Here is a 57,470-nt window from a genome sequence, read left to right on the forward strand (position 1 = left end):
GGTTCGATCCGGTCGAGGACGCGACGATCGCGCTGCCGGCGACGCAGGCGCTGCTGGCCTTTTGCGCCGGCCATTTCGATCCGGCGTCATCGGGCGACTGGCATGTCGAGATGCACCAGTTCCGGATCGAGGCGAAACCGGGGGAGCTTGGCCGTCCCACGCCCGAGGGCATGCACCGCGACGGCGTCGACCGGGTCTTCGTGATGCTAGTCGAGCGCCGCAACGTGCGCGAGGGCGTCACCCGCATCGGCGCCGCCGATGGCACGCCGATGGGCGAATTCACCCTGGCCCAGCCGGGCGACGCGATGCTGATCGATGACCATCGCATCTTCCACGGCGTAACCGAAATCCACGCCGTCGATCCCCACAAGCCCGCCTGGCGCGATGCGCTGGTGATTACCTTTCAATCCTCCCCGGCACGGGGAGGTGGCATCGCGCAGCGATGACGGAGGGGGCTGGCCGACGGCACGCCCCCTCCACCCCTGGCTTCGCCAGCGGCCCCCTCCCCGCAGGCGGGGAGGATTATTTCAGCAGCACCAGTTCTTCGGCCATGCTGGGGTGCAGCGCGACCGTATCATCGAAATCCTGCTTGGTGAGGCCCGCCTTCACCGCGACGGCGGCTGCCTGCAGGATTTCCGGCGCATCCGGGCCGATCATGTGCAGGCCGACCACCTTGTTGGTGGTCGCGTCCACGACCATCTTGTAGAGCGCCCGCTCGTCGCGCCCGGCCAGCACATTCTTCATCGGCCGGAAGTCGGAGGTATAGACCTTCACCGTGCCATATTTATTCTTGGCCTGCGCTTCGGTCAGGCCGACGCCAGCCAGCGGCGGATGGCTGAACACGGCCGAGGGCACGCAGCTATAGTCGACGGTGCGCGGATTGTTGCCGAACACGGTGTCGGCAAAGGCATGGCCCTCGCGGATCGCGACCGGGGTCAGTTGCAGCCGGTCAGTGACGTCGCCCACCGCATAGATGCTCTCGCAGCTGGTGCGGCTATATTCGTCGACCTTGATCGCGCCCTTGTCGTCGATCTCGACGCCGGCATTCTCCAGCCCCAGCCCGTCGGTGTGCGGGCGGCGGCCGGTGGCAAACAGCACGATGTCGGCCGCGACCGGATCGCCATTCTTGAAGTGGACGCACAAGGTGCCATCCTCCTTCTTCTCGATCTTCTCCATCTGCGCGTTGAAGCGGAAATTAATCCCCTTCATCGTCGAAATCTGGAGCAGGCGGTCGCGGATCTGCTCGTCATAGCCGCGCAGCAGCGTGCCGCCCCGGTTGACCATCGTCACATGGCTGCCGAACTGATGGAAGATGCCGGCAAATTCATTGGCGATATAGCCGCCGCCGACGATGACGATGCGCTTAGGGCATTCGTCCAGATGGAACACCTCGTTGGAGGTGATGCCATGTTCGGCGCCCTCCACCTCGGGGATCAGCGGCCAGGCGCCGGTCGCGACCAGGATGACCTTGGCGGTCACTTCACGTCCGCTGACGAGCTTCACGCTGTGCGGCCCGGTCACCGTCACCCGCTCGGCGATCAGCTCGACCTTATGGCTGTTGAGCGTATTGGTGTAGAGCCCTTCGAGCCGGTCGACATCGGCCAGCACATTGTCGCGCAGCGTCGCCCATTCGAAACCGCAGTCCGGCACATTCCAGCCGAAGCGGCGGGCGTCCTTGAGATCCTCGGCGAAATGCGCGCCATAGATAAGCAGCTTCTTGGGCACGCAGCCGCGGATGACGCAGGTGCCACCGACACGAAATTCCTCGGCCACCGCGACCTTGGCGCCATGCGCGGCGGCGACGCGCGACGCACGCACCCCGCCCGATCCTGCGCCGATGACGAAAAGGTCGAAATCATAATCGCTCATGCCAGTCTCCGCTCGGCGCACATTCTTGGCGGCGGATATGGCGGCTGGACGGCGCAGTTACAAATGGGAATTTTTGCTGCAACTTCCGTTCGCTTCTAGCCTGCCGAGAAGGATTTCCCGACATGCCCGAAGCAAACGGTCGTTATTGCCTTATTCGCCCAGTGCGATCTCGATCAGCGCCATGGTCGAGGGATCAAAACCGGTCGGACCATTGGCCTCGATCGACTTGGCGATCTCCTTGCCCAGTTCGACGCCGAACTGGTCATAGGGGTTGATCCCCATCAGCACGGCATTGGCGAAGGTGCGATGCTCGTAAAAGGCGATCAGCGCGCCCAGGGCATGCGGGTTCACATCGTCCATCAGGATGGTGGTCGACGGACGGTTGCCGGCATAGGCGCGGGCCGGATCGGCGTTGTCCTTGCCGCGCATCAATGCCGCGCCCTGGGCGAAGCAGTTGACCAGCAGCGCGCGATGATGCGCCGGATCGAGCGCATTGCCCGGTTCGATCGAGGCGATGAACTCGACCGGGGTCAGGATCGTGCCCTGGTGCAGCAGCTGGAACACGGCATGCTGCGCATCGGTGCCGACGCCGCCCCAGGTGATCGGCGCGGTCGGCCCATCGACCGGCGAGCCATCCAGCTTCACCGACTTGCCGTTGCTCTCCATCTCCAGCTGCTGGAGATAGGAGGGCAGCAGCGCCAGCCGCTCGTCATAGGCGAACAGGGCGCGGGTCTCGCAGCCCAGCACGCGGGCATAATATTGATCGACGAAGGCGGCGATCAGCGGGATATTCTCGCGCGGATCGGTCAGCTGGAAATGGCGGTCCATCGCCGCCGCACCTTCCAGCAGGCTTTCGAACGCGCCCCAGCCCAGCGCCAGCGCGGCGGGGAAGCCGATTGACGACCAGAGCGAATAGCGGCCGCCCACGCTTTCGGGGAAGGGCAGGATGCGGGTCTCGTCGACGCCCCATTCCATCGCCTTTTCCGGCGCGGCGGTCAGCGCGATCACCTTGCCATAGGGATCCTCGACACCCGCCTCGACCATCCAGTTGATTGCGCTCGCCGCGTTCAGCATGGTTTCGCTGGTGGTGAAGGTCTTGGACGCGATCGCGATCAGCGTGGCGTCGGGGTCGAAGGCGTCCATCGCCTTTTCGAGCGCCGTGCCGTCGACATTGGAGACGATCGCGACATCATAGCGCATGCCGTCGCCGCCCAGCGCATCGACGATCAGGTCCGGGCCGAGCGCCGACCCGCCGATGCCGATATGCAGGATATGCCGGATCGGGCCGAGCGCCTCTGCCTCGATCGCGTCGATCAGCGCGCGGGTGCGATTGTGCAGCGCCTTGGCCAGCGCCACGCTGTCGGCATTGCCGACGCCGCGCTGCGCGGTGTGCTCGGCGGCGCGGCCTTCGGTATTGTTGACCGCCTCACCGGCGAACAGCGCCTCGCGCCGGCCGGTGAAATCCTGTTCCTGCGCCAGCTTCAGGAAGCCGTCGACCAGATCGTCGGTCAGATGGGTCTTGGACCAGTCGAAGCGCAGCGGCCCGTGGCTCAGCACCAGCTTGGACAGGCGGTCGGGATCACTCTCGAAGATGGTCTTGAGTTCAGCTTGAGGCAGGGCGGCAAGGGCCGCCAGTGCGGGACTGGACATGCGGGAGATCCTCTTGGTCGTTGGTCGATATCGACGCTGCACCGGTCGATTCTTCCTCTCCTTATCCAAAAGCGGCACGCATTGCATCGTCCACGCGCTTGACGCGGCGCGGGCGACCCCGCAAAAGCCGCGACAGGCCGCAGTGACACGTCGCAGCGCGGCACGATCTTGAAGGAACATTAGGCAGACATGAGCGCAAAATCGGAAACGCGGGACTTCATCTGGTTCCTCGCCAAGCTGGCGGTGTTCGTCTTCGTCCTGCGCAGCTTCATCGTCTCGCCGTTCAACATCCCTTCGGAATCGATGCAGCCGCGCCTGCTGATCGGCGATTATCTGCTGGTCGCCAAATGGCCCTATGGCTATTCGCGCTATTCGCTGCCCTTCTCGGTGCCGCTGATCCCCGGCCGCATCTTCGCCTCGACACCACAGCGCGGCGACGTGGTGGTGTTCAAGGCGCCGCCGAGCCAGAAGAACGACTATATCAAGCGGGTGATCGGCCTGCCGGGCGACATGATCTCGGTTCGGGGCGGCACCGTCTATCTGAATGGCCAGGCGATCCCGAAGCAGAAGGTCGCCGACCTCGTCATTCCGGTGACGCCCAACATGGAAGATGCCGCGCAGAAGGAAGGCAGCCCCTCCCCCTGCTATCGCCCCGAATTCGAACAGGCCGCGCCGGGCGGTGGCAAGCAGTGCCGCTATCCCCAGTTCCGCGAGACGCTGCCGGGCGGCAAGAGCTACAACGTCCTCGACCTGGTGCCCGATGGCGCCGCCGACGACCGTGACACCGTGCTGGTGCCGCAAGGCCATCTCTTCATGATGGGCGACAATCGCGATCGCAGCGCCGACAGCCGCTTCCCAGCGGTCGAAGGCGGCGGCATCGGCCTCGTTCCCGAGGAAAATCTGGTCGGCAAGGCGCTGGTTTCCGTCTTCTCGACCGACGGCAGCGCCAACTGGCTGCTGCCCTGGACCTGGTTCACCGCCGCGCGCTGGAGCCGGATCGGGGAAGGCTTTTGATGGTGGCTTCGCACAGGCCTGATAGCGCAGCCTGGCTGATCGCGCTGATCGGCCGCGCGCCGATCAACCCCGCCGCGTTCGAACAGGCGCTGACCCATGGCAGCGCCAAGGCGGAAAATTACGAGCGGCTGGAATTTCTGGGCGACCGCATTCTGGGGCTGCTGATCGCCGAATGGCTTTTTGACCGCTTCCCGGCCGAGCCGGAGGGCAAGCTGTCGCGCCGTTTCAACGCACTGGTCTCGGGCGAGACCTGCGCGCAGGTGGCCCGCGCTGCCGGCGTGCCCGCCCATCTGGTGCTGGGCAAGCAGGCCCGCGACGATGGCGCCGCCGACAGCGACAATGTGCTGGGCGACGTGATGGAGGCGCTGATCGGCGCTCTCTATCTGGAGGCCGGGCTGGACGAGGCACGCACATTGGTCCGCCACCTGTGGGGCGACCGGGTCGATACCCAGACCGCCGCGCCGCGCCATCCCAAGTCGGCGCTGCAGGAATGGGCCGCGTCGAACAAGCGCAAGCCGCCCGAATATGTGATGACGGACCGGTCGGGGCCGCACCATGCGCTGCGCTTCACCGTCACCGTATCGATCAAGGGCGCGGGCGAGGCGAGCGCCACCGGCGGCTCCAAGCAGGAAGCCGAAACCGCCGCCGCCAAAGCCCTGCTGGAGCAATTGGCGGGCTAAGCGCTTCGCCGTCCGCCGCTGTTTCCTCAGACGGCGCACTAGGCTACAAGCATGTCATTCCGTCATCCCAGCGAAGGCTGGGATCTCCCTTTCTTCTTACCGGGAAGAAAGAAGCGGGATGCCAGCCTTCGCTGGCATGACGACCTATATTTCCTGAGCAGACAGGCTCAGTGCGAACGGAGTATTTTTTTGGACGTTTCGGACATGAATCAGCGCTGTGGCGTCATCGCCATCGTCGGCGCCCCCAATGCCGGCAAGTCGACGCTGGTGAATGCGCTTGTCGGGCAGAAGGTGGCGATCACCAGCCCCAAGGCGCAGACCACGCGCACCCGCGTCATGGGCGTCGCGATCGAGGGTGAGGCGCAGATGGTGCTGGTCGACACGCCCGGCATCTTCGCGCCGCGCCGCCGCCTCGACCGCGCGATGGTACAGGCTGCCTGGGGCGGCGCGCAGGGCGCCGACCTGATCGTCCTGCTGGTCGATGGCAAGGCTGGCCTTGGCGCCAAGATGGAGCCGATCATCGCTGCGCTGAAAGCCCGGCCGGAACGCAAATGGCTGGTGCTCAACAAGGTCGACATCGCGGTCAAGGAAAAGCTGCTGGTCCATACCCAGCGCCTCTATGAGGAGCTGGAATTCGAGGAGACCTTCTTCGTTTCCGCCGCGACCGGCGACGGCCTGCCCGAACTCAAGACCGCCTTTGCCAACGCCATGCCCGAAGGGCCGTGGCACTTCCCCGAGGATCAGGTGTCGGACGCGACCGACCGCATGCTCGCGGCCGAAATCACCCGCGAACAGCTGTATCACCAGCTCCACGCCGAACTTCCCTATGCCGCCGCGGTCGATACCGAGCAGTATAAGGAACGCGACGACGGTTCGGTCGAAATCCACCAGCAGATCCTGGTCGGCCGCTCCAGCCAGCGCGCGATCGTCCTCGGCAAAGGAGGGCAGCGCCTCAAGGAAATCGGGTCCAAGGCGCGCGCCGAACTGGCCAACCTCCTGGGCGTCAAGGTCCACCTCTACCTCCATGTGAAGGTGAAGGAAGACTGGGAAGAAGACCGCTTCATCTATCGCGACATCGGCCTCGACTGGGTCGACTGATCCACTTCGCTGCACAAGCGAAACATAATCGCCGCCCCGGTCGTTGAGCCATCATGCTCAAGACCATCATGGTGGCCACGCGGGATCGCGCACGACTGGCCGAGATTACCAGCGTCGCGACCCGCTTCGGTTTGGGCATGCTGTTAGCCCGGCTGGGACTGGCGAAAGGCGATGACAGCGCCACCGCCGATCCGCCCGACCTGCCCCGCCGCACCCGGCAGGCGATGGAAGCGCTCGGCCCGACCTATGTGAAGCTGGGCCAGATCCTCGCCACCCGGCAGGATCTGCTGCCCGAGGCGTGGATCGCCGAATTCGGCAAGCTGCACAGCGACGCGCCCACCCTGCCCTTCGACCAGCTTCGCCCACGCCTCGAAGCGGTGCTTGGCGAACCGGTCGAGACCGCCTTCGCCCGCTTCGACACGGCCCCGCTCGCCGCCGCCTCCATGGCGCAGGTCCATCGCGCCACGCTGAGCGACGGGCAGGAGGTGGTGGTCAAGATCCGTCGCCCCGGCATCCGCAAGGCGATGGAGGCGGACCTGCGCCTCATCACCCATCTGGCGGGCATCGTCGAAGCGAGCAGCCGCGAGGCGCGGCGTTTCCAGCCGCAGGCGCTGGTGAAGCAATTGCTCGACACCGTGCTGGAGGAACTGGATTTCACCCAGGAAGGCCGCAATGCCGACCGGCTGCGCGAAGACCTGGCCGACAACCCGGCCGTGCTCATCCCGGCGATCCACTGGACCTATTGCGCGGAAACCGTGCTGGTGATGGATTATATCGACGGGGTGCCACCACGCGACGGCGACGCCTTGCGCGCCGCCGGCATCGATCCGGCCGCGATCGCCGACCTTGGCGCGGCGCTGGTGCTCGACATGGTGCTGGTCCATGGTCGCTTCCATGGCGATCCCCATCCCGGCAACCTTCTCTGCCTGCCCGGTGACCGGCTCGCCTTGCTTGACCTCGGCCTGATCGGCCATGTCAGTGCGCGGCGGCGGCAGGAATTCCTGTCCTTCATCCTCTCGCTCCGCTCCGGCGACGCGCGCACCCTGGCCGACACGCTGCTGCTCTGGTCAAAGGCCAGCGCGCCCGATCCCGGCCGGGTGCTGGACGCCGCCGAGCAACTGGTCGCCCGCCACGGCAGCGGCCCGCTGGTGCTGACGCGCATGGTCGCCGACTTCTTTCCGCTGCTACGCAAGGAGGGGCTGGTGCTGCCGCCCGACCTCGCCCTCATCTTCAAGGCGCTGATCACGATGGACGGGGTGCTGGGCGCGATCCAGCCCGGCTTCGACCTGTCGCAGGCGCTGCAGAAGGCGCGCGGCCGGCTGGTGATGAACCAGGTCGCAGCCGCCCATGCCCCGGAAAAGACCGTCGCCCTGCTGCTCGAACTCTCGCGCATCGCCGACGACGCCCCGCGCCTGTTGCGCGCCCTCACCCGCCGGCTGGAGGCAGACGCAACAGCAGCCACGCCACCATCGCCCGACAATGGCACGAAATGGATCGCCGCCGCCATCCTGGCCGCCGGCGCCCTGATCGCCGCCACGCAATATTTCGGCTAGGCTGTCACCTGTTCCGGTCCGCGCAGCAACGAAGCAGGCGATAAACTGGTCAGCCGATCAGTTCGTCGGCGCTTCATTCTCGGCGATTATCGACAAGGCAAAGTCCCGCGACCGCTGCACCAGCGTGCGGACCGTGTCCGGCCCGTCATAGCCTTCATAAGCCGCGACAAGGATCGCCTTGCCCGCCGCCGTCGTCAGGCAGCCGCCGACGCCGATCGCCACCTGCGCCTGCTGGGTCTGCATCGTCATCGATCCGCCGATGATCGCGCAGCTATCGTCCATCCCCATCGGCACCACCTTGCCGCTGGTCTGGGTCTTGGCGCCGAACAGAGTCTCCATCCCCTTGTCGATCGCCACATTGGTATCGTCCTTGTCCAGGAACGCCTTGAACGCGGGCGTGTCGAACTCCGCTTCCATGAGCTTCAGGAACTGGTCCCGCTTCAGCGTCGCCATCAGCGCCGCGACCGGCGCCTTGACAAGGATATAGCGATCCAGCTTCGTCAGCGTCGCGTCACAGGCATAGAGGGTCAGGACCGTGACATTCTGCGTGTCCATGGTCGCCATCATCTGCGCCAGCGACGCCATCTGCCCCTTAGGCGGGCAATAGCCCTCCGGCACGGTCCAGTGCAGTTCCTTGTCGCCGACCTGGAAGCGCACGACCTCCGGCTCGGCGGCCAGCGCGGGGCTGGCCGCCGACAGCAGCAGGGCGACGATGGCGCAGGCACGCCCCGCCATGGCGCCGATCATGCCTTGGCGGTCTCCGCCTTCTTCTTGGCCGGAGCCTTCTTGGCGGCGGGCTTCTTTTCGCCCGCTTCCTTCTTTGCCGCAGGCTTCTTGGCCGCCGCCTTCTTCGCCGGCGCCTTCTTTCCCTTCTTGGCCGGGGCCGCCGCTGCGCGCGCGTCGATCAGCTGGGCGGCTTCCTCCAGGGTCAGCGCATCCTGCTCGATCGTCTTGGGCAGGGTCGCGTTGGTGGTGCCGTCGGTGACATAGGGGCCATAGCGGCCCGCCATCAGCTTGATCTCCGCCTCGGTGCGCGGATGCTTGCCCAGCACCTTCAAGGGCTCGCGCGACGAACCGCCACGACCGCCCTTGTTGGCTGCATCGGCCAGCTTGGCGACGGCCATGTTCATGCCGACCTCGAAAATCTCGGCGGTCGAGGACAGGCGGCCATATTTGCCGTCATGCAGCAGATAGGGACCGAAGCGACCGATATTGGCAACGATCGGCAGCCCGGTTTCCGGGTGCAGGCCGACTTCGCGCGGCAGGCTCAGCAGCTTGATCGCCCAGTCGAGCGTCATCTCGCCATCGGGCAGATCCTTGGGGATCGACCCGCGCTTGGCTTCCTTGCCCTCGCCCATCTCGATATAAGGGCCGAAACGGCCGGACTTCTTGACGATGTCCTGCCCGGTCTCGGGATGCTGGCCCAGGATTTCGGGACCGGTATCGGCGCCATCGCTACCGCCGGGCTGGCCGAACTTGCGGGTATATTTGCACTCGGGATAGTTGGAGCAGGCGATGAACGCGCCAAAGCGGCCGCCGCGCAGCGACAATTGGCCATCAGCGCAGAGCGGGCAGGCGCGCGGATTGCTGCCGTCCGCCTTGGGCGGGAACAGCATCGGCTCCAGGAACTTGTCCAGCTCGGCCGTGATGTCCGACGGTTTCTGCTCCATGATCTCGGCGGTCTTGGGCTTGAAGTCCTTCCAGAAGGCCTCGAGCACTTCCTGCCACTGGGCGCGGCCGCCGCTGATCTCGTCCAGCTCATCCTCAAGACCCGCGGTGAAGTCATAGGAGACATAGCGCTCGAAGAAGCGCTCCAGGAAGGCCGTGACGAGACGCCCGCTTTCCTCGGCAAAGAAGCGGTTCTTCTCGACGCGCACATAGTCGCGGTCCTTCAGAACCTGCAGGGTCGAGGCGTAGGTCGACGGGCGACCGATGCCCAGCTCTTCCAACCGCTTCACCAGCGACGCTTCCGAAAAGCGCGGCGGCGGCTGGGTGAAATGCTGTTCGGCCGAGACCTTCTTCTTGGCCGGCGCATCACCTTCGCTCAGGCGCGGCAGCAGCTTGCTGTCGTCATCCTCGGCGTCGTCGCGACCTTCTTCGTAAAGGGCGAGGAAGCCGGGGAAGATCACCACCTGGCCGGTCGCGCGCAGCGTGTGGCTGCCGCTGCCGTCGACCATGTCGATGGTGGTGCGTTCCAGCCGGGCCGAGGCCATCTGGCTCGCCAGCGCGCGCTTGAAGATCAGGTCATAGAGGCGCGCATGATCGCCGCCGCCAACCTTGTCGCGATGGAATTCGGTCGGGCGGATGGCTTCGTGCGCTTCCTGCGCATTCTTCGCCTTGGTCTGATATTGGCGCGGCTTTTCGGGCAGATAGCCGCCGTCATAGCGTTCCGCGATCGCCTTGCGCGCGGCCGAGATGGCGCTGCCGTCCATCTGCACGCCGTCGGTACGCATATAGGTGATCGCGCCATCCTCGTAGAGTTGCTGCGCGATCCGCATCGTATGGCTGGCCGAAAAGCCCAGCTTGCGCGCGGCTTCCTGCTGCAGGGTCGAGGTGGTGAAGGGCGGCGGCGGATTGCGGGTGAGCGGCTTGGTCTCGACCTTGTCGACGGTGAAGCGGCCGGCCTCCACGTCTGCCTTGGCGGCCATGGCATCGCCTTCCTTGCCGATGGTCAGGCGGTCGATCTTCTCGCCCTTCCAGCGGACCAGGCGCGCGGTGAAGCCCTGCCCGCCCTGCTCCATCTCGGCCGCGATCGACCAATATTCTTGGGGGCTGAAGCTTTCGATCTCGCGCTCGCGCTCCACCACCAGGCGCAGCGCGACCGACTGGACGCGGCCGGCCGACTTGGCGCCGGGCAGCTTGCGCCACAGCACCGGCGACAGGGTGAAGCCGACCAGATAGTCGAGCGCCCGCCGCGCCCGATAGGCGTCGATCAGATCCTCGTCCAGCGCGCGGGGCTTCGCCATCGCGTCCAGCACCGCCGCCTTGGTGATGGCGTTGAACGTCACCCGGTCGACCGTCTGCGGCAGCGCCTTCTTGGCGCGCAGCACTTCCTGCACATGCCAGCTGATCGCTTCCCCTTCGCGATCAGGGTCAGTCGCCAGGATCAATCGCGTGGCCTTCTTCGCCTCGTCGGCGATGGCCTTGAGCTGCTTGCCCTTGTCGCCATAATTTTCCCAGGACATGGCAAAGCCATTGTCGGGATCGACCGACCCGTCCTTGGGCGGCAGGTCGCGGATATGGCCGTAGCTGGCCAGGACATGGAAATCCCCGCCCAGATATTTCTCGATGGTCTTCGCCTTGGCCGGCGATTCGACAATGACAAGTTGCATGTGGGTCCAGTAGCTGCTTACGCGTGTGTGTGTAAGGTGGGGAGCAAACACGTAACGCGTCAAGCCAATCTAACGACTGGCTCCGTCAACGAATCACCCCCATGACATTTTCGTTCCTAGCGGAGCCACAAATGATGAGGCGGAATTTTTTGGCAGCGCTCATTGCCGGAGCGGCTGCGATCCTGGGCGGAAAGGCACAGGAAGGGCACGCGACAACGGGCCAGGCTGACGGCGGGACACAGGATCGTTCGCCAACGAAACTGGCAGAGATGCGGCAGAAACTACGTGCCGCCCTTCCCTATGAATGCTTCACCGTTGCGGGGGTTGACGCGCTCTCCGAATGGAAACGCCTCCATGACCTGGGCCAAGGCTGGCCAGTCATTATCGGCGATGACGAAGCGCTGGATCGCATCGCGGAGCAATATAGCCTGGATGATCCAGCCATGCTCCCGCAATCAGCACACCCCTCTGCGTCATTGCCCAAAACAGCGGCCGAAATCATCGCTGCGGCGGACGGCGTCAATGTCCCGGGCGCGCTCAGGCAGTTCTGGCAAGATGAATATGGGGACGATGAGGAAGCGGATGCCATGCCTGCAGAAGGTTCATGGCCGAGTTCGACATCCAATGCGCAGCCTGGCTTCACCATCGCCAGCGATGTGCTGACTGGCAAGGCTTTCCCGCGCGTTCACATCCTCCTCATTCCCACCCCCCATTCCTATGAAGTCCCCGCCTATCTGCGATGGGGCAACTGGAATGCCTGCCCGTCTCCGGAAATCCATGTCGCAGCCCTGCGATACTGGCATCACCGTTATGACGCGGAGTTGATCGGGCTAAACGGCGACACCATCAATATGCGGGCATCCCGCCGACCCAGCACGAAGGCAGAGGCTCTCAGCCTTGCTCGCGATCAGTTCTACTATTGCGCAGATATCGTCTATCAGGGCACCGAAACGCTGGCACCATTGGCCGCTGGTCTAATGGATTCCGATTGGTGGTTCTTCTGGTGGGATTGATCACATCCGGGGAGTAATCGTTTACCGCAAGCTGACCCGGCCACCCGCCTGTCGCTCCAGCCCGCCCGCCAGCTCCAGTTCCAGCAGCACCGTCTGCACGATCGCGGGCGACAGGCCTGACAGGCGGATGATCTCGTCCACCGCCACCGCGACCGGCCCCAGCAAGGCGATCACCGCCGCGCGATCGGCATCGGCGACATCGCTCGACACCGGCTGGCCGATGAAGTCGAAGCTGCCCTGCCGCACCATGCGGGGATCAAGCCCGCCGACCGCCTCCAAAATGTCGTCGGCATTCTGCACCAATGTCGCGCCCTCGCGGATCAGCAGGTTGCAGCCCTGGGCGCGGGGGTCGAGCGGCGATCCCGGCACCGCCATCACCTCGCGCCCCGCCTCGGTCGCCAGTCTTGCGGTGATCAGCGACCCGGACTTGGGCGCGGCCTCCACCACCACCGTGCCCAGCGCAAGGCCGGCGATGATCCGGTTGCGCGCCGGGAAATGCCGGGCGAGCGGCTGGGTGCCGGGCGGATGCTCGGTCACCAGCAGGCCGCGCTGCGCCACATCTTCCTGCAAGGCGGCATTTTCGGGCGGGAAGCCGATGTCGATGCCGCTGGCGATCACGCCGATCGTGCCGCTGTCGATCGCCCCGCGATGTGCTTCGGTATCGATGCCGCGCGCCAGGCCGGACACGACCACCGCGCCGCGATCGCCCAGTTGCTGCGCCAATATCCGGGCAAAGCGGCAGGCGGCGGCCGAGGCGTTACGCGCGCCGACCATGGCAATGCAGGGCCGCGCTGCGATTGCGGCATCGCCGCGCACGATCAGCGCCGGCGGCGCGCCTTCCATCTCGGCCAGCAGCGCGGGATAGTCGGCATCGCCCATCAGCAGATAGCGGGCGCCGATCGCGCGGGTGGCGGCAATCTCCCGCTCGATCGCGGCAGCATCGGCCACCCGCGCCTCGCCCCCGCCGCGCGCGGCGAGCATGGGAATGGCGCGCAGCGCTTCAGCCGCGCTGCCGAAGCGCGTGAGCAACTGACGGTAGCTGACGGGGCCGATCCGCGGGGATCGGATCAGGCGGAGACGGTCGAACCGCTCCTGCCCGCTCACTCGGTGGCGGCTTTCTGCTTGGAACTGCCGACCTTGGGCTCCTCGCCCTTCAGCAGCCGGGCAATATTGGCCCGGTGCCGCCACAGCACGATCAGCGCGAGCGCCAGGCTGACCGGCACCAGATCGATCCGGCCAAAGGCGAACATGGCGATTGGCGCGCTGACCGCGGCCGACATGCCGCCGACCGACGACCATTTGGTGCCGAACAGCGCGCCCAGCCACACGACCGCAAAGACGATGCCGGCCGGCCAATACATGGCCGTCACCACGCCCATCATCGTCGCCACGCCCTTGCCGCCGGCAAAGCGCAGCCAGACCGGGTAGCAATGGCCGATGAAGGCCATGGCGCCCGCCATCGGCCCGCCACCATCCACCAGCGCCGCACCGATCAGCACGGCCGCCGCACCCTTGAGCAGGTCGAGCAGCAAGGTCGCCGCCGCCAGCCCCTTGCGCCCGGTGCGCAGCACATTGGTCGCGCCGATATTGCCCGACCCGATCTGGCGCAGGTCGCCCGCGCCGGTGAAGCGCGTCAGCAGCAGGCCAAAGGGGATCGAGCCGAGCAGATAGCCCAGCACCAGGACAAAAGCGGGAAGCAGCCAGGGAGGTGTCATGAAGTTCGCCAGTATGATTTGCGCGCGACCATAGAGTGACAGGCGCAGGAGGCAATGGGCAGTATCGGTTTACCGCACCCGCGCGGGATTGCCGACCACGGTTGCGCCGGCCGGCACGTCGCGTGTCACCACGCTGCCCGCACCGATCAGGGCATCGTCGCCGATCGTCACGCCGGGCAGGATGATCGCGCCGCCGCCGATCCACACATTGCGACCGATGGTGATCGGCACGCCCCATTCGATGCCGGTGGCGCGCTCGGCCGGATTGCGCGGATGATCGGCGGTCAATATCTGTACCCCGGTGCCGATCTGCGTGCCGTCGCCGATGGTCACCGGCACGACGTCCAGGATGACGCAGTTGAAGTTCAGGAACACGCCCGCGCCCAGGAAGATGTTGAAGCCATAGTCGCAGTGGAAGGGCGGCCGGATCGTCGATCCCGCCCCCAGCGCGCCCAGTCGCTCGCGCAGCAGTTCCTCACGTTCAGGCGGCAGGGTCGCATTGAAACGCTGCATCCATGCTGCTGCGGCCAGCTGGTCCGCGATGATTTCCGGGTCGCTCGCATGATAGGGCTCACCCGCAATCATCTTCTGTTTCATGCTGGGCTGCGTCATCCTGTTCTCCTTCGGTCGGCCCGCGAGGTGGCAGCGACCGGCCCGCTTTGCAAGCACCGGGCGTTGACACTCCCGCCCCATGCCGCGACACAGGCGCGCATGACGGTCGCACCAGACGCTCCCATCCTTTTCTTCGATTCCGGCGTAGGGGGCCTGTCCATTCTCGCCCCGGCCCGCGCCGCCTTGCCGAACGCCCCGGTCGTCTATGCCGCCGACAGCGCCGGCTTCCCCTATGGCACCAAGAGCGAGGCGGAGATCGCCGCGCGCGTGCCTGCCCTGCTCGGTCGACTGGTGGAGCGCTATCGCCCGCGCCTTGCCGTCATCGCCTGCAACACCGCCTCGACCATCGCGCTCCCCCATGTCCGCGCCGCGCTCGACATTCCGGTGGTCGGCACCGTCCCGGCGATCAAGCCGGCGGCGCTATTGTCCAAAAGCCGGGTGTTCGGCGTGCTGGGCACCAATGCCACCGTGCGACAGCCCTATGTCGATCGGCTTGCCGCCGAACATGGCGCCGACTGCACCGTGCTGCGCCATGGCAGCGCCGCGCTGGTGCAACTGGCGGAGGCGAAGCTGCGCGGCGAAACGCTCGATCCCGCCATCGCCCGCGACGCGCTGGCAGGCCTGCTCGACCAGCCGGGTGGCGACCGGATGGACATGGTCGTCCTCGCCTGCACCCATTTTCCGCTGGTAGAACAAGAGCTTGCCGCCGCCGCGCCGCATCCGATGGGCTTCGTCCATGGCGGCGAAGGGATCGCCCGGCGCATCGCCTTCCTGACCGATGGCCAGCCCTGGCCGGATGCGCCCGCGCCCGGCATCGCCGTCTTCACCCGCATCGATGACAAGGTCGATGCGCTGCGCGGCGCACTGGCCGGCTATGGCCTCGATCGGATCGATGCGCTCTGAAACAGGGGTAGGCCATTTGTCCAATGGCGAATTCTGTCTTTCACAGTGATAGGGAATTTCGCGTATCGTTGCGAGTGGTTATCGCTGGTAATGGCACGCCCGCGCAGGTAAATGCTCTCCTCAGGCAGAGGATGGCGCGACCATAGAAGAACCGGCGCGCGAGCAACGGGAAGAACGGCGTAGTGAATTACAAGCATATCTTTTCGCAGGCGATCGACCGGCTCCACAGCGAGGGCCGCTATCGCGTGTTCATCGACATCCTGCGTAACAAGGGCGCGTTCCCCAATGCCCGCTGCTTCCACGGCCATAACGGCCCGAAGCCGATCACCGTCTGGTGCTCGAACGATTATCTCGCCATGGGCCAGCATCCCAAGGTGGTCGCCGCCATGGAGGAAGCGCTCCATGATGTCGGCGCCGGATCGGGCGGCACCCGCAATATCGGCGGCAACACCCATTATCATGTAGACCTGGAGGCAGAACTCGCCGATCTGCATGGCAAGGAAGCGGCCCTGCTCTTCACCTCGGGCTATGTCTCGAACGAAGCGACGCTCTCCACCCTCGCCAAGATCCTGCCAGGCTGCATCATCTTTTCGGACGAGCTGAACCACGCCTCGATGATCGCGGGCATCCGCAATTCGGGCTGCGAAAAGCGCGTCTTCCGTCACAATGATCTCGATCATCTGCGCGAACTTCTCGCCGCCGAAGATCCCGAGGCGCCCAAGTTGATCGCCTTCGAAAGCGTCTACTCGATGGACGGCGACGTGGCACCGATCGCGGAAATCTGCGACTTGGCCGACGAGTTCAACGCCCTCACCTATCTCGACGAAGTCCATGCCGTGGGCATGTATGGCGCGCGCGGCGGCGGCATTTCGGAGCGCGACGATGTCGCCCATCGCCTGACCATCATCGAAGGCACGCTGGGCAAGGCGTTCGGCGTGATGGGCGGCTATATCGCCGCCGACCAGATGATCGTCGACGTGATCCGCAGCTATGCGCCCGGCTTCATCTTCACCACCTCGCTCTCGCCCGTGCTGGTCGCCGGCGTGCTGGCGAGCGTGCGCCACCTGAAGGGCTCCAGCGCCGAGCGCGAAGGCCAGCAGGCATCGGCGGCCAAGCTCAAGCAACTCATGCGCGACGCGGGCCTGCCGGTGATGAACTCGGTCACCCATATCGTGCCGCTGATGGTGGGCGATCCGGTCAAGGCCAAGCGGATCAGCGACATCCTGCTTGCCGAATATGGCGCCTATGTGCAGCCGATCAACTATCCCACCGTGCCGCGCGGCACGGAGCGGCTACGCTTCACCCCCGGCCCGGCCCATAATGAAGAGATGATGCGCGACCTGGTGTCGGCACTGGTCGAAATCTGGGATCGGCTGGAACTGGAACTGCTGGAACGCCAGGCAGCCTGACGGTCCCGACAGGTCACTTACCTCTTCCAAGGCCCAGGGCAGGACAGCGTGTCTGCCTGGGTCTTTCGGGCGCGAATATGTTATAGCGGCAGCGCGAACGCGCCGGAGTCGCGCGTCCTGCGAGAGGAGCGCGCCATGTCCGCACCGATCGACGAAGGCAAATTACACGCTTTTACGAGCAAGATGCTCGGGGATCTTGGCGGTGCGATGAGCGTACCGACCGTGCGTATCGGGGTAAGGCTTGGCCTTTTCGATATATTGGCGAACGGGCCAGCATCCGCGGCCGAACTGGCGACGCGCGCCGGCAATCTGCACGAGCGCTATGTGCGCGAATGGGCCTATGCCCAGGCCGCAAATGGCTATGTCGATTTCGACCCGACGACGCAGCAATTCAGCATGACGCCCGAACAGGCGATGATCTTCCACCATGTCGACAGCCCGGTCTATCTGGTTGCGGCTTTCGAGATGGTCGCCGCGATGATCGAGGCGGAATCCAAGGTGGAAGAATGTTTCCGAAACGGCAGCGGTGTACGCTGGGGCGATCATGCCGGCTGTCTTTTCTGTGCGACCGGCGCCTTCTTCCGCCCCGGCTATGTCAATAATATCGTCCAATATTGGATCCCTGCCCTGCAAGGCGTGGAAGCGAAATTGCGCGTGGGTGCCAAGGTGGCCGATGTCGGATGTGGCGTGGGCTTTTCGACCCTGCTGATGGCGCAGGCCTATCCGGAGAGTCGTTTCATCGGCTATGATTTCCATGCGCCATCGATCGAGGAAGCGCGGCGCCATGCCGCAGCCCATGGGCTGGCGGACAGGGTTCAGTTCGAGGTTGCCACGGCAAAGGAGGTGCCGGAAGGCGACTTCGACCTGGTGACCATGTATGATTGCCTGCATGACATGGGCGATCCGCGTGGCTGCGCGAGCCATATGCGGCGGATATTGGCCGCCGGTGGCAGCTGGATGATCGTGGAGCCAGCGGCCGGCAATCGCCCGCAGGACAATTTCAATCCGGTCGGCCGGCTCTATTACAATGCCTCCACCATGATCTGCGTCCCGACCTCGCTGGATCAGGAGGTCGGCGAGGGCCTGGGCGCCCAGGCAGGCGAAGCCCGACTGACGGAGGTTATCCGCAGCGGCGGGTTTGCAAATGTGCGTCGCGCTGCCGATGGGCCGTTCAACATGGTGCTGGAAGCCTGGTAGCCCGCTCACTCAAACGCGGATCAGCCCGCCCCTGACCGCATAGCCGCGATAGAGCGTCCGGACATGGGGAAAGCCGCCCATATCCTGTGCCAGCCGGTTGATCGCGCCGTTGAGTTCGCGCCGGGGCGAAACGTGGAACCGCTCCAGCCAGCCGAACAGCGCCTGTTTCCAGAGCGTCGGCAATTCCTCCTGCTGACCGAAATCCACGATCTCCAGCTTGCCGCCCGGCGCGACGCAGCGTGCCGCCTGGACCAGTGCCATTTCCCATTCGGGGATCATCGACAGGGCATAGCTGATGAACACCCGCTCGAAGCTTGCCCGACCGAACAGCGCCTGCGGATCGAAGCCGCAGGCATCGCCCTGCGCCAATGTCACCCGATCCGCCATGCCCGCCCTGGCGACCGAGGCGCGCGCCGTGTCCAACATCGCATCGCTGATATCGACGCCATAGAGCCGCGCCTTGGGCCAGGCCTTGCCCACCGCGATCAGGTTGCGGCCGGTGCCGCAGCCAATCTCCAGCACGGCGCCGCCGGCGGGCGGATCGAGATCGGCGATCAGCCCGTCACGACCCAGCAGATAATATTTACGGGTCAGGTCATAAATATGCCGCTGGTAGCGATAGACCCCGTCCATCAGTTGCCCATGGCCGCTCATGCGTCAGCGCCTTTCAGCACATAGAGATGCACGCCGCCATAGATGGCCGAGCGATCGCGCGCGGTATAGTCGCGCGAGGCATCGGCCCGATAATCCCAATGGGCCAGCACATCATCGGCGACCCGGCCGGGCAGGATGCTCGGTTCGCCAGCCGTGCGGAACAGCACGCGCGCGTCGGGCTTGGCCGTCCGGGTGATCTGCGCCCAGAGCGCATTCAGCTGCTCGTCATCCATCCAGTCCTGCGCATCGAGCAGGATATAGCGGTCGCACGATGCCGCCGGCTGACTGGTCAGGAAGTCGGTGAAGTTGATGTGGCGCACATCGACCCGCTCGGCCCGGTCGCGCACTGCGCGATGATTGGCTGCCTGCAGATAGGGCGGCAATGGCCCTTCGCCGCCTGCATAGCCGCGCCCGAACGCCTGCACGGCGAAATAATTGTCCTTGAGGTCGAAGTCGCAGGCCAGTTTCTTGAGCCGCGCCTTCAGCACATTGTCCATCCGGTCGTCGCCGGCCAGCGCCTCGAACTGCGCGGGCGGTATGCCGAGGCCGAACAGCGAGGCGGGCTGGCTGGTCAGCCAGCGGACGAAGCCCTTGTCGAAGATCGGCGCCAATTCCCGCTCGAAGATCGCCAGTTGCTCCTCGCGGCTCTGCGCGTCGAGCATCCGCTTGGGGTTCACGCCATGCAGCCGGGCGAGCAGATGCGCCGCGCCGATGAAACGGCCGAGCAGGCCATGCCTGTAGATGCCCCGCGCAAAGCCACCGATGCGACGGCGGCCGGTCATGTCGCGCCCCTCCCAATAACGGCGCGTCGACTCATCCAGGTGCGGTGCCACGACCGCGCGATAGGCGGCGATATTCGCCTTGTCGTCCGCCCGCGCAAAGAAACGGTGGAAGGCGGCATGATCGGGCAGCGTCTGCGCCGCCATCAGCTTCAGCCGGTTGAGCGCGATATGGGCGGTGTTGAGGTCGACCGCGGTGATCTTCGCCGGATCGGCGGTCAGGTAGGAGAGGACATTGCAGCCGCCCGACGCGATCGTCACCACATGGCTGTCGGGCGTGATCGCCAGCGCTTCCATGTCGACGGCCGGATCTTCCCAAATCTGGGCATAGACAAGGCCACGGAAGGCGAAAGTGAAGGCGCGTTCCAGCAGCCCCTGCTTCGACAGATGACGGTGACGATGCACCGCATTGGTGACTTTCTTGTGGGCCGATGCGGCCATGGGCGCACTCCTCGCTGCCGGGTCGTTCGGTCGGCCGATAGGGCAGGCGCGTGTCGTGCGCATGACCGCTGGGTTACGCCATGATGACGCCCCTTGCGGAACCGGGACCGCCTTTCCCATCTTCTGCATCTGATGGCGCACTGGATCGAATCCCACCCCACCGGCATCTATGTCCGCCCCGCCGATGCGTGGATCGACCCGTCCCAGCCGCAGGAACGGGCGCTCGTCACCCATGGCCATGCCGATCATGCGCGTGGCGGCCATGGCCATGTCTGGGCCACGCGGGAAACGCTGGCGATCATGGCGCTGCGCTATGGCACGGCCAGCGGCACGGCGGTCGGCTATGACGAGGAGATCAGGCTGGGCGGCGGCACCATCCGCTATGTCCCCGCCGGTCATGTGCTGGGGTCGGCGCAGATCATCCTGGATCATGCCGGCGAGCGGGTGGTGGTGACCGGCGACTATAAACGCCGCCCCGACCCGACCTGCCTGCCGTTCGAGCCGGTGCCCTGCGACATCTTCGTGACCGAAGCGACCTTCGGCCTGCCCGTCTTCCGTCATCCCGACACCGGCAGCGAGATGGACCGGCTGCTCCATGCGCTCCATGCCAATCCCGATCGCTGCGTGCTGGTCGGCGCCTACGCGCTTGGCAAGGCGCAGCGGGTGATCTGCGAGTTGCGGGCGCGCGGCCATCATGACCCCATCTATATCCATGGCGCGCTCGAACGCATGTGTGCGCTCTACCAGGATTTCGGCGTCGACATGGGGAAGTTGCGCGGCGCGACTGGCGTCCCGGCAAAGGACATGCGCGGCGCCATCGTGCTGGCGCCGCCATCCGCGCTCAACGATCGCTGGAGCCGCCGCCTGCCCGACCCGATTGCCGCCATGGCGTCGGGCTGGATGCGGGTGCGCCAGCGCGCCCGGCAGCGCAACGTCGAACTGCCGTTGGTCATTTCCGACCATGCCGACTGGGACGAACTGACCGACACGATCCGCGAAGTCGCGCCGAGCGAGACCTGGATCACCCATGGCCGCGAGGAAGCCCTGCTCCACTGGTGCATGACCCACCAATATCGCGCCCGCGCGCTGGCACTGGTGGGCCGCGAGGATGAGGAGGAAGGGTAATGCGCGCCTTTTCCCAACTGCTCGACGGCCTCGTCTACACCCGCTCGCGCAATGGCAAGCTGGCGCTGATCGCCGCCTATATGCGCGAAGCCGCCGATCCCGACCGGGGTTGGGCGCTGGCGGCGCTGACCGGCAATCTCGACCTCAAGGCGGTGAAGGCGTCGGCCATCGGCGAGATGATCCGCGCCCGCACCGATCCCGTCCTCTTCGAGATGAGCCGCGATTATGTCGGCGATCTGGCCGAAACCGTTGCTCTGCTCTGGCCCCGCCCCGGCAATGAACCCGCCGAACTGGACGACGGCTCGCTCAGCCTGTCCGGCGTCATCGACCGGCTGAACAATGTCAGCCGCGCCGCCGCACCGGATGCGCTGGCGCAGATGATGGATCATCTCGACACATCGGGCCGTTTCGCCCTGCTGAAGCTTGCCACTGGCGGCCTGCGGGTGGGGATATCCGCCCGCCTCGCCAAGACCGGCTTTGCCCAGGCTTTCGGGCTCGACGTCGATGATGTCGAACAGGTCTGGCACGCCCTCGCTCCGCCCTATGCCGCCCTGTTCGACTGGGCCGAAGGCCGCGGCGCCCGCCCCGATCCGGAGGGCACGCCCTATTTCCGCCCGTTCATGCTCGCCCATCCGCTGGAAGCCGACAGCGTCGACCTTGCCGACTATGCCGCCGAATGGAAATGGGACGGCATCCGCATCCAGATCGTCGGCACCGGCCCAAAAAATGGAGGCGAGACGCGCCTCTACAGCCGCGCTGGCGACGACATCACGGGCAGCTTCCCCGAAATCGCGCAGGCCTTCACCGGTCACGCCGTGCTGGACGGCGAATTGCTGGTGAAGGGGGAGTTTCAGGGCGCCAAAGAACATGGAGGCGCTGCGGCCAGCTTCAACGCCCTGCAACAGCGGCTCGGCCGCAAGGCAGTGAGCGCCAAGATGATGGCCGATTATCCCGCCTTCGTCCGCCTCTATGACCTGCTGATCGAGGGCGACGAGGACCTGCGCGCCCTGCCCTGGACCGACCGCCGCGCGCGCCTCGAAGCCTATATGGCGCAACTATCCCCCGACCGTTTCGACCTCTCCGCCGTCATTGACGCGCCCGATTTCGCGGCGCTGGCTGACATCCGGGCCGGCGCCCGCGATGCCGCGATCGAGGGGGTGATGCTCAAGCGCCGCGACAGCCCCTATGTCGCGGGGCGCAAGGCCGCGCTCTGGTACAAATGGAAGCGTGATCCACTGACCGCCGACTGCGTCATGATGTATGCCCAGCGCGGCCATGGCAAACGCTCCTCCTTCTATTCGGATTATACATTCGGCTGCTGGACGGGTGATCCGGAAAATGGGGGCGAATTGCTGCCGGTGGGCAAGGCCTATAGCGGGTTCACCGACGAGGAACTCAAATGGCTCGACCGCTTTGTCCGGGGCAATACGGTGAACCGCTTCGGCCCGGTCCGCGAAGTCGAAAAGACGCTGGTGCTGGAGGTCGCGTTCGACTCCATCCATGACAGCAAGCGCCACAAGTCCGGCCTCGCCATGCGCTTCCCCCGCATCGCCCGCATCCGCAAGGACAAGCCGGCAGCGGAAGCCGATACGGTCGAGGGATTGAAGCGTCTGGTCAGTTGAAGCATAGGGACCAGAAGGAGAACGAGGATGGCCTATAGCGGAAGCTGCCATTGCGGCGCCGTAACCTTCACCGTCGATGCCGATCCGCCCAGCGAGGCGATGAGCTGCAACTGCTCGCATTGCGGCCGCAAGGGCTTCATCCTGACCTTCGTTCCGGTCGACCAGTTCCGCCTCGACAGCGGCGCCGATCAACTGACCGACTATCTCTTCTACAAGCACGCCATCACGCATCAATTCTGCAAGACCTGCGGGACGGAAGCCTTCGCGCTCGGCAAGTCGCCCCAGGGTGAAATGCGCGCGATCAACCTGCGATGCGTGCCTGCGATCGATATTGAAGCACTGACCATCCAGAAGATCGACGGGGCCAGCTTCTAACTCTGACTTTGCTCTGTCACGCGACGCCCCTATATGGGCGCTTTCGCGCGTCCGGCGCGACCACAGTTATGGAGCAGTTGAATTGAGCAAGGTTCTGGTCATCGGCGCAGGCGGCGTCGGGTCTGTCGCGGTCCACAAGATGGCGATGAACCCTGATATTTTCAGCCACATCACGCTGGCCAGCCGCCGCCTCATCAGCTGCGAGAAGGTCGCCGAATCGGTGAAGAAGCTGGTCGGCGTGGATATCGACGTGGCCCAGGTCGACGCCGACAATGTCGAAGAGACCATCGCCCTCATCCAGAAGGTCCAGCCCAAGCTGGTCGTGAACCTGGCGCTGCCCTATCAGGATCTGGCGATCATGGACGCGTGCCTCGCGACCAAGACCGACTATCTCGACACCGCCAATTACGAACCGCGCGACACTGCCAAGTTCGAATATAGCTGGCAGTGGGCCTATCAGGAACGCTTCAAGGAAGCCGGCATCATGGCGCTGCTGGGTTCGGGCTTCGATCCGGGCGTCACCAGCGTGTTCGCCAGCTACATCAAGAAGCATCTGCTCGACACGATCGACACGCTCGACATTCTCGACTGCAATGGCGGCGACCATGGCCAGCATTTCGCCACCAACTTCAATCCGGAAATCAACATCCGCGAAGTGACCGCTCCGTCGCGTCACTGGCTGAACGGCGAATGGGTCGAAGGCCCGGCATTGAGCCACAAGCAGGTGTTCGACTTCGACCAGGTCGGCGAAAAGAACATGTACCTCATGTATCATGAGGAACTGGAAAGCCTCGCCACCCACTATCCCGAAATCAAGCGCATCCGCTTCTGGATGACCTTCGGCGACGCCTATCTGAAGCATCTCGAAGTGCTGCAGAATGTCGGCATGACCCGGATCGATCCGGTCATCTATAATGGCCAGGAAATCATTCCGCTGCAGTTCCTGAAGGCCGTCCTGCCCGAACCGTCGAGCCTGGGTTCGACCACCAAGGGCAAGACCAATATCGGCGACATCGCGACCGGCCAGAAGGATGGTCAGGAAAAGACCGTCTATATCTATCAGGTCTGCGACCATGAGGACGCCTATGCCGAAACCGGCAACCAGGCGGTCAGCTACACCACTGGCGTGCCCGCGATGATCGGCGCCGCCATGATGCTGACCGGCGCCTGGAAGGGCGAAGGCGTGTTCAACATCGAGCAGTTTGATCCCGATCCCTTCATGGATATGCTCAACAAGCATGGCCTGCCCTGGCAGGTGAAGGAACTGGACGCGCCGCTGGCCTTCTAAGCGACACGCGATATCACATGCCGCTCCACTCATTGAACCTCGCGTTCATAGGAGTGGGGCGGCATGTTGTTCCGTGACAGCGGGATGATGGAGGGGATGGAATGCGAAAGCTGATGAGCGCCGTTCTGGCGCTTTCTCTTTTTGGAGCGCCGGTTTCTGCGCAGCAGCCCGCCGATCCCTATGCCCCTGCCAAGGCCATCGTCGCCGACGTCAACCGGATCGTGACGCCGAATGGCGTCCAGGAAAATCTGGTCGTGACCTTGGGCGGCGCGCGGCAGGCGATCAATGTGCGCGGCGCCGATCGCGCCAACCCAATTCTTATCTATGTCCATGGCGGCCCCGGCGCGGTGGAAATGCCCTTTGCTTGGTCGTTCCAGCGGCCATGGGAGGATTTCTTCACCATCGTCCAGTGGGACCAGCGCGGCGCTGGCAAAAGCTATGCGCTGAACGATCCCAAGGTGATCGCGCCGACCATGACACTGGATCGCTATCGCGACGATGCCATCGAACTGATCGACTATCTCAAGGCCCGCTATGGCAAGCGCAAGGTCTTCCTGCTCGGCCATAGCTGGGGCTCGGCGGTGGGCCTATCGGTCGCGATCAAGCGGCCCGACCTGCTCTATGCCTATATCGGCATGGGCCAGGCGATCGACTTCCGCGCCGGCGAACGCATGGGCATGGACTGGACCATCGCGCAGGCAAGGAAGGCCGGCAACACCGATGCCGTGAAGGCGATCGAGGCGCTCGCCCCCTATCCCGACAGCGGGCCGTTCACGATCGACAAGGCGGATGGCTGGCGCCGCTACGCCATTCCCTATGGCTCGCTGATGGCCGACCGGCCCGACCCGACGCTCTATTTCCAGACCCCGCGCCTGTCACCCGACTATACGCCCGAAGACCGCAAGGCTTGGGCTGCGGGCAGCGAATTTTCGACCACCACCCTGTGGCCCCGCGTTGCGGACGTCAGCTTCGCCAAGGTCCGCGAGATGAAGCTGCCGGTCATCATGCTGCTCGGCCGCACCGACTATACCGTGCCCTCGCCGCTCGCCGCGCAGTGGATGGAGCGGTTGAAAGCCCCCGCCAAGAAGACCATCTGGTTCGAGCATTCGGCCCATATGACGATGGTCGAGGAACCCGGCCTGGTCCTCAAGGCCCTGATCAACGATGTCCGCCCGCTGGCGGATCAGGAGTAATAATTTCATGGAAACCAAGGCCGGCGATCCCGCCGCTTTCGCCCATTTCGACCTGTATCGCGTCCCCTCGCCCGCCTTCGTTGTCGATGAGGCCGCCGTGCGGCGCAACCTGTCGGTGCTGCGCGATATCGGCGATCGGGCCGGGATCAAGGTGCTGGGCGCGCTCAAGGCCTTTTCCATGTGGTCGCTGGGCGGCGTGCTGGGCGAATATCTCGACGGCGTCTGCGCCTCGGGCATCTATGAAGCGCGCCTAGGCCGCGAGGAATATCAGGGCGAGGTCGCGACCTATTGCGCCGCCTACAAGCCCGACGATCTCGCCGAAATCCTCAAGATTTCCGACCATGTGATCTTCAACAGCCCCGGCCAGATCGCCCGCATGAAGCCGGTGATCGACGCCGCCCGTGCCGACGGCCGCATCTTCGACATCGGTCTGCGCATCAATCCGCTCCACCCGGAGGGCGAGGTGCCCAAATATGACCCCTCGCAGCCGCACAGCCGCCTGGGCTTCCCGATCGACCAGTTGCGCGCCGAGCATCTGGACGGCGTCGACGGCCTCCACGTCCATAATCTGTGCGAACAGGATTTCCTGCCGCTCCAGCGCACCTGGGCGGCAATCGAACCCTATGTCATGCCCCATATCGCCGGCCTCAAATGGCTGAACTTCGGCGGTGGTCACCATGTCACCCGCGCCGACTACCAGATCGACGAGCTGATCGCCTTCCTTCAGGCGATCAAGGCGCAGACCGGGCTTGAACTCTATATCGAGCCGGGCGAGGCGATGGCGCTCGATGCGGGCATCCTGATCGGCGAGATCCTGGACGTGATCGACAATGGCATGCCCGTCGCGATCACCGACATCAGCGCCACCTGCCACATGCCCGACGTGATCGAGGCACCCTATCGCCCCGCCATGCTGCATGAGCAGGACGAAGGCCCGGTCACGCGCCTGGGCGGTCCATCCTGCCTGGCGGGCGATATCATCGGCGATTATCGGGTGCCTGGCGGCGCCGAACCGGGCGCCCGCATCGCCTTCCTGGACCAGGCCCATTATTCGATGGTGAAGACCAACACCTTCAACGGCGTGCCCCTGCCCGCCATCTGGCTGTGGAATTCCCAGAGCGATGAACTCCGGGAAATCCGCAGCTTTTCCTACGCGGATTTCAAGGGCCGCCTGTCCTGATTCCATTCCTGTTTCTGCCCGGCCGGGCGTGTGAAATTCCGCGTTAATTTTGCGGAAACTATCTTTCGTCCGGCCGAAATATCCTGTCTTTTCAACGCCCCATCCAGGATGACGCACGTTTCATAGCGGGCTGCGCAACAAAATTTTCATATGCGCTTTACAGGGGGGACCCCACCGCATATATCGGCCGCTCGCTGCCCCATGGGACTTCCACCGCAAGGCAGCTTTTTCGCTCTGAACTACACTGGAGGTCCCTTGAGTTGCACAAGCATCATAGCGCGCTGGGGGTAGCGACCGCCCTCACACCGGCAGCACCGGTAACGCTGATCCGTCCCGAAGCCGCAGCTCGGGCCGCCCGCTTCTTCACTGAGAAGTTTCCGGGTCGCTCGCTCTATGCAGTCAAGGCGAATCCGTCTCCTGATCTGATCCGTACGCTTTTCGATTCGGGCATCACGCATTTCGACGTGGCCTCGATCGCCGAAGTGCGTCTCGTTGCCGAAACGCTCGAAGGCAAGGCCAAGCTCTGCTTCATGCACCCGGTCAAGGCCGAGGAAGCGATCGCAGAAGCGTACCATGTCCATGGCGTGCGCACCTTCTCGCTCGACACGATCGACGAGCTGGAAAAGATCATGCGCGCCACCGGCGATGCGACCGATCTGGAGCTGTGCGTGCGCCTGCGCGTTTCATCCGAACATTCGGAACTCAGCCTGGCGTCGAAGTTCGGCGCGGAGCTGGGCGAGACCCGCGAGCTGCTGATGGCAACCCGTCAGGCCGCCGATGCGCTGGGCATCTGCTTCCATGTCGGTAGCCAGGCGATGAGCCCCCAGGCCTATAGCGATGCGATCGAGCGCGTGCGCGCCGCGATCGTGGACGCAGCCGTCACGGTCGACATCATCGATGTCGGCGGCGGCTTCCCGTCCATCTATCCGGGCATGGAGCCGGTCGCGCTCGAAAATTATTTCGAAGCGATCCACCGTGGCTTTGAAAGCCTACCGGTCAGCTACTCGTCGGAACTGTGGTGCGAACCCGGCCGCGCGCTGTCGGCGGAATATAGCTCGATCATCGTGCGCGTCGAACGCCGCCGTGGCCAGGAACTCTACATCAACGACGGCGCCTATGGCGCGCTGTTCGATGCCGCGCATATCGGCTGGCGCTTCCCCGTCGCCCTGCTGCGCGAGGATGAGAGCGAGGAAGAGCTGGAAGGCTTCTCCTTCTATGGCCCGACCTGCGACGACATGGACCATATGGTCGGCCCGTTCATGCTCCCGGCGGACGTGAAGGTCGGCGACTATATCGAGATCGGCATGCTCGGCGCCTATGGCGCGGCGATGCGCACCGGCTTCAACGGCTTCACCTCGGAATCGACGATCGAAGTGTCGGACGAGCCGATGGCCAGCCTCTATGCCGAAACGCTGCCGGCCCGTCGTCGCGCAACTGTCATCAAGCTCGGTTAAGACGGGCGCCGCTCCCCTTTAGGAGAGGATGCCCGTCCAACGGCCCGCATAGGCCGAGGATCGAACGAAAGACTATATCCCTCGCTGCCGCCCCCTCGCAGCGAGGGATTTTCTTTGGGGCATTTCACCCCTCCACGACGGTGTGAACTTCGTAGAAAATCGCTCAGGGGCGCCGGAAAATCCCGACCATCTCGACATGGGTGGACCAGCGGAACTGGCCGACCGGCATGACGCTGTCGAGCACATAGCCACCCGCCACCAGATGCGCGGCATCGCGGGCAAAGCTGCCCGGATTGCACGAGACATAGGCGATCAGCGGCACGGTCGACTGCGCCAGTTGCATCGCCTGTTCGCGCGCACCCGCACGGGGCGGATCGATCACCACGGCGGCAAAGCGGTTCAGTTCCTCGGGCGTCAGCGGGCGGCGGAACAGGTCGCGATGATCCGCCACCATGCGCCGCTGCGCGCGATGGCCGGCAAGCTTGAGCGACAGCACCAGATCGCGCGCACCTTCCGCCGCATAGACCGGCCGATTGGCGCCGATCGCCAGCGCAAAGGTGCCAAGGCCACAGAACAGGTCCGCCACCGCGCCGGTCGCCGGCAACGCATCCTGCACTGCCTTGACCAACGCCGCCTCGCCATCGGGTGTCGCCTGCAGGAAGGAATAGGGCGGGAAGCCGACCGCGACGCCACCAAAGCTGACGCTCACCGGCTCTGGCTCCCACCGCGTCTCCGGGCCATCGCCCTGGTCGATGGTCAGCCGTGCCAGAGCGTGCCCGCGGGCGAAATCGCCCAGCGCCTCGTCCGCCGCCAGCCCCTCGACCTTCACGCCTTCCAGCAGCAGGTCGACGCCCTGATCGGTCAGCGACATGCGCACATGCGCGGCGCGCTTGTCGGGTAGGCAGGTCAGCAGCATCGTCCGCAGCGGCGCGATCAGCGCGAACAGGCGCGGATCGAGGATCTCGCACATCGTCAGGTCGACCAGCACATGGCTGCCCTGCTCGGCGAAGCCGATGGTGATCCGCTTGCCCTGCCGCGCGGCGCGCAGCGAGGCTCGGCGACGCGTGCACGGCGGCGAGACATGGGCCGGCAGCACCGTCTGCGGCACTACGGCCTGCCCGGCCAAGGCGCCGGTCACGCGGGCGCTGACGAAATCAGCGAGGCTCGGCTCGTCAATCTGCTGCAGCTCGCAGCCACCGCAGCCGGGAAAATGGACGCAGGGCGCGTCGACATGATGCGGGCCAGCGATGATGCTGCCGTCGGCAGCGATCCGGTCGCCCGGTGCTACCAGTGCGAAATGCCGCCCGTCGGCGGTGACGCCATCGCCCTTGGCGGCGATGCGGAGGATGAGATCATTATCTTGGGTCACAGCCGCGAGCCGATAGCGGCTGGAAGCGCGGCAAGCAAATCATCCGCGACAAAAGCCGGCCCGGCCCGGTGCGCGACCTCTCCATGCAACCACACAGCCTCGCACGCCGCACGGAATGGATCACCCGTCACAGCCAGTCGCCCGGCGGCCAGGCCCGCCAGCACATCGCCCGTGCCGGCGGTCGACAACCAGGTCGACGCGCCCCGCGCCATCGCCACCCGGCCATCCGGCGCGGCGATCACGCAATCCGCGCCCTTATAGACCACAACCGACCTCGCCATGCGCGCACCGGCCAGCGCCCGATCGATCTTGCTGCCCGGCAGATCGCCGAACAGCCGGACGAACTCGCCTTCATGCGGGGTCAGGATCGATCCGGCCGGTACATGGGTAGACGCCCTTCCTGCCAGCAAGGTGAGCGCATCGGCGTCCAGCACCAGCGGCCGTCCGCAGGCCAGCGCAGCGTCAAGCCGCGCCTGCGCCCCATCCTCCCGGCCCAAACCCGGACCGACCAGCACGGCCGCCAGCCGAGGGTCGGAAAGAGCATCGCTCAGGACAGCTTCATCCTCAATCTGCTGATGAACGATGGCGTGCGGCCCTGCCTCGCACGGTGAAGCATCATAGCGCCTCACCATGCCGGCACCGGAATGGGCCGCCGCGGCTGCCGCCAGCGCTGCCGCGCCCGGCATGGAGCCGGCAACAACCCCAACCAGACCTCGGCTATATTTATGCGCAACGGCGTCAGGCGCGCGAAGCCGCGGCGGTGCAAGCACATGCATGTCGTGCGGCATGGTCAGGCCGATGTCCGCCCGCACCAGTTTTCCCATGAGGCTAGCCGCCGGCTGCAACAGATGCGCGGGCTTGAACGCGCCCAATGCGATCGTCACGTCGAACTTCGGCACCGCCGATAATAGCAGGCCATCATCCGTCCCCACCCCGCTCGGCAGATCGATCGCATAGCTGTGATTGGCATGCGCTACCAATGCGCCCAACCGCTCCGCCACCGCCGCATCCAGGCCGCGCGTCAGCCCCGTGCCGAACAGCGCGTCGACCAGTTGCGCCGCCGGCGCGGCATCGGCCAGCGGCTCTACCGGGCCGTCCCATAATGTCCTGGCCCGCTGGGCGGACTCAGTGCGGCTATCACCCAGGGAGGCGACCCGCACCGGTACGCCCAGTTCGCGCAATATACGCGCGATAACAAATCCATCACCGCCATTATTGCCAGGACCACAGAGGATCAGCGCGTCCCGTCGATGCCCAGCACGCCAGATGATCTGCGCCGCCGCCGCACCGGCTCGTTCCATCAGTTCATAGGGATCAACCCCAGCATCAAACGCCGCCTGCTCGGCCGCGCGCATGGCTGCTGCCGTCAATATCGGGTCGGGCGCCATCAATTCGGCTTGGCCGCCACGGTAGCGGGCAGCCGATACTGGTCGACACCGATCGCCACTTGGATGAGCCCCTTGTCGATGATGGTGAGCTTTGCGTCCTCGGCACCATCGGCCGAAACCAGGCCACGCCCGTCCTGCACGATCCTGAGCCGCCGGAACCCGCCGTCGGGATGACGCAGGGTCAGCATGTCGCCGTCGCGTTCGACGCCGCACGCCCGCGACCAATCGCCCTTGCCGATCGCGCAGTCGATCAAGTTGTCGTCATCGGCGATAGCCCCGCTCCCGCCGCCCTTGCCGTCACATCCCGCCAAGGCCAGCCCCGCCAGCAATAATGCGCCAGACAATCGCAGCCCCATCAGAATATCCCCTTTCGACATCCTTATAACCCAACGCGCCAGGCCCGACCATCAACTCAGTCGGTTACGGCACTCCAGCACGATCGGTCCGAGCAGATCGGCAAAGCGGCGCTGCCCCGCAGCATCGTCAACCAGATCCTGCCGCATCTCGATCCCTAGATAGGGGATGCCATTGGCTTCCGCATGGCGGTTCATGGTCGCGTTGAGCAATTGCCCTGAATAGGGCAGTTGGTCGCCGACATTCAGCCCCGCCGCCTCCAGCATCGGAATGGCGATCCGCGCCGCCCGATCATCCTGATTATAGAGAATGCCGATATCCCAAGGCCGCTGCTGCTCGGGATCGCTCGTCAGGCGCGGCGTGAAGCTATGTACGGACAGGATGAAGGGTGACGTCATGCCGTCGAGCATGGCCGCCACCTGCTGATGATAGGGATGATGGAAGCGGCGCATCCGTTCGGCCAGATCAGCGTCCCGATTACCTGGAATGGCATGGCCGTCACTCATCACCGGCAGCAGGCCGGGTGCATCCTCTTCGCGGTTGAGATCGATGACCAGGCGGGAGATACCGGCCAGGATCGCGGAGCAGTTCAATTGCGCCGCGAGCAACTGGCTGACCTCCGCCACGCCGATGTCGATCGCGATATGTTCGCGAAGCAGCGCCGTATCGATGCCCAGGTCGATATCGTGGGGGACATGGGCCGAGGCATGATCGACGATGATCAGCAGGTCGAGATCGCCCTCGCGCACGGTGGTGAAGACTTCGCTCATGATGTCCTGATCCTCGTTTCCATCACCCACCAATCCGGATGATCGCGGCGCAATGCGTCCGCCGCCTGCCCCCTTCTCTGCTCGTCATCGAACAGCGCGAAACAGGTCGCGCCCGACCCGGACATGCGCGCCAGCCGGGGCCTTTGCGCCTGCAACGCCTCCAGCACTTCACCGATCACAGGCGCCAACAGCAGAGCCGGCGCCTCCAGATCATTGCGCCCGTCGCGCGCAAGCCCATCAATATCCAGCGCATCGAGCGGGCCGCGATCGATCCTGTCCCAGCCGGCAAAGACCGATGCCGTCGAGACGCCGACCCGCGGATTGACCAGCAGCATCGGCCGGCCCGACAGGTCATCCAGTGCCTGCGCCTCTAGCAGTTCGCCACGGCCGCGCACAAGTTGCGTCGTACTGGCCAAGCAGGCCGGTACGTCCGAACCGAGCAACAGGGATAATTGCTGTAATACAGTATCTTCTACCACGAAGTTCCAGAGGCGCATCAGTAAGCGCAGCGTCGCGGCGGCGTCCGCCGAGCCACCACCAATGCCGGATGCAACCGGCAGTCGCTTGTCGAGCCGAATATCGGCGCCGGCCGTTATCCCGGTGGCCGCCTGAAGGCACCGCGCCGCTCGCATGACCAGATTGTCATCGTCACCGCTCAGGCCCGCGCCGCAAGGGCCTTCCACGGCGAGCCTGATGACACCATCGTCGCGCTGCCGGGCATGAAGAATATCCCCATCCTCGGCAAAGACGAACAGGCTTTCCAGCGCATGATAGCCATCCGCGCGGCGCTCGCGCACATGCAAGGCCAGATTGACCTTCGCATAAGCAATTTCAGTTAGTTGTTCGGAAGTATTCACAAAATTTCGATGTAATCTCAGGGCGCAGCATATTCGGGTTTCAAGCCTTCACGGGCCTTGGCATCAAGCCGATTGGCGACATCCCCCTCCGCGAAGACCGCCGCTGCGCGCCAGGCATAGCGCGCTTCATAGCGGCGACCGGCGGTCCACAGTGCGTCGCCCAGATGTTCGTTGATCGTGGCATCGCCGGGCGCTCCCGCTGCGGCGCGTTCCAGCACCGGGACTGCGCCCTTGACGTCGCCGGTCACGAACTTGGCCCAGCCGAGCGAGTCCGTGATCGAGGCATCCTGGGGCTTGAGCGCACTCGCCTTTTTCAGCAGGTCGAGCGCCACATCGACATTCTGCCGCCGTTCGATCTGGGCATAGCCGAGATAATTGAGGATGACCGGTTCATTCGGGGCCATCACGGCCGCATTTTCCAACACCTCACGAGCCTCGTCCCACCGCTTCCCCTGCTCAAGCGCACTGCCTTCAAACAACAGCAGCGCCCAAGGCAGGCTGTCGGCCGAATAGCCCGCCTGCGCACGATGAAAGGCCGACGCAGCGCCGTCGAAATCACCGGAGTCTGCCAGCAATCGTCCAAGCCTTACAAGGCGTTCCGGCTCAGCGTTGAGAGCCGATGCCAGGCTCTGTGCCAGTGCAATCGCGCCGTCGCGATCTCCTGATGCCGCCAGTGCCTCGACCAGTTCTGCCTGGGCGAGCGTGCCATACCAGCCAGCGACAGACACCTTGCGCGCTTCCACCGCCGCATAATTGGCGAGATCACCCGCCACCAGCAGCTTCGCCGCCACCAGATGCGGCTCGGCAGCGGCCGGATCGGCAAAGGTCGCGATCCGCGCCAGGCGAATGCCCAGCGCCGTGCCTGTTTCATCGGACGCGATGTCGACCGCGAGGCGGGCCAACAATTGCGCAAAGCCCTGCCTGGGTGTGAAGGGCGCGGCAATCGCTCCCGGCACCTTGCCGCGGGCAACGTCCGTACGGGCCTTGGCGAAGCTCGCCTCATCGGCGGGGAGCAGGGCCAGGGCATCTGCCTTTGCCCGGCGTCCGGCCAGTTGCGCGGCGAAGGTCAGGCGCAGCGCTTCGTCGTCCGTCACGCGCAAGCCCAAGGCACGGCGCATCGCGCCAATGGCCTCTTCCTTGTCGCCCCGCGCCATGGCCTGCAACGCAAGATGCTCGTCGAGATAGCGGGCGCCCAGCGCCCCGAACTTGTCCTTGCTGTCGATGACGGGCGGCACATAGCGGCGCTGGCCCAGCGATATCCAGCTTTGCACGATCGGGGCGAGGAAGGAGAAATTGCCTTCCTCCACCAGGCGATCGGTGAAGGTCTGCGCCGCCGCCCAATCCTTGCGCCCCAACGCGTCGCAAATCAGCAGCAAGGTACCGTCCCGCGGCAGCATGCCGCCCTCATCCAGCAATGCGGCCGATTGCAGCGCCAGCGGCATGTCGCCGCTTTCCAATGCCTGGACGTAGGAACGACGGGCAATGGCAAGGCTGGTCGGATCGCCGGCGAGGGCCACACGATAGCTGTCGACCGCAACGCCCAGCGCGCCTTCACCATCGGCAAGGCGCGCACGGGCATAGGCATGCAAGGCCATATCGGGATCAACCGATGCGCCGGCCGCAGCCGGCAGCATCAGCAACAGTCCTGGAATCAGGCCCCTACATGTTCGGATAATTCGGTCCTCCACCGCCCTCGGGCACGACCCAGTTGATATTCTGGGTCGGGTCCTTGATGTCGCATGTCTTGCAGTGGACGCAATTCTGCGCGTTGATCTGGAAGCGAGGCTCCCCTTCATCCAGACCGACCACTTCATAGACACCGGCAGGACAATAACGCTGAGCCGGCTCGTCATAAAGGGGCAGATTGTAGGAAATCGGGACCGACGGATCCTTGAGCTGCAGATGGACCGGCTGGTCCTCCTCATGATTGGTGTTCGACAGGAACACAGAGGACAGACGATCGAAGCTGATCACGCCATCGGGCTTGGGATAGGCGATCTTCTCGCACTGGTCCTTGCGCCACAATTTCTCGCAATCGGGCTTGTGCTTCATGGTGAAAGGCAGGCCGATCTTGAGCGTCCGCATCCACATGTCGATGCCCGCCAGCAGCGTGCCGATGGTGTTGCCGAACTTGGCCAGCAGCGGCTCGGCATTCTTCACCAGCTTCAGTTCGTCCGCGATCCAGCTGGAACGCAGGCGATCCTCATAATCGTGCAGCACGTCGCGCGCGCGCTCGTCCTGGATCGCCTCGAACGCGGCCTCGGCGGCCAGCATGCCCGACTTCATGGCGGTATGGCTGCCCTTGATGCGCGGCACGTTGACGAAGCCGGCCGAGCAACCGATCAGAGCACCGCCGGGGAAGACCAGCTTGGGGATTGACTGCCAGCCGCCCTCGTTGATCGCGCGCGCGCCATAGGAAACGCGGCGACCGCCCTCCAGGAACTTGCGGATTTCCGGATGCTGCTTCCAGCGCTGGAATTCCTCGAACGGATAGAGGTGCGGGTTGCGATAGCCAAGGCCCACGACGAAGCCGAGCGCAACCTGGCCATTGGCCTGATGGTATAGAAAACCGCCGCCATATGCGTCAGTTAGCGGCCATCCCTGCGTATGGATGACAAGGCCCGGCTGATGCTTGGCAGGATCGATGTCCCACAATTCCTTCATCCCCAGGCCATAGACCTGCGGCTCACAATCGGCCTCCAGGTCGAACTGGCGCTTGAGGATCTTGGTCAGGTGGCCGCGCGCGCCCTCGGCAAAGAAGGTATATTTGGCGTGCAGTTCCAGGCCCGGCTGATAGTCCGCCTTGCGCTCGCCATCACGGGCAATGCCCATGTCGCCGGTCGCGACGCCCTTCACGCTGCCATCCTCATTGTAGAGGATTTCGGCAGCGGCGAAGCCGGGGAAGATTTCGACGCCAAGACCTTCGGCCTGCTCGGCCAGCCAGCGGCACAGATTGCCCAGCGATCCGGTATAGGTGCCCTTATTGTGCATCCAGCCCGGCGTCATGATGTGCGGCATCGCCATCTTGCCCGCCTTGGACAAGACCCAATGCTGGTTGTCGGTGACCGGAACATCGGCCATCGGGCAGCCCTGTTCCTTCCAGTCTGGGATCAGCTCATCCAGCGCCCTAGGATCGACCACCGCGCCTGACAGGATATGGGCGCCGATTTCCGACCCCTTTTCCAGCACGCAGACGGCCAGCTCCTGCCCGGCGGCATTGGCCAATTGCTTCAGCCGGATCGCTGCAGACAGGCCAGCCGGTCCCCCACCGACGATGACGATGTCATAGGGCATCGAATCCCGTTCGCTCATAATCCCTCCATAAAGGCGCCCGCCAGCACATGTCCGGCCATCCGGTCGCCTTATTACTCCAACGTTTTGACATTCCACGCGATGAAGATTCTTGACCCTCGCGTCAACCTCTGGCCCAAGGGCATCGTGATGCGGGGATTAGAGCGGGACTTTGGAGCCGCAGCGCCGGACGCCTATCTGGCGTGGTGGTCGCTGGCGGGGGTGGACGGCGCCGTAGCGGAAGCACCAGTCAACTGGTTGCGGCCCCAGCCGACACGCGCGCAACTGGCCGAGCAGGCTGCGAAGGCCTTCGCCCCACCACCGCCTGAAAAACCCAAGACGCTGGACGCCTATCTCGAATGGCTTGCCAGTGATTCGGCCCAGCCCGAACGCAAATGGCCCGGCACCCCGATCCTGCCGACCGGCCCGGCCGAAGCGCCTCTGATGGTCATTACCGACATGCCCGACATGGTAGATGCCGGCGCGGGTCATTTGTTCGCCGATCGCGCCGGCGCTCTGTTCGATGCCATGATGCGGGCCATCGGCCTGCGCCGTGACGATATCTGCCTGGCTTCGCTGTTCACCGTCCGCCCCGCCGGCGGCATGGTGGAGGCAAGCGATCTGGCCCATGTCGCCGATCGCATCAGGCTGCATGTCCATCTCGCCGCGCCGCGCCGCCTGCTCCTGCTCGGCGATCGGACGGTCCGTGCGCTGCTTCCGACCGATGGCGCCGACCGGTCCACCGGTTTACGCCCCTTTAACCATGATGGCGGCACTGTGCCCGCCATTGCCACATTCCATCCGCGCCTGCTGCTCAGCCAGCCCGCGGCCAAGGCGGAATGCTGGCGCGCCCTGCAAAGCCTGATTGAGGAAGATCGCCCGTGATTCGCGTTGCAACCCGCATTTCCAGCCTTGCCCTGCTCAGCATGAGCGCGGCGCTGGCGATCCCGGCCAGTGCCAAGGCGGCCGAAACCCTCCCCACCTTGCCGACCAGTTCCACCGCCAGCACCCCGCTCCAACTGTCCGATGGCGACAAGGCGCGCTACAATGCCATCTTCGCCGCCCTGCGCGACCAGAAATGGTCGGATGCCAAGGCGATGATCCTGGCACTCGACCCGCAGGACGCGGTCCGCCCGCTCGCCCTGTCGGAACTTTATCTTGCCAAGGGATCGCCGCGCGTCGAGCTGTTCGATCTGCTCGACCTCGTCAACAAGGCAGCCTGGCTGCCCAAGGCCGACCAGCTTTCCCGCCTGGCGCAGAAGCGCGGCGCGACCATCCTGCCTGATCTGCCGCAGGTGCAGAAGCTGGTATGGCTGGGCTCGGCACCCCGCCGCCAATATGTCAGCGGCAGCAAGACGGACGTTCTGGCCCAGAGCCTGTCGGCCCAGATCCTGACCTTCATCAAGAATGACGATCCGGCCGGCGCAGAAGGACTTCTCACCGCTGGCGAAGCCGGGCTGACGCCCGAAGGCCTGACCGAGGTGCGCCAGCGTGTAGCCTGGGCCTATTATATCGAGAGCGACGATCTCAACGCGCGTCGTATGGCCGCGCGCGCGCTCGAAACCCGTACCGGCGGCGACTGGACGGTGCAGGCTCACTGGACGACGGGCCTGGCCGCCTGGCGCCAGAATGATTGCCGCGCTGCGGCCCCGGCCTTCGCCAATGTCGCGGCGCTGGCAGGCGACGCCGACATGCGCGCGGCCGGCGCCTATTGGGCATCGCGCGCCTATATGGTCTGCGGCGAGGCCGAGAAGGTCGAGAATATGCTGAAGCTCGCGGCGCGATCCGACGAGACCTTCTATGGCCTGCTCGCCCGCGAAAGCCTGGGCATGCCGCTGGGCGGCGCGACCATGAACGCGCGTTTCAGCGACAATGACTGGCGCCAGCTCAAGGACAGCCCCAATGTCCGCAGCGCGATCGCGCTGGCCGGCATCGGCGAGAATGGCCGCGCCGACGAAATCCTCCGCTATCAGGCGAAGCTGGGCGGCACCGCCCAATATGATGCGCTGCTGCGCTTGGCCAGCGCGCTCAACTTGCCCGCAACCCAGCTCTGGCTCGCCCATAATGGCCCGGCCGGCAAGCAGCCCGACAGCTTCGCCCGCTTCCCGGCCCCCGCCTGGCGGCCCGACGGCGGCTGGCGCGTCGATCCGTCGCTGATCTACGCCCATACGCTGCAGGAATCCGGCTTCCGTTCGGACGTCGTCTCCAGCGCCGGCGCCCGCGGCCTGATGCAGGTGCGCCCCGGCACCGCCGGCGATGTCGGCCTGTCCAACGCATCGCAATTGTTCGTGCCGTCCACCAACATGGAATATGGCCAGCGCTATCTGGAATCGCTGCGCGACATGAGCGCGACCGGCGGCCTGCTGCCCAAGGTGATGGCCGCCTATAATGCCGGCCCGCTGCCGGTCGAACGCTGGAACAGCGAGGTGAAGGACAAGGGCGATCCGCTGCTCTTCATCGAATCCCTGCCCTATTATGAAACCCGCGCCTATGTGAACATCGTCATGCGCAACTACTGGATGTACCAGATCCAGGCGAAGGGCGAGGCGGATTGCCTGACCGGCATGGCGCAGGGCATGTGGCCAACCTTCCCCAATGCCAAGGGCGTCAAGCTGGTGCGTCTCAGCAAGGCCGATGGCCGGGCGATGATCGCCGGCGGATCGGACTGATGCCGATCGATGAGGGCCGGACCTTCCTGCCCGTCCGCATCGCCGTACTAACCGTTTCCGACACCCGCACCCTGGCCGATGACCGGTCCGGCGATACGCTGGTCGATCGCCTGACCGGCGCGGGCCATGTCCTGGCCGACCGGCTGATCGTCACTGATGATCGCAGTGCCATCGTCGCACGCCTTCACGCCTGGATCGACGATCCGCAGGTCGATGTGATCCTGACCACCGGCGGCACCGGCGTCACCGGCCGGGATGTCACGCCCGAGGCACTGACCCAGGTGCAGGACAAGGAAATTCCCGGTTTCGGCGAGCTGTTCCGGTGGCTCAGCTATCAGTCGATCGGCACCTCGACCATCCAGTCGCGCGCCACCGCCTGCGTCGCGCGCGGCACCTATATCTTCGCGCTGCCCGGTTCGACTGGCGCGGTGCGGGATGCCTGGGACGGCATTCTTGCCAGCCAGCTCGACAGCCGGTTCCGCCCCTGCAATTTCGTCGAGCTGATGCCGCGCCTCACCGAGTGCTGAGCGGCTGTTTGAAAAATCGCAAAAGGGCGATTTTTCGTTACGGCTCCGGCCCCCGCGCCCTCACTTCTTGAGCGTGGGCGCCGGGTTCTCCTTGAAGAATTTGCTGAGTTCGCCGAGCATCACTGACCACCAGTCGACCACATCGGCAAAATTTTCCTGATTGAGACCGCCGATCGTGCTGACGTCATAGGACACGTCCAGCGTCTTGTCGTCGGCCAGCGACATCTGGATGAAGCGCTTGGACTGGTTCCACTTGTTCGCCAGTTCGACCGTGTTGCCGCCATCATCCGCGAAATTGATACCGAACTGCAACGAGTTGCAGTCCTTCATTTCTTCGCAGCCATAGAAATAGATGGTGAAATTATAACCGCTGGCAGCGCTCTCGATCATCGGATTGCCGGTCGACTTGCTCTTGGTCAGCGCCGCCTTGTAGCCCGCCGCCTGCAACGCATCGACCACCGACTGCGGCCGGCTGGCGCAGACCATATTTGCGGCACAATCCGTCGTCGGCGTCGCGGCATCGGCCGCGCCTGCCATCATCATCAGAGCCGGAACAAGCCACCAGGCACGCATGATATTTCCCCCTGCTTTCAAGGGGGCAGCCATGACGCGTCGGAAGCGACCTTGTCAATAAGTTCATGATATGTTCTTATTCCCAGATGGCAAACATCCCCGGACGCGGCGCAACGCACAACCAGGCCAGCAGCCGGTTCAATCTGGCCGCGCGCGAGGCGGACGGCGACTGGCTCGACGCCATGGAAGCGATCGACGGACCGGCCCGGAAACTGCGCACCAGCGTTTCGCTGATCACGCCGCGCACGATCATCTCGCGCAACGCGTCGCCCGACATCGCCTTTTCCCAGTCGATCAACGCCTATGCCGGCTGCGAGCATGGCTGCATCTATTGCTTTGCCCGGCCGACCCACGCCTATCATGACCTGTCGCCGGGGCTGGATTTCGAGACGCGCCTGTTCGCCAAGCCCGATGCGGCAGCGCTGCTCCGCAAGGAACTGGCGCGCGGCAATTACAGCGTCTCACCGATCGCCATGGGCACGAATACCGACCCCTATCAGCCGATCGAGAAGGATTGGGGCATTACCCGCCAATTGCTAGAGGTGATGGTGGAATGCCGCCATCCGGTCTTCATTACCACCAAGTCCGATCGCATCCTGCGCGACATCGACCTGCTTGCCGATCTGGCGCGCGACAATCTGGTGGCGGTGATGATTTCAGTCACCTCACTTGACCCCAAGGTCGCGCGCACGCTGGAGCCGCGCGCACCCCATCCCGAGCGACGGGTCGCCGCGATCAATCGCCTGGCCGAAGCCGGCGTGCCGGTATCGGCCAACATGTCCCCGATCATCCCGGCGATCAACGATCATGAGATCGAACAGGTGGTGGCGCGACTTGCCATGGCCGGCGCGCAGGACGTCAACTACATCCTCGTCCGCCTGCCGCATGAGGTCGCGCCACTGTTCCGCGCATGGCTGGATACCCATTATCCCGATCGGGCCGCCAAGGTAATGGCGATGATCCGCGACATTCGCGGCGGGCGCGACAATGATCCCGATTTCGGTAGCCGGATGCGCGGTCAGGGCGTCTGGGCCGACCTGACCCGCACCCGCTTCATCAAGGCGCGGCGCAAGGCCAATCTGGGGCAGGCGCGGATCAGCGTCCGCACCGACCTGTTCCGGCCGCCCGAGGGCGCGCAGATGCGGCTCTTCTAGAAGTTGATCAAATCTCGACCTGGCTGCCCAGTTCGACCACGCGGTTGGTCGGCAGGCGGAAGAACTCCATCGCGCTTTCCGCGTTGCGGAGCATCCAGGCGAAGATCTTCTCGCGCCACAGCGGCATACCGGGATTGGCCGAAGGCAGCAGCGTCTGGCGTGCCAGGAAGAAGCTGGTGTCCATCATCTTGAACGCCTGGCCGCAGCCGGTCACATTCTTGAGCGCGGCCGGAACATCAGGCTCCTGCATGAAGCCATATTGCAGCACCAGACGGAAGAAGCCGCGCCCCAGATCCTCCAGCTTGCAGCGGCCGTCATCCTCGACCACCGGTACATCCTTGATCTTGACGGTCAGCAGGATCACCCGCTCATGCAGCACCTTGTTGTGCTTGAGATTATGCAGCAGCGCATGCGGCACGCCATCGGGCGTCGAGGTCATGAAGACGGCGGTGCCCGGCACGCGCACGGCGCTGTTGGCGGCCGAAGCCACGAATACCGGGATCGGCATTGCTGCCTCACGCAGCCGTTCCTGCACCAGCCGGCGCCCGCGCGACCAGGTGGTCAGCAAGGTAAAGACGACGAAGCCGATCAGCAGCGGGAACCAGCCGCCGTCGGGCACCTTCGTCAGATTTGCCGCCAGATAGGCGCCATCAACTAGGTAGAAGACGGCAAGCAGCGGCGCGGCATAATACCATTTCCAGTGCCACAAGCGGTACAGCACCACGGTCAGCAGCACATTGTCGATGAACATCGCACCGGTGACGGCAATGCCATAGGCTGCGGTCAGGTTGGACGAGGTCTTGAACACCAGCACCAGCAGGATGACCATGACCATCAGGCCCCAGTTGATCAGGGGAATGTAGATCTGGCCGGCCGTCGAGGCGCTGGTATGCTCGATCCGCAAACGCGGCATGAAGCCGAGCTGGATCGCCTGCTGCGTGACCGAGAAAGCGCCGGATATCACCGCCTGCGAGGCGATGATCGCCGCCAGCGTGGCAAGGCCGATCAGCGGCAACTGCATCCATTGCGGCGCAAGATTGTAGAAGGGGCTGTGCAGCGCCGCGGCGCCTTCACGGAAGAGCAGCGCACCCTGCCCCATATAGTTGAGCATCAGCGCCGGCAGCACGAAAATCAGCCAGGACACGCGGATCGGGCTGCGGCCGAAATGGCCCATATCGGCATAGAGCGCTTCGGCGCCCGTCACCGCCAGCACGACCGAGCCCAGCGCCAGGAAGGCGGGCAGCGGATCGGTGGCAAAGAACATCACCGCCCAATAGGGATTGAAGGCGTAGAGAATGCCCGGCGTCTTGACGATGCTGAGCACGCCGAGCGACGCGATCGTCACGAAATAGATCAGCATGATCGGCCCGAACAGGGTCGCGACCTTGTTGGTCCCCAGACCCTGGATCCAGAACAGGCCAAGCAGGATCAGCACCGCAACCGGCAGGATCGCAGGCGCAAGGTTGGCGTTGTAGACCGCCAGACCTTCCACCGCCGACAGCACGGAAACCGCCGGCGTGATCATCGAATCGCCGTAGAAGAGGGCGGTCGCGAACACGCCCAGCAGCACGATGCCGCGCGACCAGCGCTGTGTCTTGGTCTGGCCGTTGATCAGCGCCAGCAGGGCCAGGCTGCCGCCTTCGCCCTTGTTGTCGGCGCGCATGATGATGCTGACATATTTGAGCGTCACGACCAGCATCATCGACCAGAACATCAGGCTGATGACGCCCAATATATGGTCGGGATCGAGGTCGAGATGATGGTGCCCCGCAAAGGTTTCGCGGAAGGCGTAGAGCGGGCTGGTGCCGATATCGCCGAAGACGATGCCGATCGCGCCGACGACCAGCTTGGCCGTGGCTTTCTGGCGGGCATGGCCATGCCCTTCCTGCTCGCCGTCTTCGGGGACGGCGACCGCGCTGTCATCAGCCATGAAGGAAATGCCCGATCATCAATATCATGTCGCAACCCTTGCCAGGGCAATTCTCATTCCAAGGACGGAGCCCAGCAAACCGCCGGCCCCTACCATGGGCACAGGGTTCACGCAATGATCGCCCCCATGCGGATCATCGCGAAGCCGCATCCATCGCCAGCATGGCGTCGATACGCGCGATATTGGCCTGCAGTTCCGCCTTGATCTTGCTGCCTTCGGGCGCCGATTGCGCCAGCGGCAACCATTGTTTGCGCGCGGCGTCCAACTGTCCGGCCTGGGCGAGGGCAAGGCCATAGAAATAGCGCGGCGCCGGCCCTTCCGGGTCCAGCCGCAACGCCTGGCGATAGGCATAGTCCGCCGCTGGCGCGACCACGCCATCAGCATGCGCGACCAGCGCATTCCCCATGCCCAGCCACAGATTGGCGTCTTCCGGCGTCTGCTTGAGGCCGGACAGCAGGATATTGGCCGCCTCCTTGGTCAGGCCGCGCCGCCCGTAGGAATCCGACATGATCAGCCATTGGCCAGCCGGGCCATAGCGCTCCGCCAGACTGCGGCGTCGCTCCGCCAGCTTCTCGTCGAACTGCGCTTCCTTCTCGGCCGCGACCTGACGCGGCGCGCCGGCTAGGCCGGGATGCCCCTGCCAGGCATAGCCCGCGAGGCCGACCAGCAAAGCCGCCGCAACAATCTCCCGCGTCACGCGCGGGATACGCCCGATAAAGCAGAGCGCCGCCATGGCAAGGATGGCGATGCCGAAAGCAATGATCCAGCCCGTCATGCCCGTGGCCTCCGCTTGATCCGTCCGCGCATCAACAACAGCCCCAATGCAAGCAACACGATCGGCGCGGCCCAAAGCGGCCAGAGGATCGGCGCGGCCGTCGGCTCATAGCTAACCCAATCGCCATAACGCTCGATCAGCCAGCGCCTGATATGCTCAGGCTCCTCCCCCGCCCTGATCCGCTCGCGTATCTCGGAGCGCATGTCGCCGGCCATGCTGGCGTTCGAATCGGCGATCGACTGGCTCTGGCAGGTAAGGCAGCGGATGGTTTCCATCAGCGCCTTCGCCTTGCGCTCCAGCGCCGGGTCATCAAGCTGCCGGTCGGCATAGGGCGCGGGCGGCAGGGCGGTCTGCGCCCGAACCGGCGCTACGAGCATCAACAGGAGAAGAAAAAGCAGCCCCCGCATCATTGCGCATCCTTCAGCCGTTGCAGCAGCATCGGCACGTCATCGGCGCGGATGTCGCCAATATGCTGATAGGCAATCCTGCCCTTGCCATCGATCACGAAGGTTTCCGGCACGCCGGACGAGCCCAGCGCGATCTGCACGCCACTGCGCGCATCCAGGCCGATCCGGCTATAGGGATTGCCGTTGCGCGCCAGGAAGGCGTCGACATCGGGCCGGGCATCACGGATCGCGATCGCATCGATCTCCACCCCGGCCTGCTTGAGCGCCATTAGTTGCGGCGCCTCCGCCGCGCAGGGAATGCACCAGCTGGCAAAGATGTTGAGCAGACGCGGCTTGCCATCCGCCAACTGCGTGCTGGCGAGCGCGGGACGATCGCTGGCAGCAGCCGGCAGGGTGAAAGCCGGCAAAGCCTGGCCAATCAGCTTGGAGGTGATGACACGGTCATCCGGCTTGAACAGGCCGCTTGCGAACAGGGCGAAGAAGCCGAGGAACAGGACAAGCGGCAGCCAGATCAGCAGCTTCCTCATGCCATTGCCCTTCGTGCGCGCCATTTCATCAGCCAGCCGCGCCGCTCTCGCCCGACCAGCGCCAGCAGGCCACCCAGCGCGATCATGATCCCGCCCAGCCAGATGAGCGTCACGAACGGCTTCCACCAGATCCGCATCTGCCAGCGACCGGCATCGGCTTCCTGCCCCAGCACGACATAGAGCTGACCATTCCATCGGGTCAGCAGGGCCGCCTCGGTCGTGGTCGTCGGCGGCGAGGCGAAGAAGCGCGATTGCGGATGGATCACCACCGCCCGGCCGCTGCGCTCCGCAATGACGTCCGCCTGCAACGCCGTCCAATTGTCGCCAGCAAGCGGCAGGATACGCTGGAAGCGCAGCGTCCAGCCGGCCGTCTCGATGCTGTCGCCCGGTCGGACGGCCACCAGCTTCTCGACCGTGAACGCCGAATCGCAGGCCATGCCCGCCAGGCTGACGGCACAGCCCAGATGGGCGATCACCATGCCATAGGTGAAGAGCGGCGTGCGGCGCAGGTTGCGCTTCCAGAGCGGCGCCAGCGATCCCACGCCGACGGCCAGCGCCACCACCAGCCCGCAATAAGGCAACAGCCCGATCCGGCCCCAGGCGAGCGCGCCGACCAGCACCACGGCCGCCAGTGCGACCGCCGCTGGAACGAGCATGCGCGCGGCCACGGCGCGTGCCCGATCCCGGCGCCAGCGGGTGAGCGGCCCTGCCGCCATGACGATCAGCAGGATGAGCGCGATTGGTCCGGCAATGCGATCGAAATAGGGCGCGCCGACCGACACCTTGTGTCCGAATGCTTCGGTCATCAGCGGGTAAAGCGTACCGATCAGCACCAGCCCGAGGATCACGGAGAGCAACAGGTTGTTGACCACCAGGAAGGTTTCGCGGCTGACCAGTTCGAACGGCGCGCCCTCGCGCACCGTGCCGATCCGCCAGCCGAACAGGGCCAAAGCGCCGCCAATATAGAGTGCCAGCAAGGCCAGGATGAAACTGCCCCGCTCCGGATCGACGGCGAAGGCATGGACGCTGGTCAATATGCCCGACCGGACCAGGAAGGTGCCGACCATCGACATGGAGAAGGCGACGACGGCCAGCATCACCGTCCAGGCGCGCAGCGCGTCGCGGGTCGCCAGCACGGTCACGCTGTGCAGCAGCGCGGTCGCCGCCAGCCAGGGCATCAGCGACGCATTTTCGACCGGATCCCAGAACCACCAGCCGCCCCAGCCCAGCTCATAATAGGCCCAATAGCTGCCCGCCGTGATACCGAGCGTCAACATGACCCAGGCGGCCAGCACCCAGGGGCGCATGGCTCGGGCGAACGCCGCATCCACCTGCCGCGTCAACAAGGCCCCGACCGCGAAGGAAAAGGCGACCGACAGGCCAACATAGCCGAGATAGAGCGTCGGCGGATGGAAGGCGAGACCGGGATCCTGCAGCAGCGGGTTGAGCCCCTGCCCGTCCGCCGGTGCCGGGGAAATGCGGGCGAAGGGATTGGAGGAGAAGAGCAGGAAGGCATAGAAACCCAGGCTGATCGCCGCCTGCGCCCCCAGCGTCGCCATATGCGCGTCGCGCTTCAATGCCCGCTCGAACAGCGCCACCGCCGCGCCGGCGACACCCATCACCGTCACCCAGAGCAGCATCGACCCTTCATGATTGCCCCAGGTTCCGGCGAATTTGTAGAGCCAGGGCTTGGCCGAATGGCTGTTGGTCGCCACCAGCAGCACCGACATGTCGGACCGCAGGAACAGGCTGATCAGCGCAACAAAGGCGGCTGCCGTCAGCACGCCCTGCAAAACAGCGACAGGACGAACGGCGCATAGCACCTCGCCCTTGCCGCCCGCCAGCCCCATGCCGACCAGAAACAGCTGGAGCAGTGCGAGGACCGCCGCAAACCACAGGGCGGCAAGACCGGCTTCGGCGATCATGGCGCGGCCTTCATCTCATGCGTGGTTTCATTATAGGTCATGCCGTCCAGTTCGCGCGGCATGTAGCGCTCGTCATGCTTGGCCAGCAAATTGGTGGCGACGAACCGCCCCTGTCTATCGAAAGCGCCTTCCGCCACGACGCCGCTGCCTTCCTTGAACAGGTCGGGCGCGATGCCGCTGAAGGTCGCCGGCACGGTCGCCTTGCCGTCGGTCACGTCGAAATTGATCGTCACGCCATCGGCCGCGCGCTTGAGGCTGCCCTTCACCACCATGCCGCCCAGACGGATCGCCTTGCCGGGCTCCACACCCTTGGTCTTCACGTCGTTGGGCGCGTAGAAATAGGCCGCTTCGTCCTTCAGCGCCGATACGGCGAGCAGCCCGGCGCCGATGATCGCCACCAGCGCTGCGAGCGCCAGGATCAGCCGTTGATGCTTGGCCTTCATGTCCGGTCAGACAGTCGTTCGGCCTGACGTTCCGCCGATCGCATCGCGCGCCAACTGGCGATGGTGACGATCGCCGTGCCTACGCCCGTCACGGCATAGGCGGCAATCACGAAAGCCCATTGGTTCATCTCTACCCTCTCGTCAGGCGCTGCATCCGCGCCTCGACCTTATTTTGTGCCAATATTGCCCGCATCCGCATCAGCACGATCGCCGCGAACAACAAGGTGAAACCCAATAATGTCAGGCCCAGCGGCCACAGCAACGATCCGTCGATGCTCGATCCGCGCATCGTGATGCTCGGCCCCTGGTGCAGGCTGTTCCACCAGACCACCGAACGGTTGATGATCGGGATGTTGATCGCGCCGACCAGACCGAAGATCGCGGTTACCGGGCTGACCCCGCCTTGCCCCTGCCGCGCCGATGCGTTGGCCAGGGCAATATAGCCGAGATAAAGGAAGAGCAGCACCAGCATGGACGTCATGCGCCCGTCCCATTCCCACCAGGTGCCCCAGGTCGGCCGGCCCCAGATCGAACCGGTCATCAGGCAGATAGCGGTGAACAGCGCGCCCGGCGCCGCAATCGCGCGGCCGGCCACGGAAGCCAGCGGATGGCGCCACACCAGTTGCATCAGCCCGGACACGGCAATGCCGGTCCAGCCTGCCATGCCCAGCCACGCGGCCGGCACATGTATATAGAGTATGCGCACCGTATCGCCCTGCAGATAATCCGCCGGCGTCAGAAACAGGCCCGAAGCGCAGCCGGCCAGCAGCAGCACGAGGCCGGGCCAGAACAGCCAGCCCGTCATCGGACGAGCGATCTTCAGGAAGCGGGCGGGATTGGCAAAACGGTGCATGAGTACAGGTTTCTTAGCGGCACCCGAACGTCAACGCCAGTGGCCGTTTAGCCCATGGAAAAGCCAGTAAAACGCAGCGTTGCCACGATTGGCCACGCTTTTTTGTTACAGGCAGGCGACAAATCGAGCGGGAGGGACTATATGCGCGCGAAAGGTCGCCCCAGAGGGGTGGTCAGGAACGGCAATGGACCCGCTCACACCCATGATTACGACGAATCCTTTCGACGACGACAAGTTGCGCGAAGAATGCGGCATTTTTGGCGTATCTGGCGCAGAAACCGCGTCCGCGATGGTAGCGCTCGGCCTTCACGCCCTGCAGCATCGCGGCCAGGAAGCGGCAGGCATCACCAGTTGGGACGGGCATGATTTCCATACCCATCGTGCCATGGGCCATGTCGCCGGCAATTTCGACCGCGACGAGGTGATTCGGGGCCTCCCCGGTGACACGGCCTGCGGCCATGTCCGTTACTCGACCACCGGCGAAACCTCGCTGCGCAACGTCCAGCCGCTCTATGCCGAACTCAATTCCGGCGGTTTCGCGGTTGCCCATAACGGCAATATCTCCAACGCGATGAAGGTCCGCCGCGAACTGATCCGCCGCGGCTCCATCTTCCAGTCGACCTCGGACACCGAAGTCATCATCCATCTGGTCGCGACGTCCAATTATCGCACCCTGCTCGACAAGTTCATCGACGCGCTGAAGCAGATCGAAGGCGCTTATTCGCTGATCGTGATGACCCCCGAGGGCATGATCGCCTGCCGCGATCCGCTGGGCATCCGCCCGCTGGTCATGGGCAAGCTGGGCGATTCGACCATCTTCGCTTCGGAAACCGTCGCACTCGACGTGGTCGGCGCCGACTATGTCCGCTCGATCGATCCGGGCGAACTCGTCATCGTCACCAAGGATGGCGAAATGCGCTCGATCCGCCCGTTCGGCGAAGTGCATCCGCGCCCCTGCATCTTCGAGCATGTCTATTTCAGCCGCCCCGATTCGATCATCGACAATTCCAGCGTCTATTCGGTCCGCAAGGCGATCGGCGCGCAGCTGGCGATCGAAAATCCGGTCGAGGCCGACTATGTCATCCCGGTGCCCGACAGCGGTGTGCCGGCCGCCATCGGCTATGCGCAGGAATCGGGCATCCCGTTCGAACTGGGCATCATCCGGTCGCACTATATCGGCCGCACCTTCATCCAGCCGGGCGACAAGGTCCGCCACCTGGGCGTCAAGCTGAAGCATAATGCCAACCGTGCCCTCATCCAGGGCAAGCGCATCGTGCTGATCGACGACTCGATCGTGCGCGGCACCACCTCGCTGAAGATCGTGCAGATGATGCGCGAAGCGGGCGCCGCCGAAGTGCATATGCGCATTGCCTCGCCGCCGACCAAGCATAGCTGCTTCTATGGCGTCGATACGCCCGAACGCACCAAGCTGCTGGCGCACAAGCTGGACATTGGCGGAATGCAGGACTTCATCCACGCCGACAGCCTGGCCTTCATCTCGATCGACGGCCTGTACAAGGCGCTGGGTGAGGCGAAGCGCGCCGACATCCGTCCGCAATATTGCGACGCCTGTTTCACTGGCGACTATCCGACCAAGCTCACCGACCAGGATGAAGCCGTGGTCGAAAACCAGTTCGAACTGCTGGCAGAACGGGTCTCCTGATCCACGGGCAAGGCCCGACCGGGCGGGGTCGCACGACCCCGCCCTTTCCTTTTCCCACGACGACACCCGGCATCGGTCGGGGCGAACGGAGAGCCGATGTCTGATACCTTGCCGCTGTTCGGAAAACTTGCGCTCGTCACCGGCGCCAGCCGGGGCATCGGCGCCGCGACGGCGGAGGCTCTGGCAGCAGCCGGCGCCCATGTGATCCTGACCGCGCGCACCAGCGGTGGGCTGGAAGAGGTGGAAGATCGCATTCACCAGGCCGGCGGCAGCGCCACCATCGCGCCGCTCGACCTGATCGACGGCGAAAGCATCGGCCGCCTGGCCCAGGCCATTTCTGGCCGCTGGAAGGCACTCGACATCCTCGTTCTCAACGCGGCGACGCTCGGGTCGCTGGCATCGGTTCCCGCAATCGATGCCAAGGAATTTGCCCGGCTGCTGATGCTCAACATCGCTGCGCCCCAGGCGCTGATCGCCGCCTTCGATCCGATGCTGCGGGCCAGCGCCGATGCGCGGGTGATCGCGCTGACATCCTCGGTCGGCGCCACGCCGCGCGCCTATTGGGGCGCCTATGGCGCGTCCAAGGCTGCGCTCGAAACGCTGGTCGGCGCCTATGGCGAGGAGATGAAGAACATCTCCGCCATCCGCACCCACATCGTCGACCCCGGCGCCACCCGCACCGCGATGCGCGCCCGCGCCTTCCCCGGCGAGGATCCGGCAACGCTCAAGGGGCCGGAAACGGTCGCCAGGGCCATCCATGATCTGGTGCTGAGCGATGCGCCGAACGGCCATCGCCTGCGCGTCGAGGGTTAAGCGGCCGGCTTTGCCAGCGTCACCTGGGCGACATCAATGGTGCCGCCCCGGAAACCGCCTTCACAGTACATCAGATAATAGCGCCACAAGCCGACGAAATGCTGGTCGAAACTCGCCGGCAATCGTCCTTCGTCGATCGCCCGATCGAACCGCTCGCGCCAGCGGCGCAGCGTTTCGGCATAATGGCCGCCAAAGTGGCGCACGTCGCGCCATTCCAGCCCGCGTTCCTGCGCCAACGTCCGAAAGCGACTTTCGGATATCAGCATGCCACCGGGGAAGATGTAGGTCTGGATGAAGTCGGCGCCGCGCGCATAATGATCGAAGATCGCATCGTCGATCAAAATATATTGGATCGCGGCGCGCCCGCCGGGCTTCAGCAGGCGTGCGACCGCATCCAGATAGTCGGGCCAATAATGCTGGCCGACCGCCTCCACCATTTCCACGCTGGCAATGGCGTCATATTGCCCCTGCGCGTCGCGATAGTCGGTCAGGTGGATCTGCGCGCCGGATCCCAGCCGATCGCGCGCATAATCAGCCTGCTCGACCGACAGGGTCAGCCCGTCATATTGGATGGCACAGCGCTCCATCGCCTGTTCCGCGAGGCCGCCCCAGCCGCATCCGATTTCCAGCAGCGCCTGTCCGTCGCGCAGGTTCAGCCGTTCCAGCAGGGCGTCTACCTTGCGCTGCTGCGCCCGTTCCAGACTTTCGATCCGATCCTCAGGATTGAGGAACAAGGCACTGGAATAATGCATATTCCTGTCCAGCCATAGGCTGTAGAAGTCATTGCCCAGATCATAATGGAAGGCGATGTTCCTGCGCGAGCCGTTACGATTATTCCGCCGCGCCCAGTGCAGCAACCGTCCTGCCCAGCGGGCCGGCCCATGAGGCCGGGCAACGCGGCCCAGCGATACCGCATTGGCCATGAACAGCGCGAACAGCGGCACCGGATCGGCACTGCGCCACTCGCCCGCCGCCCAGGCGCGATACCAGCCCGCCGAGCCACCCATCGCCAGTCGCACCAAGGCGCGCCAGTCGACCAGGTCCACGGCACAGTCGAACCCCGGCGCCCGTCCGCCCAATAGCCGGCGCGTGCCGTCCGGCAAAGTCGCGTCCAGCGAGCCCTGCTCCAATCCCTGGTCGATACGATCGAGCAGGCGATGGAAGAGCGGCGCGAACAGGCGCGCCCGCCATCCCGGCGTCCGGTCTGCCGGCGGTCGCCGGATCGACAATGCGGCCTTGCCGCGACGGGGGTCGACTGCATTCATCGGGCCTCTTTCTGCCCCATGCCGCGCGTCGCTGCAATCACCCCTTCATCTGGCGATAGGCCGCCAGCGCACGCTCACGCCCCTCGCGATGGCCGATCCGCTTTTCGGGATAGGATGATGGCCTAACCCCATGAAAATCCGGATCATGGACGACGCGACCGTCCAGATCCGCCAGTTCCGGCACCCATTGGCGGATATAATCGGCGGCATCGAATTTGTCCGACTGGGTCAGCGGCGCCATGATCCGGGTGAAGAGATTGGCATCGACGCCGCTGCCCGCCACCCACTGCCAGTTGACGCTGTTATTGGCATAATCCGCGTCGACCAACGTGTCCCAGAACCAGCGCGCGCCATGGCGCCAGTCGATCAGCAGATGCTTGATGAGGAAACTGGCCGCGATCATCCGCACCCGATTGTGCATCCAGCCCGTCTGCCAGAGCTGGCGCATGCCGGCATCGACGATCGGATAGCCGGTCCGGCCCTGTTTCCACGCCGTCCAGTCGCCTCGCGCCTCGCGCAGATCGCGCCAGTGCATGGCATCGAAGGCGGGCTGGGCATTTTCCGATCCATAGGTCGGCAGGGCCCAGACCTGATTATGCGCATAGTCGCGCCAGATCAGTTCCTTCAGATAGACGGTCGCGTCGCCCGGCGCCTGCGCCACCCGATGCCAGACCTTGGCCGGCGAAATCTCCCCGAAGTGAAGATGCGGGGACAGGCGGGACGTTCCCTCCTGCGACGGCAGATCGCGCGCGACCGCATAGTCTCCGACTTCTCCCAGAAAACTGTCGAGATAGCGCTTTGCCCCCTCTTCGCCCGGCGACCAGTCGGCAGGGAAGCCGCGCGCCCAGTCCGGATCGCGCGGCAGCAGCGTCCAATCCTCCAGCCTGTCGCTGACCGGCCAATGCGATGGTGCCTCGATCCGCTGCGGCGCGGGCTGTGGTGGCGCAGGTGGCATATGCAGCATCACCGCGCGGGAAAAGGGCGTGTAGATGCGATAGGGTGTCCCGCCCCCCGTCCGCACCGCCTCCACCGGCAATAGCAGTCCGCCGTCATGAAGTCGCAGCTCAATCTGCCTTGCCACCGCCTTTTCGGCGTTGCGCCACCAGGGCTCATGATGGCGGATCGCATGAACGACCTGCGCGCCACTTTCCTCGGCCACCTGCGCCAGCACATCGGCGCAGCGTCCGCGCCGCAGGATCAATCGCGAGCCCTTGGTCCCCAGTCGCTCGTCCAGGCTGGCAAGGCTGTGATGCAGCCACCAGCGCGACGCACCCCCCATCGCCCATTGGCGCGGGCTTTCATCATCAAGGATATAGAGCGGAATGACCGGGCCGGCCTGCGCGGCGGCGACGAGCGCCGCCTGATCCGAAAGGCGCAGATCCTGGCGGAACCAGATTATGGTGGGGGATGGCATGATCGCCCAATGCCTGCCTAGTCCCCCGGTTCCAAATGAATTTTCCGCGCCCTTCCGGGAGATGACCTGCAAATCCGATGAATGTCGATTCGGCCAATGGACGCGCGCATCGCCGCCGCCTATTCTGGAGCCCAATACACTAGCCACGGGTCGCCAACCGGCCATGGCTGCAGCGATGCAGGGGAAAACATGGCGTCGATGCCGAATGATGCAGAACTGAACTACCGGCCGTGCGTCGGGATCATGCTGGTCAACATGGCGGGCAAGGTCTTTGTCGGCCAGCGCCTCGATAATGTCGTGGAAGCCTGGCAGATGCCGCAGGGCGGGATCGACGAGGGCGAAGACGCCAAGACGGCGGCGCTGCGCGAACTGGGCGAAGAGACCGGCATCACGCCCGAACATGTCGAGATCATCGCCAAGAGCCGCGACGAGCATTTCTACGACCTGCCGCCCGAACTGATCGGCAAGCTGTGGGGCGGCAAATATCGCGGCCAGCGCCAGATCTGGTTCCTCGCCCGCTTCCTGGGCAAGGACAGCCATATCGACATCCAGACCAAGCATCCCGAATTTCGCGAATGGAAATGGGCCGCGCCCGAAACGCTGCCGGAGTTGATCGTGCCGTTCAAGCGCAAGCTCTACCGCGACATATTGCAGGAATTCCACGACTTGATCTGATGGGGGCTTAAAATCCCCGGTCGGTTCGCTATGACAGCGTCATGCGTCACTGTCTGGCTATCCTGCCCTTCCTCTTTGCCACCCAGGCGTGGGCCAATGCGCCCGCGCTGCTGCCGCCGTCCGTCCGCGAAATGCTGGAGGCGGCGATTGCCAATGGCAATGAGACGGAAATCGCGACCGTCGCCAAGATCGCCAAGCAGACCAATCCGCAATCCGCCGACCAGATCCAGCAGATGGTCAACAGCTGGAAGGAACGGACCAAGGCGACCCATGACACGGTGATTCGCGAAGCGCGCTTCACCGAATTATGGACCGGCAAGCTGGAAGCCGGCGGCTTCCGCTCGACCGGTTCGACCAGCGAAATCGGCATCAGCGCCGCGGCGCAGGTCAAGCGCGAAGGGCTGGAGTGGAGCCACAAGCTCAGCGCCACGGTCGATTATCGCCGCGCCAATGGCGTCACCTCGCGCGAACGCTACACCGCCAGCTATGAGCCGCGCTATCAGTTCGATCCGCGCGGATTCGCCTATGGCCTGACCCAGTTCGAACGCGATCCCTCGATCGGCTATGACGAGCGCTACACCGCCTCGGCCGGTATCGGTTACAAGGTGATCGTCAGCAAGCCGATCGACCTGTCGCTCGATGTTGGCCCGTCCGTCCGTCATGCCAAATATGTGATCGGGCCGCGCGAAACCAAGCTCGGCGCGCGTGCATCTATGGACCTGGCCTGGCGTCTGGCGCCCAATGTCACCTTCAAGCAGACCGCTGCAGGTTACGCGGAAACTGACGTATTTTCAGTCAATTCCCTGACGCAGTTGCAGACCAAGGTGAGCACGCGCCTGTCCGCTGGCCTCTCCTATACGGTGCAGTATGAATCGGAGACCCTGCTGTCCGCGCGCGACTTCGACACGCTCAGCCGCCTGACCCTCAGCTACGATTTCTGATCGGGGTGGAGCAGGCGGCCGCGCTCTGATAGACCTCCGGGATGAACGGCATCCACCCGCCCGTAACAGCCCCTGAAACCGCCCTGCTGGAACAGGCCGCCGCCGCGCCGATGCTGGCACAGGTCGAGGCATGGGCCAGCATCAACAGCGGATCGCGCAACCTGACCGGGCTCGCCACCATGGCCACCACGCTCGCCGACGCCTTTTCGGTGCTGCCGGGCGAGGTAGACCTGATCGAACCCGATCCGGTCGAAACCGTGGCGCCCGACGGCCGCACATCGGTGATCCGCCATGGCCAGCATCTTCGCCTGACCGTCCGTCCCGATGCGCCGGTCCAGCTGCTGCTGACAGGGCATATGGATACGGTCTTTCCGGTCGATCATCCGTTTCAGACGCTTCGCTGGCTGGAACCCCGCATTCTCAACGGCCCCGGCGTCGCCGACATGAAGGGCGGCATAGCCGTCATGCTCGCCGCCCTGACGGCAATCGAGCAGAGCGAGGCACCCCGGACGCTGGGCTATCAGGTTGTCATCAACAGTGACGAGGAAGTCGGCAGCCCCTCCTCTGCCGCCCTGCTCCGTCAGGCCGCAGCCGGCAAGCGCGCCGCCTTCACCTATGAACCGGCCCTGCCCGATGGCACGCTGGCCGGTGCGCGGGCAGGCAGCGGCAATTTCTCGATCGTCGTCACCGGCCTCAGCGCCCATGCCGGTCGCAATCCCGACGATGGCCGCAATGCCCTGCTCGCGGCCGCCGATCTCGCGCTGCGCCTGAAGGCCGGCAGCGGCAGCGGCTTTTCCTGCAACCCCGCCAAGATCGACGGCGGCAGCCCGAATAATGTCGTGCCCGACCATGCCGTGCTGCGGGTCAATTTCCGCCCGCGCACGCCGGACGATGAAATCGCGGCCCGTGCCCTGTTGGATCGGGCCATGGCCGATGTCGCCCGCGACCATGGCGTCAGCCTGCATCTCCACGGCGGCTTTGGTCGCCCGCCCAAGCCCATGGACGCCAAGGCCGAGCGGCTGTTCGGCCTGGTCAGGCGTTGCGGCGCCGAACTCGGCCTCGACATCGGCTGGCGCGACACCGGCGGGGTCTGCGACGGCAACAATATCGCGGCTTGCGGCGTCCCGGTGGTCGACACGATGGGCGTGCGCGGCGGCAGCATCCATAGCGATGCCGAATTTCTGATCAGCGACAGCCTGGCCGAGCGCGCGCAACTGTCCGCGCTGGCACTGCTGCGGATCGCACAAGGACAATATTGAGAGAGAGGACCGCCTTTTGAGTTTCTACATGCGCACCGCGCGAGCGGACGACCTGCAGACCCTGTATGAAATGGCAAAGCTGACCGGCGGTGGCTTCACCAACCTGCCGCCCGATCGCGCCGCCCTGACCGCCAAGCTGGAGCGCACCGAGCAGGCGCTCAGCCGGCAGGATGGCGGGATCAAGGATGATCTGATCGTCCTGGTGCTGGTCAATGCGCAGACCGGCCAGGTGCGCGGCACCTGCCAGATCTTCAGCACGGTGGGGCAGAGCTGGCCCTTCTATTCCTATCGTCTGGGCGTCCTTACCCAGCATAGCCGCGAACTGGCCCGCACCTTCCGCGCGCAGATGCTCTCGCTCACGACCGATCTGGAAGGATCGACCGAAGTCGGCGGCCTCTTCCTCCATCCGCGCGAACGGGCCGAGGGGCTCGGCCTGCTGCTCGCGCGCAGCCGCTATCTCTATATCCGCAACCATCGCGACCGCTTCGGCGACCGGGTCATCGCCGAATTGCGCGGCGTGATCGACGAAGCGGGCGGCTCGCCCTTCTGGGACGGTCTTGCCGGCCGTTTCTTCGGCATGAATTTCCAGGAGGCTGACGAGTTCAATGCCGTCAACGGCAACCAGTTCATCGCCGACCTGATGCCCAAGACGCCAATCTACACCGCAATGCTGACCGACAGCGCCCGCGCCGTCATCGGCCTGCCCCATCCCAATGGTCGCGCGGCTATGCGGATGCTGGAGACCGAGGGCTTCACCAACGCCGGCTATGTCGACATTTTCGACGGCGGCCCGACCATGGTGGGCCAGATCGACCAGCTCCGCACCGTGGCCCAGGCACGCGACGTGACGCTGGCGGCCACCCATGACAAGGGCGGCGACAAGATGCTGGTGTCGACCGGCCTGCTGGCCGATTATCGCTGCACCTATGGCTATGTGCAGGAGGGCGAGGATGGCAGCATCTCGCTCGACGCGGCCAGCGCCGCGCTGCTGCAACTGGACGTCGGACAGGCATTCACCATGGCGGGGCGGGCATGAGCGTGCGCGAGATCAATTTCGACGGGCTGGTCGGCCCGAGCCATAATTATGCCGGCCTCAGCCTTGGCAATCTGGCCTCGTCCCGCAATGCCGGCGCGGTGTCGCACCCCCGTGCCGCAGCCTTGCAGGGGATCGAGAAGATGCGCGGCAATCTGCGCCTCGGCCTTGCCCAGGGTATTTTCCTGCCGCAATGGCGTCCTGACGGCGCCTGGCTCGCGACCCTTGGCACCGACATCAGCAATGCCGATCCGCATATCCGCGCCGCCGCCATGTCGGCCTCGTCGATGTGGGCGGCCAATGCCGCGACCGTTTCGCCCGCCGCCGACACCGCCGACGGACGCACCCATCTGACCGTCGCCAATCTCGTCACCATGGCGCATCGCAGCCATGAATGGCCCCAGACGCTGGCGCAACTGCGCCTCGCTTTTTCCGACAC

54 protein-coding genes are annotated in these 57,470 nt (G+C 64.8%); 27 read left to right on the plus strand and 27 right to left on the minus strand.

Annotated elements, in window-relative coordinates:
- A partial coding sequence (locus tag CG471_RS12225) for a 2OG-Fe dioxygenase family protein (RefSeq protein ID WP_180275698.1) occupies positions 1–446 on the plus strand: 446 nt, incomplete at its 5' end.
- Positions 447–522: 76 nt separating this feature from the next.
- Here the strand turns inward: CG471_RS12225 and gor are convergent.
- Together gor and pgi are read right to left on the minus strand one after the other, a co-directional pair.
- Positions 523–1,869: a glutathione-disulfide reductase gene (gene gor / locus CG471_RS12230; protein WP_099232047.1), complete on the minus strand. Its 1,347-nt coding sequence runs from the start codon at positions 1,867–1,869 to the stop codon at positions 523–525.
- Positions 1,870–2,019: 150 nt separating this feature from the next.
- The gene (gene pgi, locus CG471_RS12235) at positions 2,020–3,519 is read right to left on the minus strand and encodes a glucose-6-phosphate isomerase (RefSeq protein ID WP_099232048.1); all 1,500 of its coding nucleotides are present in this window, start codon (positions 3,517–3,519) and stop codon (positions 2,020–2,022) included.
- Positions 3,520–3,708: 189 nt separating this feature from the next.
- Here pgi and lepB point away from each other — a divergent pair, with 189 nt between their 5' ends.
- The 4 genes from lepB to CG471_RS12255 all read left to right on the plus strand — a co-directional run bounded on the left by lepB (position 3,709) and on the right by CG471_RS12255 (position 7,864).
- Positions 3,709–4,533, plus strand: a complete 825-nt coding sequence (lepB, locus tag CG471_RS12240) for a signal peptidase I (protein ID WP_010337902.1) — start codon at positions 3,709–3,711, stop codon at positions 4,531–4,533.
- On the plus strand, positions 4,533–5,213 hold the full coding sequence (gene rnc, locus CG471_RS12245) for a ribonuclease III (protein WP_099232049.1): 681 nt from the start codon (positions 4,533–4,535) through the stop codon (positions 5,211–5,213). Before lepB ends, rnc begins: the two co-directional genes overlap by 1 nt.
- Before the next feature lie 204 nt (positions 5,214–5,417).
- On the plus strand, positions 5,418–6,311 hold the full coding sequence (era, locus tag CG471_RS12250; RefSeq protein ID WP_099232050.1) for a GTPase Era: 894 nt from the start codon (positions 5,418–5,420) through the stop codon (positions 6,309–6,311).
- A gap of 53 nt (positions 6,312–6,364) precedes the next feature.
- A complete protein-coding gene (locus CG471_RS12255; protein WP_099232051.1) occupies positions 6,365–7,864 on the plus strand; it encodes an AarF/ABC1/UbiB kinase family protein in 1,500 nt (499 codons plus the stop codon).
- Positions 7,865–7,921: 57 nt separating this feature from the next.
- Here the strand turns inward: CG471_RS12255 and CG471_RS12260 are convergent, their stop codons facing one another.
- Both CG471_RS12260 and topA read right to left on the minus strand, forming a co-directional pair.
- Positions 7,922–8,611: a hypothetical protein gene (locus tag CG471_RS12260; protein ID WP_099232052.1), complete on the minus strand. Its 690-nt coding sequence runs from the start codon at positions 8,609–8,611 to the stop codon at positions 7,922–7,924.
- On the minus strand, positions 8,608–11,196 hold the full coding sequence (gene topA, locus CG471_RS12265; protein WP_099232053.1) for a type I DNA topoisomerase: 2,589 nt from the start codon (positions 11,194–11,196) through the stop codon (positions 8,608–8,610). The genes CG471_RS12260 and topA overlap by 4 nt, the downstream gene beginning before the upstream one ends.
- 101 nt (positions 11,197–11,297) lie before the next feature.
- On the opposite strand from topA, the gene CG471_RS12270 reads away from it, so the two are divergent.
- Positions 11,298–12,209 carry a DUF4253 domain-containing protein gene (locus CG471_RS12270; protein WP_099232054.1) on the plus strand — a complete coding sequence of 304 codons (912 nt, stop codon included), beginning with the start codon at positions 11,298–11,300 and terminating at the stop codon, positions 12,207–12,209.
- 21 nt (positions 12,210–12,230) lie between these two features.
- Here CG471_RS12270 and dprA read toward each other — a convergent pair whose 3' ends face one another.
- The 3 genes from dprA to CG471_RS12285 form a co-directional block, all read right to left on the minus strand.
- Positions 12,231–13,313: a DNA-processing protein DprA gene (dprA, locus tag CG471_RS12275; RefSeq protein WP_099232055.1), complete on the minus strand. Its 1,083-nt coding sequence runs from the start codon at positions 13,311–13,313 to the stop codon at positions 12,231–12,233.
- Positions 13,310–13,924 carry a glycerol-3-phosphate 1-O-acyltransferase PlsY gene (plsY, locus tag CG471_RS12280; protein ID WP_004207251.1) on the minus strand — a complete coding sequence of 205 codons (615 nt, stop codon included), beginning with the start codon at positions 13,922–13,924 and terminating at the stop codon, positions 13,310–13,312. The genes dprA and plsY overlap by 4 nt, the downstream gene beginning before the upstream one ends.
- 69 nt (positions 13,925–13,993) lie before the next feature.
- Positions 13,994–14,536, minus strand: coding sequence for a sugar O-acetyltransferase (locus CG471_RS12285; protein ID WP_099232056.1), 543 nt, complete (start codon positions 14,534–14,536; stop codon positions 13,994–13,996).
- A 99-nt stretch (positions 14,537–14,635) separates the two neighbouring features.
- Between CG471_RS12285 and murI the strand changes: the two genes are divergently transcribed.
- From murI to CG471_RS12300, 3 genes are all read left to right on the plus strand, one after another.
- Complete coding sequence (murI, locus tag CG471_RS12290; protein WP_099232057.1) at positions 14,636–15,439, plus strand: glutamate racemase; 804 nt, start codon at positions 14,636–14,638, stop codon at positions 15,437–15,439.
- A gap of 182 nt (positions 15,440–15,621) precedes the next feature.
- The gene (gene hemA / locus CG471_RS12295; RefSeq protein WP_010337893.1) at positions 15,622–16,848 is read left to right on the plus strand and encodes a 5-aminolevulinate synthase; all 1,227 of its coding nucleotides are present in this window, start codon (positions 15,622–15,624) and stop codon (positions 16,846–16,848) included.
- A gap of 135 nt (positions 16,849–16,983) precedes the next feature.
- A complete protein-coding gene (locus CG471_RS12300) occupies positions 16,984–18,045 on the plus strand; it encodes a class I SAM-dependent methyltransferase (RefSeq protein ID WP_099232058.1) in 1,062 nt (353 codons plus the stop codon).
- A 9-nt stretch (positions 18,046–18,054) separates the two neighbouring features.
- Here CG471_RS12300 and CG471_RS12305 read toward each other — a convergent pair whose 3' ends face one another.
- The gene (locus CG471_RS12305) at positions 18,055–18,699 is read right to left on the minus strand and encodes a class I SAM-dependent methyltransferase (protein WP_099232059.1); all 645 of its coding nucleotides are present in this window, start codon (positions 18,697–18,699) and stop codon (positions 18,055–18,057) included.
- Positions 18,696–19,919 (minus strand): DUF3419 family protein, encoded by a 1,224-nt coding sequence (locus CG471_RS12310; protein ID WP_099232060.1) that lies wholly within the window; start codon positions 19,917–19,919, stop codon positions 18,696–18,698. The genes CG471_RS12305 and CG471_RS12310 overlap by 4 nt, the downstream gene beginning before the upstream one ends.
- Positions 19,920–20,051: 132 nt before the next feature.
- Between CG471_RS12310 and CG471_RS12315 the strand changes: the two genes are divergently transcribed.
- The 7 genes from CG471_RS12315 (at position 20,052) to CG471_RS12345 (ending at position 28,156) form a co-directional block, all read left to right on the plus strand.
- Positions 20,052–21,044 carry a ligase-associated DNA damage response exonuclease gene (locus tag CG471_RS12315; protein ID WP_099232081.1) on the plus strand — a complete coding sequence of 331 codons (993 nt, stop codon included), beginning with the start codon at positions 20,052–20,054 and terminating at the stop codon, positions 21,042–21,044.
- The gene (locus tag CG471_RS12320; protein ID WP_099232061.1) at positions 21,044–22,666 is read left to right on the plus strand and encodes a cisplatin damage response ATP-dependent DNA ligase; all 1,623 of its coding nucleotides are present in this window, start codon (positions 21,044–21,046) and stop codon (positions 22,664–22,666) included. The genes CG471_RS12315 and CG471_RS12320 overlap by 1 nt, the downstream gene beginning before the upstream one ends.
- A gap of 27 nt (positions 22,667–22,693) precedes the next feature.
- Complete coding sequence (locus tag CG471_RS12325; RefSeq protein ID WP_004207262.1) at positions 22,694–23,041, plus strand: GFA family protein; 348 nt, start codon at positions 22,694–22,696, stop codon at positions 23,039–23,041.
- Between the two features lie 82 nt (positions 23,042–23,123).
- Positions 23,124–24,329, plus strand: a complete 1,206-nt coding sequence (locus CG471_RS12330) for a saccharopine dehydrogenase family protein (protein WP_004207263.1) — start codon at positions 23,124–23,126, stop codon at positions 24,327–24,329.
- 101 nt (positions 24,330–24,430) lie between these two features.
- On the plus strand, positions 24,431–25,522 hold the full coding sequence (locus CG471_RS12335; RefSeq protein ID WP_099232062.1) for an alpha/beta fold hydrolase: 1,092 nt from the start codon (positions 24,431–24,433) through the stop codon (positions 25,520–25,522).
- 7 nt (positions 25,523–25,529) lie between these two features.
- Positions 25,530–26,702 (plus strand): carboxynorspermidine decarboxylase, encoded by a 1,173-nt coding sequence (locus CG471_RS12340; RefSeq protein ID WP_099232063.1) that lies wholly within the window; start codon positions 25,530–25,532, stop codon positions 26,700–26,702.
- Between the two features lie 260 nt (positions 26,703–26,962).
- The gene (locus CG471_RS12345; protein WP_004207266.1) at positions 26,963–28,156 is read left to right on the plus strand and encodes a type III PLP-dependent enzyme; all 1,194 of its coding nucleotides are present in this window, start codon (positions 26,963–26,965) and stop codon (positions 28,154–28,156) included.
- A 163-nt stretch (positions 28,157–28,319) separates the two neighbouring features.
- Here CG471_RS12345 and CG471_RS12350 read toward each other — a convergent pair whose 3' ends face one another.
- From CG471_RS12350 to CG471_RS12380, 7 genes are read right to left on the minus strand one after another with little or no spacing between them, the layout of a single operon-like run.
- Positions 28,320–29,525, minus strand: a complete 1,206-nt coding sequence (locus tag CG471_RS12350; protein ID WP_099232064.1) for a class I SAM-dependent RNA methyltransferase — start codon at positions 29,523–29,525, stop codon at positions 28,320–28,322.
- Positions 29,522–30,913, minus strand: coding sequence for an NAD(P)H-hydrate dehydratase (locus CG471_RS12355; protein ID WP_180275699.1), 1,392 nt, complete (start codon positions 30,911–30,913; stop codon positions 29,522–29,524). The genes CG471_RS12350 and CG471_RS12355 overlap by 4 nt, the downstream gene beginning before the upstream one ends.
- A complete protein-coding gene (locus CG471_RS12360) occupies positions 30,913–31,269 on the minus strand; it encodes a hypothetical protein (RefSeq protein ID WP_099232066.1) in 357 nt (118 codons plus the stop codon). Before CG471_RS12360 ends, CG471_RS12355 begins: the two co-directional genes overlap by 1 nt.
- A 51-nt stretch (positions 31,270–31,320) precedes the next feature.
- Complete coding sequence (locus CG471_RS12365; RefSeq protein ID WP_099232067.1) at positions 31,321–32,037, minus strand: N-formylglutamate amidohydrolase; 717 nt, start codon at positions 32,035–32,037, stop codon at positions 31,321–31,323.
- Positions 32,034–32,894, minus strand: coding sequence for a 4-(cytidine 5'-diphospho)-2-C-methyl-D-erythritol kinase (locus CG471_RS12370; RefSeq protein WP_099232068.1), 861 nt, complete (start codon positions 32,892–32,894; stop codon positions 32,034–32,036). Before CG471_RS12370 ends, CG471_RS12365 begins: the two co-directional genes overlap by 4 nt.
- Positions 32,895–32,911: 17 nt before the next feature.
- Positions 32,912–34,528: a tetratricopeptide repeat protein gene (locus tag CG471_RS12375; protein WP_099232069.1), complete on the minus strand. Its 1,617-nt coding sequence runs from the start codon at positions 34,526–34,528 to the stop codon at positions 32,912–32,914.
- Positions 34,529–34,553: 25 nt separating this feature from the next.
- On the minus strand, positions 34,554–36,206 hold the full coding sequence (locus CG471_RS12380) for an electron transfer flavoprotein-ubiquinone oxidoreductase (protein WP_099232070.1): 1,653 nt from the start codon (positions 36,204–36,206) through the stop codon (positions 34,554–34,556).
- Positions 36,207–36,287: 81 nt separating this feature from the next.
- Here CG471_RS12380 and CG471_RS12385 point away from each other — a divergent pair, with 81 nt between their 5' ends.
- The 3 genes from CG471_RS12385 to moaB are packed head-to-tail and all read left to right on the plus strand — an operon-like array spanning position 36,288 to position 39,381.
- Complete coding sequence (locus CG471_RS12385; RefSeq protein WP_099232071.1) at positions 36,288–37,070, plus strand: uracil-DNA glycosylase family protein; 783 nt, start codon at positions 36,288–36,290, stop codon at positions 37,068–37,070.
- The gene (locus tag CG471_RS12390) at positions 37,067–38,854 is read left to right on the plus strand and encodes a lytic transglycosylase domain-containing protein (RefSeq protein ID WP_099232072.1); all 1,788 of its coding nucleotides are present in this window, start codon (positions 37,067–37,069) and stop codon (positions 38,852–38,854) included. The genes CG471_RS12385 and CG471_RS12390 overlap by 4 nt, the downstream gene beginning before the upstream one ends.
- Positions 38,854–39,381 carry a molybdenum cofactor biosynthesis protein B gene (gene moaB, locus CG471_RS12395; protein WP_099232073.1) on the plus strand — a complete coding sequence of 176 codons (528 nt, stop codon included), beginning with the start codon at positions 38,854–38,856 and terminating at the stop codon, positions 39,379–39,381. The genes CG471_RS12390 and moaB overlap by 1 nt, the downstream gene beginning before the upstream one ends.
- Positions 39,382–39,441: 60 nt before the next feature.
- Here the strand turns inward: moaB and CG471_RS12400 are convergent, their stop codons facing one another.
- The gene (locus CG471_RS12400; protein ID WP_004207277.1) at positions 39,442–39,954 is read right to left on the minus strand and encodes a YbjN domain-containing protein; all 513 of its coding nucleotides are present in this window, start codon (positions 39,952–39,954) and stop codon (positions 39,442–39,444) included.
- A gap of 86 nt (positions 39,955–40,040) precedes the next feature.
- Here CG471_RS12400 and CG471_RS12405 point away from each other — a divergent pair, with 86 nt between their 5' ends.
- Positions 40,041–41,108, plus strand: a complete 1,068-nt coding sequence (locus CG471_RS12405) for a PA0069 family radical SAM protein (RefSeq protein ID WP_099232074.1) — start codon at positions 40,041–40,043, stop codon at positions 41,106–41,108.
- 7 nt (positions 41,109–41,115) lie between these two features.
- On the opposite strand, the gene CG471_RS12410 is transcribed toward CG471_RS12405, so the two are convergent.
- The 8 genes from CG471_RS12410 to ccmC all read right to left on the minus strand — a co-directional run bounded on the left by CG471_RS12410 (position 41,116) and on the right by ccmC (position 47,968).
- The gene (locus CG471_RS12410; protein WP_004207279.1) at positions 41,116–43,038 is read right to left on the minus strand and encodes a potassium transporter Kup; all 1,923 of its coding nucleotides are present in this window, start codon (positions 43,036–43,038) and stop codon (positions 41,116–41,118) included.
- A 133-nt stretch (positions 43,039–43,171) separates the two neighbouring features.
- Positions 43,172–43,813 (minus strand): hypothetical protein, encoded by a 642-nt coding sequence (locus tag CG471_RS12415; protein ID WP_004207280.1) that lies wholly within the window; start codon positions 43,811–43,813, stop codon positions 43,172–43,174.
- The gene (locus CG471_RS12420) at positions 43,810–44,220 is read right to left on the minus strand and encodes a cytochrome c-type biogenesis protein (RefSeq protein WP_099232082.1); all 411 of its coding nucleotides are present in this window, start codon (positions 44,218–44,220) and stop codon (positions 43,810–43,812) included. The genes CG471_RS12415 and CG471_RS12420 overlap by 4 nt, the downstream gene beginning before the upstream one ends.
- Positions 44,220–44,747 carry a redoxin family protein gene (locus CG471_RS12425; protein WP_026108840.1) on the minus strand — a complete coding sequence of 176 codons (528 nt, stop codon included), beginning with the start codon at positions 44,745–44,747 and terminating at the stop codon, positions 44,220–44,222. Before CG471_RS12425 ends, CG471_RS12420 begins: the two co-directional genes overlap by 1 nt.
- Entirely contained in the window at positions 44,744–46,672 is a 1,929-nt protein-coding gene (locus CG471_RS12430; RefSeq protein WP_099232076.1) for a heme lyase CcmF/NrfE family subunit, read from the minus strand. Before CG471_RS12430 ends, CG471_RS12425 begins: the two co-directional genes overlap by 4 nt.
- Positions 46,669–47,115 (minus strand): cytochrome c maturation protein CcmE, encoded by a 447-nt coding sequence (gene ccmE, locus CG471_RS12435; RefSeq protein ID WP_004207285.1) that lies wholly within the window; start codon positions 47,113–47,115, stop codon positions 46,669–46,671. Before ccmE ends, CG471_RS12430 begins: the two co-directional genes overlap by 4 nt.
- Positions 47,112–47,243 (minus strand): heme exporter protein CcmD, encoded by a 132-nt coding sequence (locus CG471_RS30180; RefSeq protein WP_143560200.1) that lies wholly within the window; start codon positions 47,241–47,243, stop codon positions 47,112–47,114. Before CG471_RS30180 ends, ccmE begins: the two co-directional genes overlap by 4 nt.
- A gap of 2 nt (positions 47,244–47,245) precedes the next feature.
- Positions 47,246–47,968 (minus strand): heme ABC transporter permease CcmC, encoded by a 723-nt coding sequence (gene ccmC, locus CG471_RS12440; protein WP_099232077.1) that lies wholly within the window; start codon positions 47,966–47,968, stop codon positions 47,246–47,248.
- Between the two features lie 202 nt (positions 47,969–48,170).
- Between ccmC and purF the strand changes: the two genes are divergently transcribed.
- Complete coding sequence (gene purF / locus CG471_RS12445) at positions 48,171–49,631, plus strand: amidophosphoribosyltransferase (RefSeq protein WP_017499557.1); 1,461 nt, start codon at positions 48,171–48,173, stop codon at positions 49,629–49,631.
- 96 nt (positions 49,632–49,727) lie between these two features.
- Positions 49,728–50,444 (plus strand): SDR family NAD(P)-dependent oxidoreductase, encoded by a 717-nt coding sequence (locus tag CG471_RS12450; RefSeq protein WP_037506635.1) that lies wholly within the window; start codon positions 49,728–49,730, stop codon positions 50,442–50,444.
- Here the strand turns inward: CG471_RS12450 and CG471_RS12455 are convergent.
- Together CG471_RS12455 and CG471_RS12460 are read right to left on the minus strand one after the other, a co-directional pair.
- Entirely contained in the window at positions 50,441–51,709 is a 1,269-nt protein-coding gene (locus CG471_RS12455) for a cyclopropane-fatty-acyl-phospholipid synthase family protein (RefSeq protein ID WP_099232078.1), read from the minus strand. The two genes, CG471_RS12450 and CG471_RS12455, sit on opposite strands and share 4 nt — an antisense overlap.
- Before the next feature lie 37 nt (positions 51,710–51,746).
- On the minus strand, positions 51,747–53,123 hold the full coding sequence (locus CG471_RS12460; protein WP_099232079.1) for a deoxyribodipyrimidine photo-lyase: 1,377 nt from the start codon (positions 53,121–53,123) through the stop codon (positions 51,747–51,749).
- A 189-nt stretch (positions 53,124–53,312) separates the two neighbouring features.
- On the opposite strand from CG471_RS12460, the gene CG471_RS12465 reads away from it, so the two are divergent.
- The 5 genes from CG471_RS12465 to CG471_RS12485 all read left to right on the plus strand — a co-directional run.
- Positions 53,313–53,798: an RNA pyrophosphohydrolase gene (locus CG471_RS12465; RefSeq protein ID WP_099232083.1), complete on the plus strand. Its 486-nt coding sequence runs from the start codon at positions 53,313–53,315 to the stop codon at positions 53,796–53,798.
- 41 nt (positions 53,799–53,839) lie between these two features.
- Complete coding sequence (locus CG471_RS12470) at positions 53,840–54,739, plus strand: YdiY family protein (protein WP_004207293.1); 900 nt, start codon at positions 53,840–53,842, stop codon at positions 54,737–54,739.
- A gap of 41 nt (positions 54,740–54,780) precedes the next feature.
- Positions 54,781–55,998 (plus strand): hydrolase, encoded by a 1,218-nt coding sequence (locus tag CG471_RS12475; protein ID WP_099232080.1) that lies wholly within the window; start codon positions 54,781–54,783, stop codon positions 55,996–55,998.
- A gap of 16 nt (positions 55,999–56,014) precedes the next feature.
- Positions 56,015–57,034 carry an arginine N-succinyltransferase gene (locus tag CG471_RS12480; RefSeq protein WP_037506629.1) on the plus strand — a complete coding sequence of 340 codons (1,020 nt, stop codon included), beginning with the start codon at positions 56,015–56,017 and terminating at the stop codon, positions 57,032–57,034.
- A partial coding sequence (locus CG471_RS12485) for an N-succinylarginine dihydrolase (RefSeq protein WP_143560201.1) occupies positions 57,031–57,470 on the plus strand: 440 nt, incomplete at its 3' end. The genes CG471_RS12480 and CG471_RS12485, both read left to right, overlap by 4 nt.

The organism is Sphingobium sp. IP1, assembly GCF_002708645.1.
In the GTDB taxonomy this organism is placed as follows: Bacteria; Pseudomonadota; Alphaproteobacteria; order Sphingomonadales; family Sphingomonadaceae; genus Sphingobium; species Sphingobium yanoikuyae.

Coding starts and splice junctions, on each gene's coding strand:
- gor (WP_099232047.1), bottom strand. CDS start 1,869: ATGAGCGATTATGATTTCGACCTTTTCGTCATCGGCGCAGGATCGGGC.
- pgi (WP_099232048.1), bottom strand. CDS start 3,519: ATGTCCAGTCCCGCACTGGCGGCCCTTGCCGCCCTGCCTCAAGCTGAA.
- lepB (WP_010337902.1), top strand. CDS start 3,709: ATGAGCGCAAAATCGGAAACGCGGGACTTCATCTGGTTCCTCGCCAAG.
- rnc (WP_099232049.1), top strand. CDS start 4,533: ATGGTGGCTTCGCACAGGCCTGATAGCGCAGCCTGGCTGATCGCGCTG.
- era (WP_099232050.1), top strand. CDS start 5,418: ATGAATCAGCGCTGTGGCGTCATCGCCATCGTCGGCGCCCCCAATGCC.
- CG471_RS12255 (WP_099232051.1), top strand. CDS start 6,365: ATGCTCAAGACCATCATGGTGGCCACGCGGGATCGCGCACGACTGGCC.
- CG471_RS12260 (WP_099232052.1), bottom strand. CDS start 8,611: ATGATCGGCGCCATGGCGGGGCGTGCCTGCGCCATCGTCGCCCTGCTG.
- topA (WP_099232053.1), bottom strand. CDS start 11,196: ATGCAACTTGTCATTGTCGAATCGCCGGCCAAGGCGAAGACCATCGAG.
- CG471_RS12270 (WP_099232054.1), top strand. CDS start 11,298: ATGACATTTTCGTTCCTAGCGGAGCCACAAATGATGAGGCGGAATTTT.
- plsY (WP_004207251.1), bottom strand. CDS start 13,924: ATGACACCTCCCTGGCTGCTTCCCGCTTTTGTCCTGGTGCTGGGCTAT.
- CG471_RS12285 (WP_099232056.1), bottom strand. CDS start 14,536: ATGACGCAGCCCAGCATGAAACAGAAGATGATTGCGGGTGAGCCCTAT.
- murI (WP_099232057.1), top strand. CDS start 14,636: ATGACGGTCGCACCAGACGCTCCCATCCTTTTCTTCGATTCCGGCGTA.
- CG471_RS12300 (WP_099232058.1), top strand. CDS start 16,984: ATGTCCGCACCGATCGACGAAGGCAAATTACACGCTTTTACGAGCAAG.
- CG471_RS12305 (WP_099232059.1), bottom strand. CDS start 18,699: ATGAGCGGCCATGGGCAACTGATGGACGGGGTCTATCGCTACCAGCGG.
- CG471_RS12310 (WP_099232060.1), bottom strand. CDS start 19,919: ATGGCCGCATCGGCCCACAAGAAAGTCACCAATGCGGTGCATCGTCAC.
- CG471_RS12315 (WP_099232081.1), top strand. CDS start 20,052: ATGGCGCACTGGATCGAATCCCACCCCACCGGCATCTATGTCCGCCCC.
- CG471_RS12320 (WP_099232061.1), top strand. CDS start 21,044: ATGCGCGCCTTTTCCCAACTGCTCGACGGCCTCGTCTACACCCGCTCG.
- CG471_RS12325 (WP_004207262.1), top strand. CDS start 22,694: ATGGCCTATAGCGGAAGCTGCCATTGCGGCGCCGTAACCTTCACCGTC.
- CG471_RS12335 (WP_099232062.1), top strand. CDS start 24,431: ATGCGAAAGCTGATGAGCGCCGTTCTGGCGCTTTCTCTTTTTGGAGCG.
- CG471_RS12340 (WP_099232063.1), top strand. CDS start 25,530: ATGGAAACCAAGGCCGGCGATCCCGCCGCTTTCGCCCATTTCGACCTG.
- CG471_RS12355 (WP_180275699.1), bottom strand. CDS start 30,913: ATGGCGCCCGACCCGATATTGACGGCAGCAGCCATGCGCGCGGCCGAG.
- CG471_RS12360 (WP_099232066.1), bottom strand. CDS start 31,269: ATGGGGCTGCGATTGTCTGGCGCATTATTGCTGGCGGGGCTGGCCTTG.
- CG471_RS12365 (WP_099232067.1), bottom strand. CDS start 32,037: ATGAGCGAAGTCTTCACCACCGTGCGCGAGGGCGATCTCGACCTGCTG.
- CG471_RS12375 (WP_099232069.1), bottom strand. CDS start 34,528: ATGCTGCCGGCTGCGGCCGGCGCATCGGTTGATCCCGATATGGCCTTG.
- CG471_RS12380 (WP_099232070.1), bottom strand. CDS start 36,206: ATGAGCGAACGGGATTCGATGCCCTATGACATCGTCATCGTCGGTGGG.
- CG471_RS12385 (WP_099232071.1), top strand. CDS start 36,288: ATGAAGATTCTTGACCCTCGCGTCAACCTCTGGCCCAAGGGCATCGTG.
- moaB (WP_099232073.1), top strand. CDS start 38,854: ATGCCGATCGATGAGGGCCGGACCTTCCTGCCCGTCCGCATCGCCGTA.
- CG471_RS12400 (WP_004207277.1), bottom strand. CDS start 39,954: ATGCGTGCCTGGTGGCTTGTTCCGGCTCTGATGATGATGGCAGGCGCG.
- CG471_RS12405 (WP_099232074.1), top strand. CDS start 40,041: ATGGCAAACATCCCCGGACGCGGCGCAACGCACAACCAGGCCAGCAGC.
- CG471_RS12410 (WP_004207279.1), bottom strand. CDS start 43,038: ATGGCTGATGACAGCGCGGTCGCCGTCCCCGAAGACGGCGAGCAGGAA.
- CG471_RS12415 (WP_004207280.1), bottom strand. CDS start 43,813: ATGACGGGCTGGATCATTGCTTTCGGCATCGCCATCCTTGCCATGGCG.
- CG471_RS12420 (WP_099232082.1), bottom strand. CDS start 44,220: ATGCGGGGGCTGCTTTTTCTTCTCCTGTTGATGCTCGTAGCGCCGGTT.
- CG471_RS12425 (WP_026108840.1), bottom strand. CDS start 44,747: ATGAGGAAGCTGCTGATCTGGCTGCCGCTTGTCCTGTTCCTCGGCTTC.
- CG471_RS12430 (WP_099232076.1), bottom strand. CDS start 46,672: ATGATCGCCGAAGCCGGTCTTGCCGCCCTGTGGTTTGCGGCGGTCCTC.
- ccmE (WP_004207285.1), bottom strand. CDS start 47,115: ATGAAGGCCAAGCATCAACGGCTGATCCTGGCGCTCGCAGCGCTGGTG.
- CG471_RS30180 (WP_143560200.1), bottom strand. CDS start 47,243: ATGAACCAATGGGCTTTCGTGATTGCCGCCTATGCCGTGACGGGCGTA.
- ccmC (WP_099232077.1), bottom strand. CDS start 47,968: ATGCACCGTTTTGCCAATCCCGCCCGCTTCCTGAAGATCGCTCGTCCG.
- purF (WP_017499557.1), top strand. CDS start 48,171: ATGATTACGACGAATCCTTTCGACGACGACAAGTTGCGCGAAGAATGC.
- CG471_RS12450 (WP_037506635.1), top strand. CDS start 49,728: ATGTCTGATACCTTGCCGCTGTTCGGAAAACTTGCGCTCGTCACCGGC.
- CG471_RS12455 (WP_099232078.1), bottom strand. CDS start 51,709: ATGAATGCAGTCGACCCCCGTCGCGGCAAGGCCGCATTGTCGATCCGG.
- CG471_RS12460 (WP_099232079.1), bottom strand. CDS start 53,123: ATGCCATCCCCCACCATAATCTGGTTCCGCCAGGATCTGCGCCTTTCG.
- CG471_RS12465 (WP_099232083.1), top strand. CDS start 53,313: ATGGCGTCGATGCCGAATGATGCAGAACTGAACTACCGGCCGTGCGTC.
- CG471_RS12470 (WP_004207293.1), top strand. CDS start 53,840: ATGCGTCACTGTCTGGCTATCCTGCCCTTCCTCTTTGCCACCCAGGCG.
- CG471_RS12475 (WP_099232080.1), top strand. CDS start 54,781: ATGAACGGCATCCACCCGCCCGTAACAGCCCCTGAAACCGCCCTGCTG.